Here is a 56,325-nt window from a genome sequence, read left to right as displayed (position 1 = left end):
TGGCGGTGGCGGCGGGATTTGAACCCGCGGAGGAGTTACCCCCTCACACGCTTTCGAGGCGTGCTCCTTAGGCCACTCGGACACGCCACCGCCCGCGAGCCTACACGAAGCTTCAACAGACCCCGAAGCCACTATCGAAGAGGCGTTCCAGGTAGTCGACGTACCCGGCTATCGCTTTGCGCACCGACTTCCCGTCGTGGAGGAAGAGGTAGCCGTAATCGCCCTGGCGTACGAGAAGTCCATCGAACCGGTGACTTTCGGCCGGTGCCGAGAGTGCGATCGCCTGCGGGTAGGCCGCCGACAGCTCGGCAAGCGGGTCGCCGGTGTTGATCCCGTCCGGGGTATGCAGCGGGGCGTCGAACCAGAACAGCACCAGCCGCTCGTCCTGGTCGAAAACGAGGCTGCCCTCCGGGCGTCCGGCGAGCTGGGAGTGGCAACCTTGAAGATCTTGGTTGATGAGAGGCGCCAGCTCTGCCCGGCTGTCGCCGAATTTGAAGCCGTCGTGGCCGGTGACGTTCACCACATCATCCCTGCTGGGAGCGCTTGTGGTGGGGCTTGGCGACATCTGTGCGCATGCGCTGAGCGCAAGCACCCCGGTCAAAGCGATGGCTCGCAGCATCGCGGCACCCCCGGCGTTGGAGAACACAAAAACCCCACCCTTGGGGGATGGGGTCGTAAGCGCCCCCGTGCACCCGGTAGAGCCCGCTTATCCTTGCTGCCTTCCGGCCCTGGGGAGGTTCACAGGGTGCCGCCGCACGGGGGCAGTCGCTACTGTACCTGGTTTCGTGAACCAACCTGCGAGCCGCTATCCTTCTCGACGGAGGATTCGCCTAGAGGCCTAGGGCGCACGCTTGGAAAGCGTGTTGGGATAAAACCCTCACGAGTTCGAATCTCGTATCCTCCGCCACATTCATCAGCCCCGGCCTTTCAGCCGGGGCTGATCATCTTTGGGCCTCGCCGATAGCCTGACGGCCTACAAACGTGGGGCGAAGGGGGAGCCGTCGTGGACCGGCGTGCCGAAGTGCTGGCTGAACTCGCTCGCCATGTCGTGGCCGTAAGCAGGCCGCATCCGGTGCGAGTGGCAGTCGACGGGAACTCGGCGGCGGGCAAGTCCACGTTGACTGACGAGCTCGCCGAGGCGGTCCGGGCCTTCACCGACCGGCCGGTGATCCGGGTCGGCATCGATTACTTCAAGCGCCGGGCCGATCTGCGAACGGCATACCCGCCGGGCTCGCCGGAGAGTTACTACCTCGACTCGTGGGACAACGAGGCAATCCGCGATCAGCTCCTGATGCCGCTCGGCCCGGGTGGTAGCCGGCGCTATCGCGAAGCGGTTATGAACCTTCCCGCAACCGAAGCCATCGATGGGCCCGTTCACTTCGCATCCGACGACGCAATCCTGTTGGCCGACGGGGTCTTTCTGCAGCGGCCAGAGCTGGACTCGTACTGGGATCTGCGGATCTATCTAGCGATCGGCTTCGACGTGGTGCTAAGCCGAGGCATCGCCCGCGACCAGGAATGGATGGGCGACGTGGCCGCCGCCGAGTATCGCTACCGCACCAAGTACATCCCTGGCGAGCAGCGTTACGTCGCCGAAGTCCGTCCAGACGAGCGAGCTGACCTCGTCGTCGACAACACCGACTTCACCGCCCCCGTCCTGCGAGCGGGCGCGAATTCCTAATTCAGCCAGCATCGAAGCGGTACTCGAGGATGTATGCCGAAGAATCCAGGAGCATCGAGTTGACTTCAAGGCAACGGCCGGTGGCTGAGAAAGCGTGCCTGACGATGGAGACCACTGGGGTGCCGGCGGGTAGGTCGAGTTCGGCGATCTCGCCCGGTGTGGGCATCCGGCAGATGACTTGTTCTGAGAAACGAACTGGGCCTACGCCAGCCTCGGCCATCCGAGCGTAGATGCCGCCCGGGCCGGGGCCGGTATAGGCGATGGCCGGAACTGCGGCAACGAGATCGAGTGGGAGATGAGAGGTTGCGGTCTGCACTACCCGGTCATCCACGGCGAACTTGCGGGCGCGGGAGAGAACGGCAGCACCCGCTGGCACTTTGAGCGCATCGGCGACGAAGTCAGAGGCCGGCACCTCTGTCACCTCGACATGGACTACTCGAAGACGGGCGCCGGTGTCGTGATCCTGAATCGCGTGGCCGGTGCCCCATTGCTGTCGTGACAAGCGGTTCGGCGAGGTACGCGTGATCCGGCTGAAAGCCCTGACATAAAGCCCACGGCCGTGGCGGCTGACGACGATGCCTTCGGCGCGCAGAAGGTCGAGGGCGCGCGACACGGTGCCAACTGGAGCCCCGAAGCGGGCCGCGAGCTCGCGGACAGTGGGCAGACGGTCGCCCTCGACAAGGTGAGCGCTCTCAATGTCTTGGCGGATCGCGTCGGCGATGTCGCGATAGGCGGGCTGAGACATGTGTTCAGGATATCGGTGTCCGTCGCGAACACATCTGTTGTGTTCAGAACAAACATTGTCTACTTGGTGCGAGCAGATGAGGGAGGCAACAAAGTGGACTGGAAGTGGCTCGCGATAGGTGCCGGACCCTGGTGGGGATTCTCGTTGCGCCGCTTGTTATCCGGGGCCTAAGACGACCTGCGATTGACAGGTCGGAGCCACCGCCGTTCGTCCAGTGTCCACACTGCGGGCACATCGTCTCCTCCTTCTGCAAGGAACATCGGGATCAGAAGAGAGGTGTGACTACTTAGGACTCTGGCCATGGCTCGCACCGATGGTGGGGTTCGGCAACCCGGGCGACGAGAAGCGCCCGGGTTGCTCAATTCGATTGACGGGTTGATCGGGCGGGTTCTACGGTCTCGCGATGCGCCCTGGAGAGATCATCGTCGCTGTGGAGCAGGTACGGGCACTGATCGACGAGCAGTTCCCCGAGTGGTCGGACTTGCCGATCGTTGCGCAGCCGTTGAACGGCACCGACAACGCGCTGTTCCGGTTGGGTGATTCGCTGACGGCACGGCTGCCGCGGGCGGAGTGGGCGGTGGACCAGGTGGCGACCGACGCGACCTGGTTGCCGCGGCTGGCGCCGCATCTTCCGGTGCCCGTGCCGGTGCCGATCGCCGTCGGGCAGCCAAGTGGGGATTATCCGTGGCCGTGGACGGTTGTGCCGTGGCTGGATGGGCGCAATCCGGAAGCCGGGCAGGACCTGGTCGACCTCGCCGTCGACCTCGCCGGCTTTGTGCGCGCGATGATCGCGATCGAGCCGATGGACGGGCCGGTCAAGGAAGGGATTCAGCGTGGCGTGCCGCTGGTGCAGCGGGATGAATTGACCCGCCGGTCTATCGCGGAGCTTGGCGACCGGATCGATGGGCGAGCCGTGACTGCGGCATGGGACGAGGCGATGGCGGCGGATGAGTGGCCCGGACCGCCAGTATGGCTGCACGGTGATCTCCTGGAAGGCAACCTGCTGGTCGACGGAGGCAGGCTTACCGGGGTGATTGACTTCGGCGGTCTCGGGCGTGGCGATCCGGCGGTGGAGGTGCGGCCGGGTTGGAGCCTTTTCGACGCCCGCGCGCGGGCCGCCTACCGGGAGGCGCTCGGGTTCGACGAGGCGACCTGGGTACGCGGGTGGGCCTGGCCGCTGTCGGGCACGCTCTACTGGCTGGCGGATCTGTGGGACTCGATCAGCGAGCCGGACCGAGAGGACGCCTTCCGCTACATCGACTACATCGTGCGACACCGCCACGGCTGAACAATCAGCGGGTTCGGCGCCGCCGCCAGGCCTGTGTCCCGAGCAGGCTGAGGCCGAAGGCGAGAGCCGCGCTCAGGAGAACCACTCCGACGATGTACCACCATCGCACTTTGGGTTGACCTATGTCGCGATTGGACAGATCGGCCCTAAAGGCCGGTGAGTGAGAGGGTGCCGGCGGGGCGGTGGAGACCGTGGCGGAAACGGTGGACGGCTCGGGGAAGCCGGTCGGCGAAGGGGTGGCCTCGGCGTTGGGGTGTCCAGCTGCCGGTGGTTGCGCCTTGGGCGCGGGCGGCGGTGGGGCCTGCTGCGCGGAGTGGACTACGACTTCGTACCAGTCGGAGTCTTGAACTATTTCTAGGCCCATCTCTTCCGGCGTATAGGTCGTCGAAACGTACTCCCAGCGGTAGGTGCGAATTTGGGAGTGCAAGCGCCATCGGCCAGGCGTGGTCGCGGCGGTGGCGGTTATCTGGATCGGGCGTGCGAGATTACCGGTCTCCCAGGTCGGCGGCAGCTTCCCGAATTGATAGAACGGGACGGGTCGCCATGCGCTGCCGTCTTGATATGTCACTTGGAGTTCGGTGGAGGGGTTGCCGTTCGGATCCCGTATCTCGATTTCCACACCTTGCAGACCGACTTGCGCAGTGGTTCCGATTCCTTCGTGGAAGGCTTGATAGCGCAGCTGTGCGTCGACCGTGTATTTGCCGGCCCACACCTCGGACGCACCGGTGAACCAGCCGTGCACCCGAGCGGCAACCGCGGCGTGGGCGGGGGAGACCACCATCACCGGGATCGCGGCGGCAGCGGCCAAGACGATGGCGAGCCGGCGGATCAGCATGTCAGGAGACCGTTTCCTCAACCGGTGTGGACAAGGGTCTGCGTCGGATAAGGACGACGACCGCAGCCGCGGCCGCGCCGAGCACGATCCCGGCACCGGCTGACCACCCGAGAATCCTGGCGGTCGGGTCTGTCGTGGATGGTGCGGCAGCCGGGGCCGCCTGCGAAGGGGAAGGTGATGGAGATGGGGACGTCTCGTCGGACGGTGTCGGTGTTGGTGAAGCGGAAGGGGTCGCGCTGACGAGCGGCGCGGCGGGGGGTGCGGCTGGGGCGGGTTTTCGTGCGCCCGGCGGTTGGGTGGTGGTGCCGCCACATGGTTTCCACGCGTAGGTGGCGAGCGGGCGCGGCTCTGTGCCGTCCTCGTTGGCCATTGTCACCTTGATCGAGCTTGCCGCATCGGCGGGTACCTCCCACGACTGGGATTGACCCGAGTGCAAATACGCCGAGGACGTCGTCCAGCCGTAGGCACCCTCCAAAGTGATCTTTGGACGCGGCGGAGCGTCATTTGGGTTCGTTACCTGCACGTTGACCCTGCCATTGCAAAGCGAGGTGAACTTGGCGACCGGTCGCAAAACGCATTCGGGGAGCTGAACCGTCTTGAAGTAGTTGAACTCCTTCGGCCCGTCAGGCAAATCCCACACCACCTTGAAGCGCAGCGACGCGCTGGTTGGACCCGCCGGAATCACCAGCTGCGCCCGCACATCCCAGGTGAGTTTTATCGGTTCCCCGGCCACGCTTGTCGCACTCGTGGCTGCGCTGGCGGGGGTGACTTCGATGCTCTCGAGCCGGCCCTCGGCGTCGACCTCGGATATGAAGGACCATTGGACCCAGCGTGGGGAGCCAACCGATGGACAATAGACGAGCCCGTCGCTGGTGGTCCGGAACTCTCCGGAAGCCGCGTGGGCAGGAGTAACCAACAAACACCACAGGCCTGCCATACCAAGTATTTGAAGGCAACGAAGCAGGCGCACTTTGGTCCTCTCACAGCCGGGACCGACACGCTAGCATCGGTCGCGGGCGTGTGAGATCAGCAGGCTGGGTCGACTTCTTGGCGCTGACCGCCGTGTACCAGAAAAGTAATGTTGTGCCGGGTAAGGGCCACGAATCGCTCCCATTCGCCGTCGCCCCAGTCGCCCAGCTCGGCGGGGGAGATCTCGTCATAGCTTGGCTGGACCGTTTGCTGGACTATATGGACGATGTTGTCGCGAACCTCGATCCGCCACCGGTCCTCCGGCTCCTCGCCTTCCGCTTCGATGACACCGTTGACGACGTGGTCGAAGGTGAACTGGGCGAAGTCGGCCGGATAGATCCATTCCGCTACCGGGTCGGCGAGCTGCCGCGCGACCGTCGCGCCGGGCTTGAGGAAGGTGTCGATCAGGTAGGCCATCCACATGTCGGCCTCGTAGAACTTCTCTTCTTCGTTCCACTGGATTGCCGACCCGTCCTCGGTCGGAGCCCATTTGCACCAGTAGCCGGGCAGCCCGGGGTGTGGCGTCACCCGGCCGCCGGTGACGACGAGGTCGGGCGGGGTGTCCTCGCCGACGAGGTAGGGGCCTTTCACCCGATGGTCGTGGCGGGTCGACGAAAACTGCTCCAAATAACGGGTCTCATGTGGATTGAGCGGCGGCGCAACAGTTACTCGACCGGAAAACGTTGTCGTGTAACCCATGCTGGGAGACGATACCCCAGTGAGTTTCAAGCTTGAAGGACCAATTCTTGAGGGTACGCTGGTGCGCCTCGAGCCGATGGGTCATCGTCACGCGGCGGACCTGGCCGTGGCCGCCGAGGAAAACCGTGGCTCGTATGCGTTTACGTGGGTGCCCACGGCGGCCGAAGTGGGCCAATACCTCGAGGAGCAACTGGAGCGGGTGGCGACAGGAAAGCTTGCGCTGTATGCCCAAGTGGCGAAGTCTTCGGGAAAGGCGGTCGGGGCCACCGCCTATTGGGATCCCCGCTTCTGGCCCGGGACAGAAAACCTGTGCGCCGTGGAAGTCGGCTTCACCTGGCTCGCCGCGTCGATGCAAGGTACCGGGATGAATCTCGAATCAAAGCTGCTCCTTTTCCGCAACGCGTTTGAAAATTGGGGTGTCGCCAGGCTCGACCTGAAGACGGACGCTCGCAACAGCAGGTCTCGCGCAGCCATCGAAAGCGTTGGCGCGAAGTTTGAAGGTGTGCTGAGGAACTGGTCGCAGTCGTGGGCACCGGGAGAAGAAGGCAGGCTTCGTGACTCTGCCGTGTATTCCATCATCGCCGAGGAGTGGCCAGACTGCCGCACGCAACTGGAGGAGCGGCTCGCCCGGAAACTAAAACGGTGAGCGGCTGCGGGGCACGCGACCCAATTTCTGGTAAAGCAAATTGCGGACCTCGGGGGTTTCCCCGGGCCGAATCAAGACGACGGGCAGATCTGGGATCTTGCGGCCGAGGTAGGCAGCGAGCCGGGTGGTGGGCGTGGCGTCGGGTGGCGCAGGTTGCTCCGGATCGAAGTTGTGAGCCGGGCGGCCATAGGTGTCGAAGAAGGCCTGCCAGCTCAGCTGGCAACGCTCAGGAAGCCAATCGGGAAAGAAGTTGCGCCGATTCATCATGGTAGCCAGATCCCAGCAGTGGACCGTGAGCTCGTTGACCACGTGCTGGACAACCACGGAACCGGGCTGAATGCCGATCGGCGTGGGGGCGCGCTCGGCGACATAGCCCCGGCGGCGGAAGGCGGTGCGGGCGCGGTTGGCGGCGGTCGCCATGGCCAGGCCCCACTCGACGTGGATGGGCGGCGAATACTCGACGCCCTCGGCCACGGCCGCATATTCGTGGAGCAGCTCGGTGACATGCCGCTGCAGGTCCTGGAAGCGCCAGCCCGCCAACGAAAAAGCCGTCAGATCGGGGTAGCTTGCGGCGAGCACCGCCAGCGCGCCCAGCTCGAAATAGGTCTGCTCGAAAGCGGCCAGCGGATCGGCGACGGTGACGAATCGATCGGCGAAGTCCATGCCGGGAATTATCGAACGCCAGTGCGACACTTTAAAGCTTGCGGCGGCCTTCAAACGCGCGCCCGAGCGTGATCTCGTCGGCGTATTCGAGGTCGCCGCCGACCGGGAGGCCACTGGCGAGGCGGGTGACGGTGATGCCCATCGGCTTGACCATCAAGGCCAGATAGGTCGCCGTGGCCTCGCCTTCGGTATTGGGGTCGGTGGCGAGGATGAGCTCGCTGGTCTCGCCCGAGCTCAGACGCGACATCAGCTCGCGGATGCGCAGCTGGTCGGGGCCGACGCCTTCGAGCGGGTTGATGGCGCCGCCGAGGACGTGGTAGCGGCCGCGGAACTCACCCGTGCGTTCGATGGCGACGACGTCCTTGGGCTCCTCCACCACGCATAGCGCATCGTCGCGCCGGCGAGGGTCACGGCAGATGCGGCATTTCTCTTCCTCGGCGACGTTGAAGCAGAGCACACAGAACCGCACCTCCTCCTTGACCCGGGTGAGCGCGGCGGAGAGCCGTTTGATGTCGGTCGTGTCGGCTGCCAAGACGTGAAAGGCCAGCCGCTGCGCGCTTTTGGGGCCGATGCCGGGAAGCCGGCTCAGCTCGTCAATCAGATCCTGGATCGCGCCCTCGTACACGGCGGCCTCTAGAAGGGCAGGCCCATGCCGCCGCCGAGACCGGCGGACAGCGGACCCATCTTCTGCTCGGTGAGCTTGCGAACTCCTTCGCTCGCATTGGTGATCGCGGCGAGCACGAGATCTTCCAGGGTCTCGATGTCGTCGGGGTCGACCGCCTTGGGATCGATCGTGACCTTGCGGAACTCGCCCGAACCGGAGACGGTCACGGTCACCAGGCCGCCGCCGGAGGTGCCGGTCAGCTCGGCCTCGGCGAGGGCGGCCTGTGCCGCGGCCAGCTTCTGTTGCATCTGCTGAGCCTGCAGCATCAACTTCTGCATATTGGGCTGTCCACCCTGGCGCATGGCGGTGCTCCCTTGCTAGCGACCTTGTTCGGCGATCTTTTCGATATTGAAGTTCTTGCGCAGCGACTCGAGCGCTTGTTCCTCGCTCGTCTGTAGCACTGCCAGTGAATCAGTGTCACGATCGGGCTCGTCACCGGGGTCGAAGCCCTGCAGCGCGGGTGGTGGCGGCCCATCGAACTCGGGGTCATAAGGGACTTCGTCGTCCTGTGGCCCCGGCTCGGCCTGCACTGGTGCTTGGCGGCCTGGCGTTGCCGGGCGGCTGGGCGCTGCGGGGGTTGTGCGCGCTGTGGCTGGCCAATCCTCGGTGGCGGGAGTGGGTTTCGGCCTGGCAGCGGGAGCGGCCGGCGCGGCCGAGGCTGCGGGCTTGCGGGTGTCGCCGCCGACTTCGCAGCGCACGCTCCACACGCCACCCAGCGTCTGGTGCACCGCTTCGAGCAGCGGGCCGGGATCGTTGTTGACGCCGTCGGCGTGGATCTTGTGTTTGAAGACGAGGATCAGGGTTTGGCCCTCGAGCTCGCGGACCACCGCCTCACGTGCGAAGGCCGCGGCCTTCTTGCTGTTTTGGCCCACCATGCGCACGATCTCGTCCCACGCCCGGCGCACGCCCTGCGCGTCGATCCCCGAGTAGGCGCCGCCCGAGGAGGCGCTGGCCGAGGAGGTGCCGCCCAACGATGCGCCGCCCAACGATGCGCCGCCCAACGATGCGCCGCCCAACGATGCGCCGCCCAACGATGCGCCGCCCGAGGAGGCGCCGCCCGAGGAGGCGCTGGCCGAGGAGGTGCCGCCCGAGGAGGCGCTGGCCGAGGAGGTGCCGCGCGAGGAAGCACGGGCCGAGGAAGCGCCGGCGGGTGCGGAGACGGGGGCCGCGGCGGGCTGGGGGCGGCCGGTGCCGGTGGTGGCCGTGGTGGGCCAGTCGTCCTCCTCCGCGGCGGCGGCTCGCGGGGCCGGGGCAGCGGGCGAAGGACGTTCCTGGGCCTGGACCGCAGCACCGTCCGGGGTGGACGGAGCGGCTGCGGCACGCGATGCAGTCTGGGCGGCGGCACTGTCATGAGTGGACGGAGCGGCCGGGCCGGCTGGGGCGCGCCGTGCAGTTTGGGCTGCGGCACTATCTGGGGCGGACTGGGCCGCTGGGCCGCGCCGCGCCGCCTGGGCCGCGGCCTGACGGGCGGCGCTCTGGCCTGACCCGCTAGCGGCTGGGTGGGACGGCGAGCCGAAATCATCGCCAGCGCCAGGTGCGGTGCCAGCCGAGCCAGCGCCAGAAGACGAGCCGGAAGCGGTGGCTGCGGAACGAGAGGACGTCGATGGGCGCGCCGCTTCGGATGGCGCGGTGGCCCTGGCGATGGGGGCGCCCTGCTCCAGCCGCTCCAGGCGCTGGAGCAGCGCGGACACTGAGTCGTCGACGGCGGGCAGCAGCATGCGGGCGGTGATGAGCTCGAGCAGGAGCCGGGGCGAAGCTGCGCCGCGCATCTCGACCAGTCCATTGTGGACGATGTCGGCGAAGCGGGACAGGGTGGCCTCGCCGATCTGACCGGCCTGGGCGTGCATCCGGGTGAGCTCGTCGGCGGGCGCGTCGAGGAGGCCCTTTTCCACCGCGTCGGGGAGCTGGCGCAGGACGATCAGATCGCGGAGGCGCTGGAGCAGGTCGCTGGCGTAGCGGCGCGAGTCATGGCCGGCCTCGGCGACGCGGTCGATGGTGGCGAAGGCGGCGGCGCCGTCGGACGCGGCCAGGGCATCGATCATCTCGTCGATCAGGGCCACATCGGTGACACCCAGCAGGGCGACGGCCCGCGCGTAGGTGACGCCCTCGTCACCCGAACCGGCGATGAGCTGGTCGAAAACGGAGAGGGCATCGCGCGCGGAGCCGCCTCCCGCCCTTACCACCAAAGGAAAGACCTGGGGTTCGACAGCCACCCCTTCGAGCACTGCCAGCTGCTCCAGGTAGGGACGCAGCACCCCGGGCGGCATGAGCCGGAACGGGTAATGGTGGGTGCGCGACTTGATCGTGCCGAGGACCTTCTCCGGCTCGGTGGTGGCGAAGACGAACTTCACGTAGTCGGGGGGCTCTTCGACGAGCTTGAGCAGGGCATTGAACCCGGCCGACGAGACCATGTGGGCCTCATCGATGATGTAGATCTTGAATCGGCTCGACGCGGGGGCGAAGAAGGCCCGCTCTCGCAGCTCACGGGCATCGTCGACGCCGCCGTGGCTGGCCGCGTCGATCTCGATGACGTCGATCGAGCCCGGGCCGTCGGGGGCCAGGGCGCGGCACGAGTCGCACTCGCCGCACGGCTCGGGGGTCGGCCCCTTGTCACAGTTGAGCGAGCGGGCGAGGATGCGCGCGCTGGAGGTCTTGCCGCACCCGCGAGGGCCGGAGAACAGATAGGCATGGTTCAGCCGGCCGCTTCGCAGAGCCTGCATCAAGGGCTCGGTCACATGATCTTGCCCGATGACCTCTGCGAATGAGCGAGGGCGGTATTTGCGGTAGAGCGCCAGTCCCACGTTGGCAACGGTACAGCTACCCACCGACGGTAAGCGCTCGACGTGCCCAAGGGAGTCATGTTGGTCGATGTGATGGGGTGGAAGAAACGCCGAAACTTTTCGACCGGTGTTTCCGCAGGTGGCGGCCCATATTGCGGAATCGGGCCGCTGGTCAGAGACGTCATCTCTGGCCATTGGCAACGGTTCGGTATCAACTAGTGATCGACTCTGACTCGACTTGCTTAACAGCCGCTAGGGTTCGCCAAAACGGTGACCACCGTCACCGGCCGTTCGGCGTGGACGGCAATGGACCAAGACAGAGGTGAACCCCCATGCGTGCACCACGGCTGAGGACCGCGCTAGCGGTATCCGCGGTCGCCGCACTCGCCTTGACAGCCGCTGGCTGTGCGGCGAGTAAGCGCGATCCGGAAGCCCCCAAGAAGGACACGCTTGTCTTCGGTGTGGCAGGCGACGCGAAGGTGCTTGACCCGTCATTCGCCAGCGACGGTGAGTCGCTTCGGGTGGCGCGGCAAATCTTCGAGACGCTGGTCCAGCCCGAGGAGGGTGGCGCGAAGATCGTGCCGTCCCTCGCGACGAGCTACACCCCCGACTCCACGGGCCTGGTCTGGACGTTCAAGCTCAAGTCCGGCGTGAAGTTCCACGACGGCACTGACTTCAACGCCGACGCGGTCTGCTTCAACTTCAACCGCTGGTTCAACTACTCCGGCCTGCTGCAGAGCCCGGACGTCTCCTCCTACTGGCAGGACGTCTTCGGCGGCTTCGCCAAGAGCGAGTCGCCCGATCTGCCGCCGAGCCTCTTCAAGTCGTGCGCGGCCAAGGGCGCGGACACCGCGGAAATCACGATCACTTCGGTGACCAGCAAGTTCCCGGCTGCCCTCGCGCTGCCGTCGTTCTCGATGTCCAGCCCGAAGGCCCTCAAGGACTTTGAGGCTGACAAGGTCGGTGGCACGGCCGAGAACATCACCTACCCGAAGTACGCGACCAGCAACCCGGTGGGAACCGGTCCGTACAAGTTCGAGTCGTGGGACACCACGAACAAGGTCGTCAAGCTGACCCGCAACGACGCCTACCACGGCAACAAGGCGAAGATCAAGAACCTGCACTTCAAGACCATCTCTGATCTGGCCGCCCGTAAGCAGGCGCTCGAGGCCGGCGACATCCAGGGTTACGACCTCGTCGCCCCGGCTGACGTCAAGCCGCTGCAGGACAAGGGCTTCAACGTGCTGGTCCGCCCGGCGTTCAACATCCTCTACCTCGCGATCAACCAGTCCGGTAACCCGGCGCTGGCCAAGCCCGAGGTGCGCCAGGCTATCGCGCACGCCATCAACAAGAAGAACATCGTCGACTCGAAGTACCCCCCGGGATCCACGGTCGCGATCGAGTTCCACCCGTCGTCGCTGCCCGGTTACAACGAGTCGGTCACCAAGTACGACTACGACGTTGCCAAGGCGAAGTCGCTGCTGGCGGCCGCTGGCTACGCGAACGGGCTGACCCTGAAGTTCCACTACCCGACCGAGGTCACCCGGCCCTACATGCCGGCGCCGAAGGACATCTTCGAGCTGATCTCGGCCGACCTCAAGGCTGCCGGCATCACGGTTGAGCCGATCGCTCTCAAGTGGAGCCCGGACTACCTCAACGCCGTCACCTCGGGCAAGAACCACGACCTGCACCTGCTGGGCTGGACCGGTGACTACGCCGACGCGTTCAACTTCATCGGCACCTTCTTCAGCCGCGCCAAGGACGAGTGGGGCTTCAACAACCCGGCCCTGTTCGACCAGTTCAAGAAGGCCGACCAGGAGCCCGACGTGAACAAGCGTGCGGAGCTCTACAAGGCCCTCAACGCCGAGCTGCTCAAGTTCCTGCCCGGTGTGCCGATCGCGCACGGCCCGCCGTCGCTGGTGCTGGCCAAGGACGTGACGGGTGTCAAGGCGAGCCCGCTCACCGACGAGCGTTACGCCACCGCTGAATTCAAGTAAGTAACTCACCGCGGCCCCTGTGGACTACCTTCTAAGGAAGTCCACAGGGGCCGTATATCCCTCGCCCGAAATGAGACGAGACCGCGATGATGCGCTTCATCGTCCGACGCCTGCTCCAGCTGATCCCCACGCTGCTTGGGCTGTCGATCCTTCTTTTCCTATGGCTGCACCGGCTGCCAGGCGGCCCGGAGACGGCCATTCTCGGCGAGAGGGCCACGCCCGCGTCCCGGGCGGCGATCCGAAAGTCGATGGGGCTGGACGATCCGCTCATCGTCCAATATGGCCGCTTCCTTAAGCAGCTGCTCCGCGGCGATCTCGGGAACTCGCTCAATGAGAAGCGGCCGGTCCTTGACCTGTTCCTGGAGCGTTTTCCGGGAACGATCGAGCTCACCGTCACCGCGATGATCATCGCGATCGGTCTTGGCATTCCGCTCGGCTACCTGGCCGCGAAGCGGCGTGCGACCTGGCTGGATCACCTGTCCGTGGGCGCGTCATTGGCCGCAGTGTGCACACCGATCTTTTTTCTTGGGTACCTCATAAAAGCGCTCTTCGCAGTGAACCTGGGCTGGTTCCCGACCTTCGGCCGGCAGGACACCACGATCGACGCCACCCGGGTCACGGGCTTTTACGTGCTCGACGGCATCATGACCCAGGAGTGGGACGCGGCCCTCGACGCGATGCACCATCTCGTGCTGCCCGGCCTGACCCTGGCCAGCGTTCCACTCGCGATCATCGTGCGGATGACCCGGGCCAGCGTGCTGGAAGTGCTCGGCGAGGACTACGTGCGAACAGCGGAGGCGAAGGGGCTCACCGAGCGCCGCATCCGCGGCCGGCACGTGTTGCGCAACGCGATGCTCCCGGTGGTGACCGTGATCGGCCTACTCACCGGCGGTCTGCTTTCCGGCGCGGTGCTGACCGAGACTGTGTTCGCCTTTACCGGCATCGGCCAGTTCGCCGCCCAAGCGATCGATAACCGCGACTATCCGGTGATGATGGGCTTTATTTTGATCATCGCGGTGGTCTACGTCCTGGTGAACCTCATCGTGGACATCTCCTACAGCCTTATCGACCCCCGGGTGCGTGTGCGATGACCCAGCTGGCACGCAAAAAGATCGCCAAGCTCGAGCGGCTGGCGGAGCTGGCCGCGGTGCACGCCAACGAGGGCGGCGAAAGCCTTTGGCGCGAGGCGTTTCGGCGGTTGCGCCACAACCCGGCGGCCATCGTTGGCGCGGTCATTCTCGGCATTTTCGTCCTCGTGGGCTTCGTCGGGCCGTTCCTGGTCCCGTTCAGCCCCACCCAGACCGGCCTCGGATTCGTGTCGGAGGCGCAGAACATCATCCCCGGCCCCAGCGCTCAGCACTGGTTCGGCCTCGATCACCAGGCGCGTGATGAGTTCAGCCGGATGGTGGTCGGAGCACGCCAGACACTGTTGGTCGGCGTGGTGGCGACCGCTTTCGGCCTCTTCTTCGGCTGCCTCATCGGCGGTCTGGCCGGCGCGGCCTACGGCCTGGGCGGCAAGCGCGGCCGGAGCCTGGACAACGTGCTCATGCGCTTCATCGACATGCTGCTCGCGATGCCGGGTCTGCTGCTCGCGGTGAGCATCGTGGCCCTGCTCGGGCCCAGCCTGACCACGGTGATGATCGCGGTCGGCTTCGTGTCGATTCCGACCTTCGCGCGGTTGCTGCGCGGTTCGATGATCGCGCAGGCCAACGCGGAGTACGTGGTCGCGGCGACCTCGCTCGGCGTGGGCCGGCGGAAGATCGCGCTTTCGCACATCCTGCCCAACTCCGTGGCACCTGTACTCGTCCAGGCGACACTGACCCTGGCCACCGCGATCATCGAGGCGGCCGGGCTGTCCTTCCTGGGCCTGGGCAACCCCGACCCGGCCACGGCCGAGTGGGGCGCCATGCTCACCGATGCCTTGGCGCGCTTCGAGTTCGCGCCGCGGCTGGCCTTCTACCCGGCGGTGGGGATCATCATCACCGCGCTCGGCTTCACCCTGCTGGGCGAGGCGATGCGAGAGGCCCTCGACCCGAAGCTTCGGAAGTGAGCTGACATGGCGTTGCTGAATGTGGAAGACCTGACCGTGGTCTTCGGCGGCAAGGACCGGGCCGATGTCCGGGCTGTCGACGGTGTCTCGTTCGAGGTGCGGGCCGGCGAGGTGATCGGTCTGGTGGGAGAGTCCGGTTGCGGCAAGTCGGTGACCTCGCTGGCGTTGATGGGCCTGCTCCCGCCCAAGGGCAACAAGGTCACCGGCAAGGCGATCTTCGATGACGGGGTGAACCTGCTCAGCACCGATCAGCGGACCCTGCGGGACATGCGCGGCCGGGAGATCGCGATGATCTTCCAGGACCCGCTGAGCTCGCTGAACCCGGTGGTCCCGATCGGTGTTCAGGTCACCGAGGTGCTGGCCCGGCATCGGGGCATGACCGGCGAGCGGGCTCGCAAGGAGGCGGAGGCTCTGCTCGATCGCGTCGGCATTCCCGACCCGCGGCGCAGGCTCAAGGAATACCCGCATCAGCTCTCCGGCGGGATGCGGCAACGCGCTCTGATCGCGATGGCGGTGGCGTGCCGGCCCCGGCTGCTCATCGCCGACGAGCCGACCACCGCCCTCGACGTGACCATTCAGGCGCAGATCCTCGAGTTGCTCAAAGAGCTGGTGCATCAGGACGGCACCGCCATGATCATGATCACTCACGATCTCGGGGTGGTCGCCGGGCTCTGCGACTGGATCAACGTGCTCTACGCGGGCAGGGTCGTCGAGACCGCCTCCCGCCACAGCCTTTTCGCCCAGCCAACCCACCCCTACACGCACGGGCTGCTCGCCTCGATCCCGCGGCTCGACTCGGTGCGCGGGGACAGGCTCAACCCGATCCCCGGCTCTGTACGCGATCTGCTGCCATGGGTTGAGGGCTGCGCCTTCGCGCCGCGCTGCGAACGCGTGCTCGAGTCCTGTGTGGAGGGTCCGCCCGCGCTCGTGGGCGGCGCCCACGCCTACCGCTGCGTCAACCCGTTCGGAGCCGACTCATGACCGAAAAGCTTGTGGAGATTGAGGATCTGAAGGTCTATTTCCCGATCACCAAGGGAATCCTCTTCGACCGGGTGATCGGGCACGTCATGGCGGTCGACGGGGTGTCGCTCTCCATCGGCCAGGGGGAAACCTACGGCCTGGTGGGCGAGTCCGGGTGTGGCAAGTCGACGCTGGGAAGGGCGCTGCTCCAGCTGAACCCGCCCACCGCGGGGAAGGTGAGGCTCGGCGGCATCGAGCTGACGACACTCCCGCGGGAGCAGCTGCGCGCGCAGCGCAAGCGGATGCAGATGATTTTCCAGGACCCGATGTCGAGCCTGGACCCGCGCCAGAACATCGAGTCGATCCTCTCCGAGGGGCTGGTGGCCCACGGGATAGGCGCCAACCGCGAGGAGCGGCGCGCTTTGATCTCACGGACGCTTGATGCGGTCGGCCTTCCTCGGTGGGCTCTTTCCCGGTACCCACATGAGTTCTCAGGCGGGCAACGGCAGCGCATCGGGATAGCGCGAGCGCTCGTGCTCAGCCCGGAGCTGATTGTGGCCGACGAGCCGGTTTCGGCGCTCGACGTGTCGATTCAGGCGCAGGTCATCAACCTTCTCGACGAGCTGCAGACCTCGCTCGGCCTGACCTATCTGGTCATCGCCCACGACCTGGCCGTGGTCCGGCACATCTCCGACACCGTCGGCGTGATGTATCTGGGCGCCCTGGTCGAGGAGGCCTCCAGCAACGACCTGTACCGCAGACCCCTGCACCCCTATACCAAGGCGCTCATGTCTGCGGTTCCGGTGCCGGATCCCCTCATCGAGGAGCGCCGCGAGCGCATCCTGCTCAAGGGCGACCTGCCGTCGCCGGCCAACCCGCCCTCGGGGTGCCGGTTCCGCACGCGCTGCCCGTGGGCTCGCGAAAGATGTGCGGCCGAACGCCCCGAGTTGCGGTTGATCGAGGGTCACAAGGTCGCCTGCCATTTCGCCGAGGAGCTGGCCGGCATCGCTGTCCCCGAGGGTGAGCTGGTCAGCCGAAGCGATTGAGCAGCTCCTGCTGGGCCTGCTCCACCGCGTTGGCGTCTTGGCGATCCACTTTGAGCTGCGCGTCGGTGACCGTGTACCACTCGTCCGCGCCCTTGTACTGCACGCGCAGGCAAACGGTGCCATCGTCGCCGACGACTGGTTCCAGGGTCAGGTCACCGGTGACATTGCCGACCTCATCGGTCATTACGCCGCCAGGCGGTGCCACTATGTCTTTCGTCATTACACGCATGTACCCAACATGTCAGTCAGCGCACCCTTTTCATCCTTGGTGATGGTCAGCTGCCAGTGTGTCTTCACGGCGATCCAGGATTGCGCGTACTTGCAGTAGTACTGGAAGTTGGGTGGCTTCCACTGCGACGGGTCCTGGTCGCCCTTCGACCGGTTGCTTCCCCGGCTGACGGCGAGCAGCTGTGGCCTTTCGAGGTCGTTGGCGAAATCTGAGCGCTTCTGATCGGTCCACAGGTCGGCCCCGGAACGCCAGGCGTTGGCCAGCGGCACCATGTGGTCGATGTCGACCTCGAGTGGGTCCTTCACGGTCAGCCCGTCGTAGACGCTGTACCACTCGCCGTCGGTAATGTTGCAACCGTTCTTCTTGAGGTTCTTGCCGTCCCGCTCGAGCACGACATCGCGAACGTCGCAGTTTTCTCCGGCTTTGCGCCAATGCGAAAAATGGTCGCGCGAATAGCCGGTCATCGGGTGCCAAGCGGCCACCTTCAGATTGTTGAGAGCGATCTGAACGTCGTGCGCGTTCACCGGGGCGTCGGATGACTTGGCGCTGCCGGGGAGGTCGTCGCAGCCGCTGACCAGAGCCAGCGCGAGAACGAGGAGGACACTGAGGATGCGAGGGGTTGGGGGCACGGTGGATTCTAAACTCAGACTGGGGGCCGCAGCCGGGCGCGGCACGCTGGCGGCGGCGGTTCTGGCTTCGGGCATGGCTTTCCTCGATTCCACTGTGGTCAACGTCGCTCTGCCCAAATTGGGTGCCGACCTAAACGCGAATCTCGCTGAGCTGCAATGGGTACTGAACGGCTATACCTTGACTTTGGCGGCGTTTGTCCTGCTTGGCGGCGCGTTGGGCGATCGCTTCGGCCGCCGGAAAATCTTTCTGATTGGGGTGCTGTGGTTCACCGCGGCTTCGTTCGCTTGTGGACTGGCGCAGAGCCCCACGATGCTTGTCGGGGCGCGGATTCTCCAGGGCGTCGGTGCTGCCTTGTTGGTACCCGGCTCACTTTCCCTCATTCAAGCGTCGTTTCACCACGAAGACCGGGGAAAGGCGATCGGCGCCTGGTCGGGCCTGGCCGGAGTCACCACGGCACTCGGCCCTTTCATAGGCGGGTTTCTCATCGATCAGGTGTCGTGGCGCTGGATATTCTTCATGAATGTCCCGCTGGCCGTTGCGGTATATGTCCTTTCGCTGAGGTTCGTTCCGGAGAGCAGTGACCCCGAGAACGCGGGTGACCGGTTCGACATCGGCGGTGCCATCCTGGGCGCTGTCGCGCTCGCGGGCCTCACCTACGGGCTCATCTCGCCAGGAGTCCTCGGCTGGATAGCCATCGCGGTTGCCGCACTTGCCGCTGTCGCTTTCGTTGCACTCGAGCGCTCGCGCGGCGACCACGCGATGATGCCGCTACACCTGTTCTCCCATCGCGTTTTCTCAGTCCTCAACATCTATACCGTCATTGTCTACGGCGCTTTCGGCGGCTTGTTCTTCCTTCTCGCTATCTTTCTCCAAAACGTCTTAGGCTATTCGGCTCTCCAGGCCGGCATGGCCACGTTGCCACTGACCCTTCTGCTGCTTGTGTTCTCGGCACGCTCCGGTGCCCTCGCCACCCGCATCGGCCCGCGCCCGCAACTCGTCATCGGCCCTATCCTTTGCGCCACAGGCGCTTTCCTGCTCCGCTTCGCCGGTGACAATTACTGGACGACCATTCTGCCGGGCGTGCTCATTTTCAGCGTCGGCCTCACCGCCCTCGTCGCACCGCTCACCACCACCGTCTTGGCCGCCGTTGGAGACCGTTTCGCCGGTGTCGCCAGCGGCACCAACAACGCCGCCGCCCGCGCCGGATCACTGCTCGCCGTCGCCGCTTTGCCGCTCCTGGTTGGGCTTTCCGGCGCAGAATACGCCCAAGCCGCCCCGATGACCGCCTCCTACCGCGCCGCAACCCTTTGGTGCGCAGCATTCCTAGCCGCCGGCGGCCTCATCGCCCTCACCCTGCCCCGCGCTACGTCCGCCAAATCCCCAACCCCATAACACCTTTTGCGTAAAAAGAATGGGGAAGCCGCCAGTGGGTGCGGCTTCCCCATGTCAAAGGGGGGGTTAGAAACGGCAGGCGCTGGCGACTGCCTTGAGCGAAGCGGTGACGATATTGGCGTCGATGCCTACGCCCCAACGGGTTTCGCCGTCGACCTCACACTCGACGTAGGCGGCTGCCTGGGCGTCGCCACCCGAGGTGAGGGCGTGTTCGGCGTAGTCGAGGACTCGGACGTTGACGCCGCGGCTGGCCAGGGCGTGGGTGTAGGCGTCGATCGGGCCGTTGCCGATGCCGGTGAGGCCGTCGACAGTGATCTCGACCTTGCCCTCAGAAGTGGAGATCTCGTAGCGGCCGAGGTTGGAGCTGAGGTATTCCGACGAGAAGATTTCCCACATCTGGGCCGGGCTGACCTCGCCACCCTCGACGTCGACGTGACGCTGGATGACGCCGGAGAACTCGATCTGGAAGCGGCGCGGCAGGTCGAGGTGATGCTCGGTCTTCATGATGTAGGCGACGCCGCCCTTGCCCGACTGCGAGTTGACGCGGATGACCGCCTCGTAGGAGCGGCCCAGATCCTTCGGGTCGATGGGCAGGTAGGGGACCGCCCAGAACGGGCCGCCGCGCTTTTCCAGCGCCTCGAAGCCCTTCTTGATCGCGTCCTGGTGCGAGCCGGAGAACGAGGTGTAGACCAGGTCGCCGGCGTAGGCGTGCCGCTCGTGGACGGGCAGCTGGTTGCAGTACTCGACGGTGCGTTTGATCTCGTCGATGTTCGTGAAGTCGATCTGGGGGTCGATGCCCTGGCTGAACAGGTTCAGGCCGAGCGTGACGATGTCGACGTTGCCCGTGCGCTCACCGTTGCCGAACAGGCAGCCCTCGACCCGGTCGGCACCCGCGAGCAGGCCCAGCTCGGCGGCGGCGACGCCTGTCCCGCGGTCGTTGTGCGGGTGCAGGGAAAGCACGACGGAGTCGCGGCGGGGCAGGTGGCGATGCATCCACTCGATCGAGTCGGCGTAGATGTTGGGGGTGGCCATCTCCACGGTCGCGGGCAGGTTGATGATCAGCGGCCAGTCGGGGGTGGGGTCGATGACCTCGATGACGGCCGAACAGATTTCCAGCGCGTAGTCCAGCTCTGTTCCGGTGTAGGACTCGGGGGAGTACTCGTAGCGGATCTTCGTGTTGGGGGTGTGGATGGAGGCGTACTTCTGGCACAGCCGGGCGCCGTCGGTGGCGATCGCGGTGATGCCCGCCTTGTCCAGCCCGAAGACGACGTCGCGCTGCAACACGGAGGTCGAGTTGTAGAAGTGGACGATGGCCTGCTTGGCGCCGCGCAGGCTCTCGAAAGTGCGGTCGATCAGGTGCTCACGGCACTGGACCAGCACCTGGATCGTCACGTCATCGGGGATCAGGTTCTCCTCGATGAGCTGGCGGACAAAGGTGAAATCGGTCTCTGACGCGGCGGGGAAACCCACCTCGATCTCCTTGTACCCCATCCTTACCAGCAGCTCGAACATGCGGCGCTTGCGGTCGGGGGACATCGGGTCGATCAGGGCCTGGTTTCCGTCGCGCAGGTCGACCGCGCACCATTGCGGGGCCTTCTCGACGCGCTTGGATGGCCAGCTCCGATCGGGCAGCTCTACCGAGAACGGATAGCGCTCATATCGATGGAACGGCATGTTGCTTGGTCGCTGGGCAGCAGCTGACATGGGTTAATGCTCCTCTGTGGCGATAGCTAGACGGTCGGAAAGTGACCAGCACCACACCCGCGACGAGAGGCTGGTCCTGACTGTCAGGCCTCGTCGCGGCGGATAAGGAGGAGCACCACACGCCACATAACGCGATCTACCCTACGGCTACCCCCTCCGTGGCGAGTGGATTTGACCGCAATGTGGGAACGCGAGTTCGGCTCGCCCAATCCACCGCCGGTCCAGCCGACAGCCCGGCGACTCCGAAGAGCCCGGCGATCACGAACCAGCCCCAGCCGCCGGTGGTGACCGCCAGGGCGATCAGCGCCGCCGGTGCGAGCATGTTCTCCACCGAGCTCAGCATGCGCGCCGCGCCTTGGTACTCGCCCTTTCGATCGGCCGGGGCCAGCTCCGCGGTGAGGGTCCACATCGCCGCCGACTGCCACAGCTCGGACATGGTCACCAGGATCGTGGCCAGCACCAGCAGCGCCACGGTGGCCCAGGCCGAGGTGAGCCCGCTGAGGTAGAAGACCGGGCAGCAGGCCGCGCCCAGCCAGCCTGCCCAGCGGGTGACTCGGCGGCCGCCCGCGATGGTGTGCGAGCCGCGGGTCATCGCCACCTGAAGCGTCGTGGCCATCACCGTGTTCACCCCGGTGAGCAGCGCGAGAGTCCACTTTGGAGCATCGGTGTGGGTGATCAGCCACAGCGGGGCCACTTCGAGCGAGACCGTGCCGTGCATCGTCAGCAGGGCAAGGACCGCGGCCACCGCGAGGAAAGGCCTGTCCCGGAATACCTCCCGCTTGCGCCGGCCCTCCGTCGCGGGTGCCGGCTGGTGCGGCGCGTCGGGCAGGCGCCGGATCAGCACGGCGTTGAGCAGCATCACCGCGACATTGATGAAGACCATCATGTGGTACCCGATGGGCCGGTCGAAGGCGAGGGCGGCCCCCGCGACCGCCGCGCCCAGACCCCAGCCCACGTTGAGCCACGACCGGCCGAAGGCCTGCGTGATCACGCGTGTCTTGGGATCGAGAGCCTCAATGAGGTAGACGATGCGGCCCGCGTTGCCCAGCATCCCGACCAGCTCGATCGTGACCATCAACAGCGCGAAGGCCCAGAACCCTTTGATGACGGGGAAGAGCGCGAAGAGCAGGGCTTGTGCGGCAACCGAGAACAGCCAGCTCGGCTTCGACCCGTACCGGTCCGACAGCGCGCTCACCGGCACGGCCGTGGCAGCTGCGGCCGCCGCGGCGAGGGTGATCCCGACCCCGATCTGCCAGGCCTCCAACTGCACCATTCGGGTGAAGTAGACGGCGCTGCCGGTGAGGAACGCGCCCCGGCCAATGCCGAAGAGCAGGTTGAGAAACGCGATTCTGGTGGGAAGGCCAGGTGGGGGGATGAGGTTTTCCTTAAGCCTGCGCATCAGGCTGATTTTGGTCGCCGCGACCGGATCTCGCCGACCCATTTCGAGTGAGCCCGGTCATGGCCGCGGAGGTCAGCCCTTAGGGCTGGCGGTTGCGGTGGGGGAGGGCGGGGCAGCGAGCGTCAGGAGCGCGCCGGTCACCACCGGGCCGGGCAGGGCCAGGGCGGGCGGGGCCGCGCCCGGCTTGCCGGCCAGAAGAATGGTGCCGAAGCTCATCTTCGCCGCGGTGAGCGTGCCATCGCGTTCGTAGCAATAGATTCCGACGTCGACCGGAAGCTTGAGCGAGACGGCGGATGACTCGATCGCGTAGCACTCACCCGCCGCGCCCTGCAGCGGATGCGCGACGCTGACCGCCAGCGCCTGCTGCCGATCGGTGAAGATGTCGAGCCAGTCCGTGATCAGATGCTGGATCTTGGGATCGGAGTCGGCGGGCAGCTTGCCCTGCACGCGAACGCAGCCGCCGGCCGGCAAGACGCACTGGTGCAGCGCGTTACCGGTGAAGACCAGGGCGATGTCGACCGCGCCGCCGTGAGCGCCGCCCGGTATGTCCACCCGCCACGAGCCATCGGCCGCCCGGATGATCGACACCGTTCGGTCGGCGTGGCCCTGCGATTTGAGTACGTAGAAGGCGGTCAGGCGTTGGTCCTTGGCGGCCGCGGCCCAGGCGGCTAGGCGTGTCCTGGGCTGGCTCGGATCATTGGGGTGCGCGGACGCGGACGCGCTGGAAGTATCGGTCACCGGCGTGGCCGAGTCTTTAGCGTCTTCGCCGCATCCGGCGAGGGTCGACAGGATCAGCGCGCCGACGAGGGGGACGATCACAGACAGCCGCACGCGCTCATTTTCGCCCCCGATGGGGCCTTGCCCTTGAAGGTGGCGCGTGTCACAGCACTAATTCTTACGGTGGCCCAGCGTTGGCGAGCGCAGAGTCGGCTGCGGCCGGTACCCAAAAAATGAGGATCTTCTTCATGCGACCGAAAGGTGAGATTGGCGCGAGGGACCCGCTATTAAGCGCCGTTAAGCTGTCCGCGTGGCTTTGGTGGTGCAGAAGTATGGCGGCTCCTCGGTGGCTGACGCGGAGCGGATCAAGCGGGTTGCCGAGCGGATCGTTCTGACGCGAAAGGCAGGCAACGACGTCTGCGTAGTCGTCTCAGCGATGGGTGACACGACGGATGAGCTGATCGACCTCGCTCACCAGGTGAGCCCGCTGCCGCCCGGCCGTGAGTTCGACATGTTGCTCACCGCGGGTGAACGCATCTCGATGGCGTTGCTGGCCATGGCGATTCACAACCTTGGCTATGAAGCGCGGTCCTACACCGGATCCCAGGCGGGCGTCATCACCACCTCCTCGCACGGCCGTGCCCGCATCATCGATGTGACGCCGGGCCGGCTGCGCGGCGCGCTCGACGAGGGTGCGATCACGATCGTGGCCGGGTTCCAGGGCGTCGCCCAGGACACCAAGGACATCACGACGCTGGGCCGCGGCGGCTCGGACACGACCGCGGTGGCGCTGGCGGCCGCGCTCAAGGCCGACGTCTGCGAGATCTACACCGACGTCGACGGCGTTTACAGCGCCGACCCGCGCATCGTGCCGCAGGCCAAGCGCATCGAGCAGATCACGTACGAGGAGATGCTGGAACTGGCCGCCTGCGGCGCGAAGATCTTGCATTTGCGCAGCGTGGAGTATGCGCGGCGGTTCAATGTTCCGATTCACGTCCGCTCGTCCTACTCAACCAACCCCGGCACCATCGTGACCGGATCGATGGAGGATCTTCCCGTGGAGCAGGCACTTATCACCGGCGTGGCACACGAACGCAGCGAGGCGAAGATCACTATCGTCTCGGTCCCCGACGAGCCGGGCGAGGCCGCTTCGATCTTCCGCGCCGTCGCCGACGCCGAGATCAACATCGACATGATCGTCCAGAACGTCTCCACGGAAGCCAGCGGCCGCACGGACATCTCGTTCACGTTGCCCAAGGCCGACGGCGCATCGGCGATGGCAGCGCTGCAAAAGATCCAGGAGCGAGTGGGCTTCAAGGGCCTGCTCTACGACGATCACATCGGTAAGGTTTCCCTTGTCGGCGCAGGCATGCGTTCACACCCCGGGGTGACCGCGACATTCTGTGAGGCGCTGGCCCGGGCCGGAGTCAACATCGAGATCATTTCGACCTCGGAAATCCGGATTTCGGTGGTTTGCCGGGACATAGAGCTGGATAACGCGGTGCGCGCGGTGCACGATGCTTTTGAGCTGGGCAGCGGCGAAGAGGCCGTCGTCTACGCGGGAACCGGGAGATGAAGATGACAGGTCCTACCTTGGCGGTCGTGGGTGCCACCGGCGCCGTCGGCACCGTGATGCTTGAAATCCTGTCCAACCGCGCCAACGTCTGGGGAGAAATCCGGCTCATCGCATCGCCGCGCTCGGCCGGGCGCAAACTCGTCGTCCGCGGCCAAGAGGTCGAGGTCATCGCGCTGTGCGACGAGGCCTTCGACGGCGTCGACGTGGCGATGATGGACGTCCCCGACGAGGTTTCCGCCGAATGGGCCCCGCGTGCCGCGGCTCGCGGCGCGGTCGTCATCGACAAGTCCGGCACCTTCCGCATGGACCCCGATGTGCCGCTGGTCGTGCCCGAGATCAACCCGCAGGCGCTGCGCAACCGGCCCAAGGGCATCATCGCCAACGCCAACTGCACCACCCTCGCGATGATCGTCGCCGTAGCGCCCCTGCACCGCGAGTACGGGCTCAAGGAGCTGGTTCTCGCGTCGTATCAGGCGGTGTCCGGGGCCGGCGTGGCCGGTCCGGAGACGCTCTACGACCAGATCGCCAAGGTCGCCGGTGACCGCCAGCTCGGCTCCCGCACAGGCAACGTGCGGCACGCGGTCGGCGAAGACTTGGGCCCGTTCCCGGCGCCGCTGGTCTTCAACGTCGTGCCGTGGGCCGGATCGCTGAAGAACGATGGCTGGTCCAGCGAAGAGCTGAAGATGCGCAACGAGTCCCGCAAGATCCTGGGTCTTCCCGACCTCAAGGTGAGCGCGACCTGTGTCCGCGTTCCGGTCGTCACCGGCCACTCGATTGCGGTACACGCGGTCTTCGGTTCAGAGGTCGACGCCAACGAGGCCCGCAAGCTCCTCCAGGACGCGCCAGGCGTGATCGTGGTCGACGACCCGGCCGCGGGCGAGTTCCCGATGCCGATCGACGCCGTGGGCACCGACCCGTCCTGGGTCGGCCGGATCCGCCGCTCGATCGACGACCCGCGCGCGCTCGACTTCTTCGTCACCGGCGACAACCTGCGAAAAGGCGCGGCCCTCAACGCCGCCCAAATCGCCGAACTCCTCGCCACCGAATTCACTTCGCGCTAGCTGCTTCCAGCCGGCCCGCGCGTCTTGGCGGGCCGGCTTTTCATGCCTTTCCTACGCCGCACCGACGTGGTCCCTCGCCGTAACCTCCCGGGCGGCAACGAAGGTCCGTGCCTGGTCACCCGGCGGCGGCTGCGCCGCCGACCCGCAGGGGGCACCTCTCTCGCCAGCACCCTCACCTCACCTGGCCGCTCTCCGCTTGTGCCTCATGATCACGAGGGAAGACATCGGCGTTGAGGCGGTGCTGCCGCGCGTTGCTTCGCACGCGCCAGCATTGCAGCGGCGCTGCCGCGCGCGCCATTTATCTGTGGGAGATGCGGACGGCGTCGCGGCCGGAGGCTTTGGCTGCGTAGAGGGCTCGATCGGCCCGGTGCAGGGCCTGTTCCGGCGATTCGTCGTGGTGTTGCTGGGCGACGCCAACGCTGATGGTGCGGCCGGTGGACCGGGCAGCTTCGATGAGGCGTTCGGCCACGCCGGCGGCCACGGCTACGGTCGGGACGTCCACCACGGCCACGAACTCGTCTCCGCCGATGCGGAACAGCTCGTCGCCCTGGCGCAGCGCCTTCTGCAGCGCGTTGGCGACCTCGATGAGCACCTGGTCGCCCACGGCGTGGCCGAGCGTGTCGTTGATGGACTTGAACTCATCGATGTCGATGGCGAGCAGCGCGGTGCGGCCCGGAGTGGCTCGCCGCAGCCGGTGGCCGAACGGCCCGCTGTGCCGCAGACCGGTCAGCGGGTCTGAGGTGGCCTGCCGGTGCAGGTTTCGCAGGTGCGCCAGCTTCTCCAGGCAGGTGGAGGCCTGGGTAGCCAGCAGCTCCAACAGGTTGACCGTCTCCGGGTTGGGGACATTGGCCGACTCGTCGAGCGCGAGCAGCACCCCGTCCGCGAGCGGGATGGCGATCATCGTTTTGACGCCCGCTTCGGTGAGGGCCTCGAAGCCGTGGGCGTTGAGCAGGGCCGGGTCCCCGATCGAATAGGAAGCGCCGTGCTGGCCCGCTCTTTCGACAAGACTGTTGAGCCGGTGGGGTTCCGCGTCGGCGAGCCGGCCGATCAGCGGCCTGTCCCGGCTTTCCGGAAAGCTGGCGGCCATGCCCACCCCGCCGAGTGGGGGCAGCGGGCGCATCAGCACGGCCGCGGCGAGGCCGGTCACCTCACGCGCTGCCCGGCACACCCGGAACAGGACTTCGGCGTCGGTTTCCGCGTCGGTGAGCGCCATCGAATGCCGCAGCAGCTGCTCTCCGCGGGTCTCCGCCGGGGGGCCGCCGAGCTCGTCAAGCCGCTCGCCCAGCCTGCGCCCGACATCGGCGAGGAGGTCTTGCCAGCCTTCGAGGCCGTCGGTGCTGGTCCATTCGGCGTTGATCACGCCGATCGGCTGGCCTGTGCGATCGAGGATCGGAACGCAGATCTCGGCGATGACGTCCGGGCCGATCCGGATGTAATCGGGGTCGGCGTCGACATCGGTGATCGTCTGCGGCTGGCCGCCGGCGTAGACGCGGCCGACCACGCCATCGCTAAGCGGTACCCAGGAATAGACCTGCCAAGAACCGCTGGCGGCGACGCACCGTAGGTGCTCCTGCACATGCAGCAGAACAGCGATCATTCCTCGGGCGCCGACCTTGCTCATGGTGATCGCCCTGACCGTCGCATGGCAGGCCTCAACCGCGCTGCGGCTCCTGCTCAACGCCGCAGTCACATCGTCAATGATGTTCGTGAGGGGCACTGGGGTAGTCCGGGGTGAGGGGGAATTAGCCGGTCAGCGGCAAGCTTACCCAGCGTGACCGTGATCCCGCCGGAAATCCCGTCTACCTCGGTGAATTGTGACCTGTCAGTCGGTCGGATTGGCGACTTAAGGCTTCACCGTCCTCTCCGGACGGTCCCGCTTGTGGAGTGGCTCCGCGTTCTGGCAGCATCGCCGCATGACCGCCCAAGATCCGATCACCGTCACCACCGATGAGCGCGCGATGCTCGAGTACTTCGTCGATATGCAGCGCCGTGAACTCAAGGAGACCCTGGAAGGGATATCCGAGGCCGATGCGCGGCGCAACCTGGTGCCGTCGCTGACCACCCTCATCGGGCTCGTCAAGCACAACACGATCGTGGAAAGAAACTGGTTCCAGCACAGGCTTTTGCAGATTCCGCGCGAAGAGCTTCCGCTGCCGTCGAGCGCCGACGAACACAGCTGGGTGGTGCGCGACGACGAGACCGTGGCTGACGTGCTGGCCGAGTACGACGCGGCTTGCGAGGAGTCGCGCACCAACGCCGCCAAATTTCCCCTCGACCATGTGGTGCCGCACCAGCATTGGGGCCAGGTCTCGCTGCGCTGGATCTATCTGCACATGATCGAGGAGGTGGCGCGCCACGCGGGTCACGCCGATATCCTGCGTGAGCAGATCGAAGCTACTCCATCTCCCAGCTAGACCATCGACATGGTGGGGCGGCAGTGAGTGCGAAGCTCCGGTTTACTTCGTAGCGGCCTTGCGGGCGCGGTATGCGGCGACCGAGGCCCGGTTGCCGCAGCCGTCGTCGCAGAAGCGCCGCGACCGGTTCTTGGAAAGGTCGACCACGACGTTCCCACACGTCGGATAGTCACAGCTGCGCAGGCGGCTCAACTCCTTGGCGCGCACCATGTCCACCATCGCCATCGCCGCCTCCACCGCCATCCGCGCGGCAAGCGGGGCATTGGAGGGGGTGGCGTGGAGGTGATAGTCCCATAAGTCGTGTTTGACGAGCTGTGGCAAGGCGTTCGACTCCCGCAACAGCTCGTTGACGATGTCGACCACCCGCTCCTCGTCGGAGTGCCAAATCTCACGTAGCCGCGGGCGAAGCGCCCGGACGGCTTTCAGCTCAGCCTGATTGCGGGCACGCTCTCCGGTCCAGCCCCACGTCTTCACGAAGTCATCAAGCGCGGCCACGTCGGGCAGCTTCTCCCCGTCCGGGTCGTCGGTGTTCACCAGGGCTGCGGCCGCGGCGAGCGCCACCTCGGTGTCACGAGTAAAAAGCACCTTGACTCCTGTCATCCCCGGTGGATAGTGTCACAAGCATAAGGGTCTTTTGCTAATTACACCTCGGTCAGCTCTGGAGGAGCAATGCTTCGGGAACGCACGATTGGAGCCGGTCTGGGCTTGGCGCTGATCTCCGCGGCCTTCTTCGGCACCTCCGGCATATTCGCCCGCTCGCTGACCGATGCGGGCTGGTCCGTCTCCGCCGCGGTGACCATCCGGATCGGGGTGGCCGCGCTTCTGCTCGTCATCCCGACCATTGTCACCATGCGCGGGCGCTGGCACGCCCTGCGCCGCAACCTGGGCATGGTTACCGTCTACGGGCTCGTGGCGGTCGCCGGATGCCAGGTGTTCTTCTTCAACGCCGTGCAGACCCTCTCCGTCGGAGTGGCGCTGCTTCTCGAATACCTCGGCCTCATCCTGGTGGTGGCCTGGGTCTGGCTGCGACACGGCAATCGGCCACGCCGGCTGACCATCGTCGGCTCCGTGGTGGCCCTGCTCGGCCTGTTCCTCATCCTCAACCTGCTCGGTGGCACCAGGCTCGACCCGGTGGGAGTGCTGTGGGGGCTCGGGGCGGCCTTCGGCCTGGCCACGTATTTCATCCTTTCCTCCAAAGTGGACAGTGAGCTGCCCCCGCTCGCGGTGGCCAGCGCCGGAATGGGCATCGGCACCCTCGCCCTGGTTGTGCTCGGGTTCCTGGGCGCGCTGCCGATGCACGCCACCTTCGGATCGGTGTCCTTCACCGGTCGTTCCATGCCTTGGTGGGTACCGGTAATCGGCCTCTCCCTGATCGCGGCCGCCATTTCCTACGTGGTCGGCATCGCCGCCGCGAGAATGCTCGGCCCCCGCCTCGCCTCGTTCGCCGGGCTCACCGAAGTGGCGTTCGCGGTCCTGTTCGCCTGGCTCCTGCTCGGCGAGCTGCCCACCGCGATCCAGCTCCTCGGCGGAGTCTTCATCGTCGGCGGCGTCATCCTCGTCCGCCTCGACGAATCCCGTTCCGCTCCACCCACCCCGCCGTCATCCGCTCCTGCGCCCGCCTCGGCAACGCCCGCGTCCCCCGCGCCCGCCCTGCGCGCTGGGTGACGCCACGATTTCCGTGAAAGTGTGACGATCACTGGTGCGGTAATCTCATTGGTGTGAATCTCCCGGCCGGGCCCGGCGTGGTCTTCACCCGCCGCTGGGTCGTCGACTTCGTGCTCGATCTCGCCGGATACACCCCCGATCGGGACCTGGGCGCGATGGTCGCGGTCGAGCCCGCTTGTGGCGGCGGCGCTTTCCTGGAACAGATGGTCTCCCGGCTCAGCGCCTCCTGCCGAGCGCACGGGCGCAATCTGGGCGACGCGATCCGTGCCTTCGATCTGCTGCCGCACAATGTCGAAGCGAGCCAGCGCGTCATCGAGAAGGTGCTGAGCGAGGGGGGCTGGAAGTCCGCTGCGAAATATGCGACAGCCTGGGTCGAGCAGGACGATTACCTTCTGCGGCAACGGGAGGAGCAAAGCGCTGACTTCGTTTTGGGTAACCCGCCCTACATCCGGCTGGAGGACATTCCGCAGGACCGTCTGGCGGCCTACCGCGACGCCTGTTCCACGATGGCTGGGCGATCGGATGTCTACATCGGCTTCTATGAGGTGGCGTTGCGGTCACTCAAACCCGAAGGCGTAGTCGGTTTCATCTGCGCCGACCGCTGGATGCGCAACCGCTACGGCGCACGCCTGCGCCGCCTGATCGCGGCTCACTACAGCGTCGACTTCGCCATGGCCCTGCACGACGTCGACGTCTTCGATCGGCGTGTCGCCGCCTACCCCGCCATCTCCATCATTCGCAAGGCCCCCCAAGGCCCGGCCGTGGTCGCCGACACCCGGCGAGCCTTTCTCGCCGACGATGCCATGACCGTCGTCGCGTGGAAGCGCAATCCTGCATCACCTCCAATTGCCAACGGCCGCTTCGAGATCGGGCGTCTTCCGCATTGGTTCAGCGGTGGTGACTCGTGGCCCTCCGGATCGCCCGCGCGGCTGGCGCTCATCGAAGACTTGAATGACCGCTTTCCGCTGCTCGAGGACAGGGCAACCGCAACGCGAGTGGGGATCGGAGTGGCTACCGGCGCCGACTCGGTATTCGTCACGTCTGGTTCCGCTTGCGCCGACGTTGAACCGGATCGGTTGCTTCCGTTGTCGATGGTGCGGGACACCAAGTCCGGTGGGCTCGCATGGTCGGGCCACCATCTGGTCAACCCCTGGGACGCCAACGGTGAACTCGTCGATCTCGCGGCCTATCCGCGCTTGCAGGCCCACTTCGAGCGGCACTCTTCGGCGTTGCGGCAACGCTATGTGGCGCGGTTGGGGCCTGAACAGTGGTACCGGACCATCGACAAGATTGACCATTGCCTCACCGCTCGGCCCAAACTCCTCTTCCCCGACCTGAAGAACTGCCTCCATCCCGTGCTGGACGAGGGCGGCCTCTACCCGCATCACAATCTTTACTACGTCGTCTCGGACGCATGGGATCTGCGCGTGTTGGGAGGCCTGCTCCTATCCGGCGTCGCGCAAGCCTTCGTGGAGGCCTACGCGGTCAAGATGCGCGGTGGCACCATGCGCTTCCAAGCCCAGTACCTCCGCCGAATCCGCGTCCCGCACCCGGAGTCGCTGAGCGCCAGTGACCGGGCCGCGCTCGCCCGCGCCTTCGCCGACCGCGACATCGATGCCGCCAGCGAGGTGGCCACCCGGGTTTACGGGGTGTGCATCGCGGCTATTCCTAAATGAACTCGGCAAAGACGATATCGGCCTCGACCACATCGACGACGACCATGTGTGTGTCGCCAACATCCAGCGTGATATTCCGATGACCTGGTCCATAGGCGCCGTCTGTTCGCGGTGCCGTGTAGAAACTGCGGCAGCTGTCGGAGTCGCATTCACACCGGCCGTGATAGCGCAGCTGACTGACCTGATCCGCCAGCTCGCCCTCGCCCGCCGCGCGTAGCCCTTTGATCAGAAGGCCAGCAAGCTCCGGCTCGACCTCACTGACGAGTCGGTAGTCCGTCAAATGTTCCACCATCCTCGATGGATTGTGATCCATCACCTGGTCGGGTTAGCCGGATTTGAACCGGCGGGTGGATGAGTATATCGAGAAGTCGATCCGGGCGGCCGACGGTGAGGAGGAAGCGTTCGCGCGAGAATGGGCGAGGGTTCCATCTTTCCGTACCGCAGACCGGACGGGAACGAGGGATCGCAAGTAAGCCAATGGCAAGGACCGGGGGGCCGTGCATGCCAAGTGGGTCAAGCTTTATACCCAAGACGTTCAAGGAGCGATGGCGAAGACGGTACCGAAGGTTGATGCGGTTCCTGACCGGTGGCTGGCGGAAATTGTGAGTATGCGTGGCCCACGATACCCAAGCAGTGGCCCGCGTTTACGGCATACCGGAAAGCCGGCTCTCCCAGGCCGAAAACTGATTACTTGGGAGCAGGTGTGTCTGATAGCTGTGCGGAATATGAGGGGTCCCAACCTCTGTGTGCCCCCGCCGATCCGAGCGTGAATATCCCGTTCATAGGTCACCAGCCGAGATCGTCGAAGTCCTCCGCCAATGGTCGTCGGGCCGGGTCCCCACCGGCAATTGAAAGACGGAAAAGGCCCAGACTCAGATCGCTCTGAGCTGGGCCTTTACTCTGTCGGGGTAGCCGGATTTGAACCGACGGCCTCTTCGTCCCGAACGAAGCGCGCTACCAAGCTGCGCCATACCCCGAGGTGTCGCGCCGGAGAAAGATTACCCTACCGGCGAGCAAGGGCCAAAACGGGTATCGGCGGTCAGCGGGGAATCAAGGTCAGCAGGCTGGCCTCGGGACGGCAGGCGAAGCGGATCGGGGCGGTGGGATGGGTCCCGATTCCGGCTGAGACGTGCAGCCAGCTGTCTCCGGACCAGCGGTGCAGGCCGCGTGCCATCGAGCGGTGCAGGCCGCAGTTGGTGACCAGGGCACCGACGCCGGGGACGCGGACCTGGCCGCCGTGGGTGTGCCCGGCGAGCATTAGCTCGTACCCGTCAGAAGCAAACTCGTCAAGAACGCGCGGCTCGGGAGCGTGAGCCAGGGCTATGCGCGCATCAGCGCGGGGGTCTGCGGGCCCGGCGGGGTAGGCGTCGAGGCCGATGTGGGGGTCGTCCACGCCGACGAGGTCGATGACCCGGCCCCCGGCCTTGAGCTGGGTGCGCGCGTTGTTGAGGTCGGCCCAGCCGGCGTTGGTGAACGCCGTGCGCAGCTCTTCGAAGGGCAGGTCAACCCCGTGTTTGTAGTCACGCTTGTCGTGGTGGGTGAAGTAGGTGAACGGATTCTTCAAGACCGGGCCGGTGTAGTCGTTGGAACCGAACACGAACGCGCCGGGCACGTCGAAGAGCGGCTGGTAGGCGGCGAGCACGTGGGCCACCGAGTCGGGGTGGGCCATGTTGTCCCCGGTGACGATGACCAGATCTGGGTCGAGCCCGGCGAGGTGGCTCACCCACCGTTGTTTGCGCTGCTGGCCGGGGGTCAGATGGAGGTCTGACAGGTGCAGCACGCGAAGCGGTTCGGCCTCCGGCGCGAGCACGGGCACATCGAATCGGCGCAGGGTGAACAGGTTGCGTTCGACGAGCGAGGCGTAGGCGAGCGTGCCAGCGCCGGCGATGGCGACACCGGCGGCGATTTTTCCGAGCGGACCCATGCCCCCAAGGGTAGTTTGCTGGGTCATGAGCTCACTAAAGGAGCGGCTATCCGCCGACATGATCGCCGCGTTGAAGGCCCGGGACGAAATCACCACCTCCACGCTGCGCATGGCGCTGGCCGCGGTGGGAGTGGCCGAGGTGGCCGGCAAGCAGAAGCGTGAGCTGAGCGACGACGAGGTGCTGGCGGTCCTGAAGAAGGAGGCCAAGAAGCGCACGGAGGCGGCGACGGCCTTCGCCGACGCGGGCCGCGCCGAGCAGGCAGCCAAGGAGCGGGCCGAGGAGGAGGTGCTCGCCAAGTATCTGCCGGTTCAGCTGTCCGATGCGGAGATCGCCGCCATCGTCGGCCAGGCGCTGGCCGACGGCGGTTTCGAAGGGCCGGGCGCGATGGGTCAGGCGATGAAGGCGGCGCAGGCCGCGATCGCGGGGCGGGCCGACGGCGGCAAGGTCGCTGCGGAGGTCCGCAAACAGCTCGCTGGATAGCGATGAGGGCCGCCTGGAAAGGCGGCCCTCATCGGGGTTATTCGTCGTCAGGTGCGTTGGGTAAGCAGAACGGTGGACAGGTTGTCCCCGGTGGTTTGGTGGGTCTGGTCGGTTTGCCGGGACCGCCGCCACCACCTCCGCCGCCTCCACCAGGCCCGGGACCACCCCCGCCGCCGCTGACCTGGATGACGACAACGCCACCCTTGATCGTCTTGCCGGCTGGGCTGGTGCCCGCGGCGGTGCCGGCGGGACACGCGGAAGGCTGGGGCGCGCGGTTGTCGACCTCGACCTTGAAGCCGGCGCCCTTGAGCACCGCGGTGGCTTCGGGAATGCCCATACAGGTGACCGCGGGAATGGCGATCTGGTTACCGAATGCCATCTTGTCTGTCGGCTTGGTGAACTGTATGGCCGGTTTGTCTTTCATTGCTTCGGCCATGGTGTATTGCACGGCCGGGTTCACCCCGCCCTTGCCTCTTTCGGGGTTGTGTGGCATTTCCTCGGTGGTATCAGGCCAGTCCGGGTCGGTGAGGAAGCCGGAAACCGCGAGCTGTTTGGTGGTGATGGTCAGCGTCGAGGACTGCTTCTTGTCACTGGTGCCGGTCTTGCCGGCGATCGGCTTGCCGATGATGGTCGCCGAGGCGCGAGCGGTGGCACCGGTGCACTTGCCGAAGAACGACTTGTCGCCGACCGGGCAGCGGGCCGCGTCGATGGCTGCGCGGGCCACCTCGGGGTCGAAGTTCTGCTTGCATCGCGGGTCTGCGACGGAAAGCTTCTCGCCCTTGTGGTTGGCGATGGACTCGACCGGGATCGGCTCGCAGTAAAGGCCGTCGGCGGCCAAGGTGGCGAACGTGTTGGCGATCTGCACCGGCGGATGGGTCGAGATGCCGAGGGTGAAAGGCGACCAGACGTTGGCGATCGAGCCGGTCGAGTTGGCGTAGTCGTCATCCTTGGTGCGTTCGCCCGGCCGGTCCTTCGGGTCGTCGGGGATGTCGTAGAAGGTCAGGCCCATCCGGTGTGCCACGTCCATGACCTGCTTGCCGCCCACCGTGTCGAACAGCGGAACGAAGTAGGTGTTGACCGAGTAGCCGAATGCGGTCCACATGCTGTGCGGGCCGATCGGAGTGCCGGCGCTGTTGGGCGGGCACCACCAGCCGTTGCAGTTGGGCTCAAACCTGTGCCGGTACTTGGAAACAGCCCGCGCTTGGGTGTTGATGGTGTAGTCGAGCGGGAGACCCTTTTCCAGCGCCGCGACCAACGTATAGATCTTCATCACCGAGCCGGGTCGATAGCCCTGGAACTCTGGATCGGTGCTGAGCAACGGGTTGGTGGTGTTCGGGTAGGAACCGCGGATGCCATCTTTGCGGGCGATCGGGTTGGTGTGCGGGCCGTTCTGCGGGTTCTTCGGGTCATCGAGCTTGAAGTTGCGGTTGACCGCCATCGCCCTCACCTTGCCCGTACCGGGCTCGACACCGGCCAGCATGAGCGCTTCGGGGGTCTGGGCGTTGATCGGGTACTGCTTGATGACGTTGCGGTGCATCGCGTCCTGGGTGTTGATGTCCAGCGACGAGACGATGCGGTAGCCGCCCGCGCGCAGCTGCCTTTCCCGGTCGTACTTGGTCGCGCCGAACACCTCCTGCTGATGCCACCAGCGTTCGAAGAAGTCACAGAAGAAGCCCCAGTGCGCGACGGTGGTCTGCACACACCCATTGGGGGTCTCGTTGCGGACAACTTCCAGCTTCTCGGCTTTGGCTGCGGTGGCTTCCTCGGGCGTGATGTTTCCGAGCTCTTGCATTTCGGTGAGGATGTAATCACGGCGGACCGTGGCGCGCTCCTGGCCGCCGGCCTGGTCCAGGTCGCCGGGGAACTTCACCAGGCCGACCAGGAAGGCGGTCTGGCTGAGGCTCAGCGCCTTGGGCTCCTTGTTGAAGTAGACCTGGCTCGCCGCGTAGATGCCGTATGAGCGCAGGCCGAAGTAGGCGGTGTTCAGGTAGTTCTCGAGGATCTGGTCTTTGGTCATCCGCTGTTCGAGCGCGATCGCATAGCGGATCTCGCGAAGCTTGCGGGTATTGGTGTCCTCGGTGGCGGTGATGACGTCGTTGGGACTCGAAGTGAAGGTCAGCGACATACGCACCAATTGCATGGTGATTGTCGAGGCACCCTGCTCGACTTCGCCGGAGGTCTTGTTGGCGATGAAGGCGCGGGCAAAGCCCTTCAGGTCAACACCATTGTGCTGATAGAACTTCTGGTCCTCAGCGGCAAGCATCGCCCTTTGTACGACCAGCGGGATCTCGGCCAGCGACAGGTCGCGCCGATTCTCGTCGTACATCGTGGCGAGGAGTGTCTTGTCGTCTGACGCGTAGACATAACTGATCTGGGGGGTGCGCTTCACCGTCAGCTCATCGGGGAGCTGCCCGAAGGCCTCACCACTGGCTTTGGCTGCCAGCCCGGAGAGTGCGACGAGGGGAAACGCCGCCGCGGCTACGACCACGCCTGCCAACACGCCACAGATGAGCAAAGAGGCTGTGTTGGCGAAGAGGCCGTTATCGCTCTTGCGCATGAGGGTCACCGCCACAGGTTACGTGAGTCTGATTCGGTGGCGCATTACCCGCAACCCTATGGAATCCATCGTCGTTGAGCCAGATGCACGACCCCAGACTAGGTTGCCTAAGGATCCCCTGATCCCGGGCGTATAAACGCAGATAGTCCGGCTGCCTGGCCCCCGCCCGGCGGCCACTTCCAATGGATCTCCCGGCGTCATTCGCGACACGCCGACCGGGGGTGCGTATAACGGTGCCGGAGAACGGCGCGAAAAATCCATTTCAGGCATTTCGCCCAATAACATTGCGTAACCGTCCAACTACGGAGCATGATGGTCCGGCGAGCAACGCACCGTTCGCAAGGTTCGGGGGAGCCTTGTGAGCGTTTCGGGGGAAACGTCTGGGGGGACGTAGCAACATGGGCATTGGCATGATCACTGATTGGCCCAGTCTCGCCGCATGCCGGAATGGGGACCCGGATGCGCTATTTGTTCAGGGCGCTGAGCAGAACGTAGCGAAGCGCATCTGCAGGGGCTGTCCCGTCCGTTATGAGTGTCTAGCCGATGCGCTGGACAACCGGATTGAGTTCGGGGTGTGGGGCGGCATGACGGAACGCGAGCGCCGCGCACTGCTGCGCAGGCACCCGTCGGTGTCGAGCTGGAAGCGCACCTTCGAAGCCGCGATGGAAAACCAGCCTCGCAAAGAGCTCGTCGAAGCGTAACCAACGCTATTCGGACGAGAGTGCCGAACCTATGGTTCTCAGCCCAGCCAGATCGTGAACATCGGTCGGCTGGGCTGGCACTCGAGCCACCGGGACACCGGGGAATTGGTCGGTGAACAGGGCCGCCACCTCGGTCTCCCGCGCCACCTGGCGCATGAGCACCTCATGCAGGGCAAGCACCTGTGACGTGATCGGGTGGGCGTCCGCCACCGCCACTGCGGCGGCGGCGCTCATCTCCTCGGTCAGCTCCGGTATCGCCGAGAGGTGCACCCGGTTGAGGACCAGCCCGGCCAACGGCATGCGCTCGGCGCCGAGCCGCTCAGCGAAATAGGCGGCCTCCCGGATGGCATCGTGCTCGGGGGCGGCTACGAGCACAAACGCCGTCTGCGGGTCCTGCAGGATGCGGTAGGTCGACTCGGCGCGCTCACGGAAGCCGCCGAACATCGAGTCAAGGGCGGAGACGAAACCGCTCAGGTCGGTGAGCAGCTGAGCGCCGAGAATCTTCTGCACCACTTTGGAGAACGCGCCGAATGAGGCCGCCACCAAGTTGAACACGCTTCGGCCACCGGCCCGCGCGGTGCCGAGCAGCAGCTTGAGCATCCGTCCGTCGAGGAACCGGCCCAGCCGGGCCGGGGCGTCGAGGAAGTCCAAAGCCGAACGCGACGGAGGCGTGTCGACCACGATGAGGTCCCACTCGTCGTCGGAGCGCAGCTGACCGAGCTTCTCCATCGCCATGTACTCCTGCGTGCCGGAGAAGGTCGTGCTCATGGCCTGGTAGAAGGGGTTGGCGAAGATCTCCTTGGCCCGCTCGGGTGCGGTATGGGTCAGCACCACCTCGTCGAAGGTGCGCTTCATGTCCAGCATCATCGCGTGCAATTGGGTGTCTTTGACCTGCCGCGGGGTGTTGTCCAATTCGGTCAGGCCGAGCGCCTGCGCCAGCCGGCGGGCCGGATCGATGGTCAGCACCACCGTCCTGCGGCCGTGCACCTCGGCCGCGCGAAGCGCCAGCGAAGCGGCGGTCGTGGTCTTGCCCACGCCACCCGACCCGCAGCACACGACGATCCTGATCGTGGGATCGCCCAGCACCGCGTCAACGTCAAACACAAACCCGAGCCTAACCGGCCAGTACGGTCGCGAGCCGGTGCAAGCCCGGAAGGTCGACTCCGTCACTGAGCAGGGGGAGCTCGACCACGGGACGGCGCAGGGTGGCGAGCTCGCCGCGCAGCTGCTCCTCCAGGCCGAGCCGGGCCAGGTGGGCGTTCGCCTCGATGTGCAGGGCGCCCGCCAGATGTGCGGACAGGCCCGCGTCGGTCAGCCCTTTCTTCAGCGAGCTTTGGGTAACACGGGAGATGCCCGCCAGCAGCGGAGGCCGGGCGCAGTTGACGATGATCTTTCCGGCCGGGATGCCGAGACCGGAGAGTTCTTTAAGCGCGTCAGCTGTTTCTTGTACCGGCATCTCCTCAAGCAAGGTCACGACGTGAACCGAGGTCATGGGTGAGCGCAGGAGGGCGGCCACCCCCTCGCTCTGGGTTTTGATGGGCCCGAGCTTGGCCAGCCGCGCCGCCTCCGCGGTGACGTTGAGGAAGCGCCCGATCCGGCCGGTCGGCGGCGCGTCGAGCACGACCGCGCCATACATCCGCCTTCCGGCGTCGTCGGTGCGCGTAGTGGCCTCTTTCACCTTCCCGGTGAGCAGGATGTCGCGCAGACCCGGGGCGACCGTGGTGGCGAAATCGACCGCGCCCAGCTTGCGCAGCGCGCGGCCGGCGCGGCCCATCTTGTAGAACAGCTCCAGGTACTCCAGCAGGGCTTCCTCGGCGTCGACCGCCAGCAGGCGCAGATCGACGTCGACCCCGCCCAGCCTGCGCTCCGCGTAGGGCAGCGGCTCAAGCTCGAAGACCTGCGCCAGGCCTTGACGTCCTTCGACCTCGATGAGCAGGACCCGCTGGCCCGTTCTGGCGAGGGCCAGCGCTAGGGAGGCAGCGACGGTGGTTTTCCCGACGCCGCCCTTTCCGGTTACCACATGCAGTCGCGCAGGCCAGCTCACACGGCGATGCTACTTGCGCTGCTCCTTGACATCGCAGACAAACCAGCCATCGCGCTTGACGAGCACAAGTTTGAGGGTCTGCTCCGAGACCTTCTCATCGGTGGTGGAGAGCCGGACCACGACCGTGGTGTCGGCCTGGGTCGCGGTCTCGTTGGCGATCTTGATGGACTCCCAGCTGTAGCTCGGGCCCTTCAGTTTCGCGCTCTGATCCTTGATCTCCTTCACCTTGTTGCCGATCTCCTTGGCGTCGCGCGCCTCCTTGCAGACCAGCTTCTCAGCGGCCTTGGCGTCGCCGTCCTTGTAGATCGCGGTGAGGAACTCCTGCGCCGCCTCCTTGGCCGTGGTCTCCCCGGTGCCCTCGCTGTTGTTGAGCAGGAAGAACGCCCCAGTGGCGCCGAGCAGGCACAGCACCAGCAGGACCCCCAGCACCACGGCCGTGATGATCAAGCCTTTGTGCTTCTTCTTCGGCGGTGCCACCGGCGCGCCGGGATAGCCCGGATATCCGCCGTAGGGATAAGGCGCGGCCGAGGTTGGCGGCGCGGGCGGAGCCGGGACGGGCGCTTGGCCGGTCGGGTAATAGGTGGGCGCGGTGTAGGGCGAGCCCGAGTCGGGTCCGGGCAGCTGCGCCGAGGCCGGGGTGTTGGTGGTGGTGTGGAAAGGATCCACCGGCGGCTGATAGATCGGCTGCTGCCCAGCCGGGGGCTGCCCGGGTGCCGCAGGCGCGGGACCGGCCGGAGTCGAGGCCGCCGGAGTGGGCCACGCGGGCGTGGGGTCGGCCGGCGTTGAGGCGGCCGGGGTTGGCCACGCGGGCGTGGGGTCGGCCGGGGTGGGCCAAGCCGGGGCGGGATCGGCAGGCGCGGGGTCGGCCGGTGTCGCGGCGGCCGGAGTGGGCCACGCGGGCACTGGGTCAGCCGGGCTAGGGCTGGACCAGGCGGGCGTGGGGTCAACCGGGCTGGTCCAGGCGGGCGTGGCGTCAGCAGGGCTGGACCAAGCGGGCGTGGGGTCAACCGGACTTGTCCAGGCGGGCTCGGAATCGGCGGGGCTGGACCAGGCCGGCGTGGGGTCGACTGGAGACGTCGCCTCAGGCTCGTCAGGCGAGGCAGGGGCGGGTGTAGGCCAGGCGGGCGGCGAAGACTGCTGTTCGGGCTCGTTTTCGTTGCGCGGCTGAGTCATGAAGGTCCCCCTGGTCGTCGGCCGCTCAGCTTAGCCCTCACCGCCAACCCAGGCAAAGGCCCGGTCGGCCACGCTCCGTGAGCGCCTGCGGTGCCTCGGCGGCCACGCTGACCTTCGGTCAGCTAAGCCGGTTCGTTAGGTTATCTCTATGACGAAGTGGGAGTACGCCACTGTTCCGCTATTGATCCACGCCACCAAGCAGATCTTGGACAATTGGGGTGCCGATGGCTGGGAATTGGTGCAGGTAGTTCCTGGCCCGAACCCGGAGCAGCTGGTGGCCTATATGAAGCGACAGAAGGAGGCATGAGATGACTGACCCTTATGCCAAGCTTGCGGAACTCGGCCTCGAGCTGCCGAAGGTGAGCCCGCCGCTGGCGGCTTACGTGCCTGCGGTTCGCTCGGGTAACCATGTTTACGTGTCCGGTCAGCTGCCGATGGTGGACGGAAAGCTGCTGGCTACCGGCAAGGTTGGTGCCGAGATCTCGCCCGAACAGGCAAAAGAACTCGCGGCCAGGTGTGCTCTCAACGGTCTCGCCGCGCTTGAGTCGCTGGTCGGGCTCGGCAAGGTGGCCAGGATAGTAAAGGTCGTCGGGTTTGTGGCTTCGGCACCGGGTTTCACCGGTCAGCCGGCCGTCATCAACGGGGCTTCCGAGCTGTTTGGCGAGGTGCTGGGGGAGAAGGGGCGGCACGCGCGCAGCGCGGTTGGGGTCGGCGAGCTTCCGCTGGGCGCCCCGGTTGAGGTTGAGCTGATCGCAGAGGTCGTCGCTGACTGACCCGGTCAGTAGCATTCGTCGCATGAGTTTGGTGCCTGAGGGCGTGTTGTTGATCCGGGCCGACAATCCCGGCTACATGACGCTTGAAGGCACCAACACGTGGGTACTTTCGGACGGCACGGTGATTGATCCCGGCCCCGACGACCCGATTCACCTGGAGGCTATCGCCCGGGCCGGACAGATTAAAAGAATCTTGGTGACACACGGGCATCCCGACCACGTCGAAGGCGTTGACCGTCTCGTGAAGATGACCGGCGCGGTGGTTGGCGAGGTGCCGTCCTACCTTCGGGAGGTGAAGACCCCGGGGCATACGGCCGACTCGGTTTGCTTTGTCAGCGACAGCGCCGTCTTCACCGGCGACACCATCTTGGGCCGGGGCAGCAGCGTGGTCGCCTGGCCCGACGGCAATGTGGGCGACTACCTGAAAAGCCTGGAAACCCTTATGACCTTTCAGGGTGTACCGGCATTGCCCGGCCATGGCCCGGCGCTGCCGGACTGCGCGCAGGCCGCGCGCTGGTTGCATGGTCATCGGCTGGAACGCTTGGAGCAGGTCAAAGCCGCGCTCGCCCAGGGCGCGAAGACGCCGCAGGAGGTGGTCGACATGGTCTATGCCGACGTCGACCCGGCCCTCAAGTGGGCGGCGGAGTGGAGCGTGCGCGCTCAGTTGGACTATCTAACATGACGCCGCCGACCTGTGGCGCGCCGGCGGATGTCTGCGCGGTGACCCCATGACATGTCCTGTTTGTGGCACGGTGCCAGTTCCGGCCGCGCGGTTCTGTCACCACTGCGGGGCCGCGCTTCCGGCTGCGGCGACCCTGCCCGCCAGCGAGCGCAGGGTGGTCACTGTCCTGTTTGGAGACCTTTCCGATTTCACGTCCTGGTCGGAGGAGCTGGATCCGGAGCGGGTCGGCGCGGTCACCGATCGCGTGATGTCCGCGCTCGCCGGTGCGGTGAAGACCTTCGGCGGGCACGTCGACAAGCTCACCGGCGACGGGATCATGGCTGTCTTCGGGGCGCCGGTGGCCCATGAGGACGACGCGGAGCGAGCGGTCCGCGCGGCGCTGTCGATGCAGCGGGCTGTGCGCCGGGTGCTTGACGATGAGCGGGGCGGTGGTGCGCCGCTCGGGTTGAGGGTGGGGCTGAATTCGGGGCCGGTGCTCGCGGGAGTGCAGGCGGGCCTGGAGTACACGGTCATCGGAGACACCGTCAACACCGCCGCGCGGCTGGCCGACGCGGCCGCGGTCGGGGCGATCTACGCGGGCAACCGCACGGTCACGGCGACCGGGTCGGTGGCGAGCTGGCGCACGCTGCGCCCGTTGCGGCTCAAGGGAAAACGGGAGCCGGTCGAGACTTTCGAGCTCCTGGGGCTGCATGACGCGCGCGGCACCCGGGCTGGGCTTGGCGAGGAAGGCCCATTTGTGGGCCGGGAAGCCGAGCTGGGCCGGGTGGCGGGCCGCCTGGCCGAGGTGGTCGACCGGGACGCGCCAAGGGTTCTGGTGTTCACGGCCGAGGCCGGCATTGGCAAGTCAAGGTTCGCCTCCGAGGTGGCGCGGTTCGCCAACGGCTATGAGGTCAGCGCGGGCCGGTTCGCGGCGCGCACAGGCGCCCGGGTCCTCTCGGTACGCTGCGCCGCCTTCGGGGAACGCCGGCGGCTCGCCCCGCTGGCCGATCTGGTGCGGCTGGCGATCGGTCTGTCGGTCGACTCGGCCACCGCCGCGACCCGCAGCGCGGTGGAGGAACGCTTGCGCCGCTTGGCCGAGCGGCTGGCGCAGCGAAGCGAGCCGGGCAAGCCGATCAAGGTCGATGTGGAGGCCCTCCTCGCCCTGCTCGGCTACGGCGCTCAGCACGAGCTGGTGCAGTGGCAGGGCGTGCCCGGCAGCGACTCCGACGGCCACGGCCGGGACAGCCGCAAGCTGGCGATCGCGCTCGCCGGTCTGCTCAACGGGCTGTCGACCGAGTCCCCGCTGGTGGTGATCGTCGACGACCTGCACGACGCGACGGCGGAAACCGTTGACGCGCTTGGCAACGCGCTGGAGGAGCTGACCGGCCCGGTGCTGGTGCTGCTGCTGGGAAGGCCCGAGCTGGTACGCAAGGCGGGTCAGCTGACCCGGGTCGCCGACGCTGAGGCGCTTACGCTGTCGCCGCTTCGCGGCGCCGACGCCGCCCGGCTGCTGACCGCCTACCTCAAGAGCGGCCGCCTTCCCCAACCCGACGAAGACCGTCTGCTCACGACCGCGCAAGGCAATCCCTTCTATCTGGCCGAGCTGGTCACCTTGCTCATTGAGCGCGGTGCGCTTACCAAGACCGGGCCGCAGTGGCGTCTGGTACCCGGATCAATGAGCGCAACCCTGTTGACCAGAGACCTGGCGGCGGTCCTCGCGGCCCGCATTGACGCTCTTCCGGCCGAAGCGCGGGCGGTGTTGCGCGACGCGGCGGTCGTCGGCGACACCGTGCCCACGGGTGCGCTGGAAGCGTTGCGGGAGAGGCGGGCCGGCCGCGAGGTCAGGCCGGCCGCCGTGGTCGCCGTCGAGCTCGAGCGGGCCATTGACGAGCTGTTGCAGCGACGCATGTTGCGCCGCATCCGTGGCGGGTTCGATTTCGCGACCCCGTTGCTGCGCGAAGCCGCGTACGCGGGGATAGGCAAGACCGATCTCGCTGAGCGCCATGCGTTTCTGGTGCGGTGGGCCTCCGAGCGGGAGCGGCCGGCCACCACCGCGACCGATCACGACGATTGGGATCTGTTCATAGCCGAGCACGCCGAGCGGGCCGCCAAGCTCGCCGACGCGGTGCGGTTGCGTCCGGAAGTGCCTGCACGCCAAGTCATTCCGCTCGGCATCGAGGCACTCGGCCGGGCCGCGCGCCGGGCCGCCGCCGCGGGCGAGCCCGCCGAGGCGGTCTCCTACGGTGAGCGGGCGCATCGCCTCGCGCCGGGCGGCCTTCCGCTGCGGGACAGGCTTGTCTATTCCCGAGCGCTGCTGCAGATCGGCCGGGTCACCGAGGCGCAACACGACGCGGAGAAGCTGGTGATCGACGCCGCCGAGGACGCCCGCACCCGGGCGGGCGCCCTGCTGGTGGCCGGGCGTGCGCAGCTGGCTGCGGGCGATGGCGAGGCCGCATATCGGCTGTGGGCCGAGGCGCTGGCCGTGGCGACCGAGGACAAACTTCCGGGCGAGCGCGCGGAAGCGTTGCGGCGCTTGGGAATGGCCGACTTCGTCAAGGGCCGGCTGGCCGATGCGTCGAGCCGTTTCGCCGGGGCGTACCAGATCGCGGTGGCGGCGGGTGATCGCCGGTCGCAGGCCTGGTCGCTGCAGGATCTCGCCTGGGTCACCACCACCCGCGGCGACTTCGCGGGCGCCGATGCCGCGCTCGGGCATGCGGCGCGCCTGTTCGCCCAGACGCGCGATCCGATCGGTCGCGCCTGGCTGCGCGGAACGACCGCCTACGCCCGCCTGCTAGCCGGCCGCCTGGTCGAGGCCCAGCGCCTGGCGCGGGTCTTCCTCCCCTTCGGTGAGCGGGTGGGCGAGGCCTGGGCCGTGGGGACGCTGCGCGCCGTGGCCGCCTTCGCCGCCGCCGAGCTTGGCGAGCTGGCCGAGGCAGACCGGGAGGCCCGCCGCGCCTACCGTGATTTCGACGCGGCCAAGGACGTGTGGGGGCGCGGTTTCGCGCTCGTGGCCCGGGGCGCGGTCGCGCGCGGGCTCGCCGAGTACGGCCACGCGGAGGATCTGCTCACCGAGGCGCTGACCGAAGGCGAGAAGGTGGCCCACCCGCTGCTGGTCGGGATGGCCGGAACGGTACGCGGGTTCGTGGCGCTCGACCGCGGCGACTTTGAGGCCGCCGAGCTGGATGCCCGATCGGTGCTGACCATGGTCTCTCCCTACGGGGTCCTCGATCCGGCCCGCATCGGCCCTAGAGCGCTATTGGGCGCGGCGCGGCTGGCAGCGGGCGATCCGTCGATGGCGGTGCGGATGCTTGCCCCGGTCGCCGCCGATCCCTATGCGCCATCGATGCTCTATTCGCGACGGCAGGCGGTGGCGGTCTACTCCCAGGCGTTGCTGGCGCTGGGCCGGCACGAGGAGGCACTGGCTGCGGCTGAGCTGGCGCAGACCATCCCGGCTGTGGACATCCGAAGCCGGGTGCGCTCGGCGCTGGCTCTCGCCAAGGCGCTGGCCGCAGTTGATCGAGTCGAGGAAGCCGATGAGGCGAGGGCGCTCGCATCGACCTTGGCTCACTCGACTCAGCAAGTCAGCGAGAGGCAAGCGCTGCTACCGTCTAGCGCGTGAGTCCAACCCGCTCCAACCGTCCCTCACCGGTGCCCGAAATTCCTGGGTTGACCGATCTTTCGATGCTGGCTGTCGGCGGCTACGCGACCATTTTCCGGGCGCGACAGGAGTCGGTGGGCCGTGAGGTCGCGGTCAAGGTGGAGAATTTCACCCTGGAAAGTGAGCGGGACAAGGCCCGATTCGTGCGCGAGGCGCGGGCCACGGGCCGGATGTCCTCGCACCCCCATGTGGTCGATCTCTTTGACGCGGGGGTGACCGCGGACAATCACCCCTATCTGATCATGGAGCTGTGTGCGGGGTCCTATCAGGACCTCATGCCGCTGCGGCCGCCGGTGGTGAGGGATATCGGCATGAAGATCGCCGATGCCCTCGCCGACGCGCATGAGCGCGGCATCGTGCACCGCGACGTCAAACCGGCCAACATCCTGGTCAGCCTTTTCGGCGAGCCCGCCCTGGCCGACTTCGGGCTGGCCATCCTGGCCGAGCAGCGTGACCCGCACATCACCCTCGAGGTGATGACCCCGGCCTACGCGCCGCCCGAGGCGTTCCGGCGCGCTGAGCCCGCGCCGCCCGGCGACGTCTACGCCCTTTGCGCCACGCTGTATGCGCTGCTGTCGGGCTCCCCGCCGCGCTGGCAACAGCACCAGCCGCCGGGGATCCTGGCGCTCATCGAGCTGTTCGCCGAGCCGATTCCGGCCATCAGCGGGTGCCCAGAAGCGCTCGTGGCCGTGTTGCGCCTGGGCATGGCCAACGATCCCGGCAAGCGGCCGACCGCTCGCGCGCTCGAAGAACTTCTCGCCACCTGCGACCTTGATTCGGCACGCCCACTTATGCGGCCCCGGTCACCGGATCATGAGATGGTTCGTCCTCAGGTGCTCAACGAAGCACGTCCCGGCGGCAGGCCCCAGCGCAGGCCGACCCATCCGCATCACCTGCCGTCCTCCGCTTTGGACGGTCCACAGACCGTTCCGACACGCCCGCCGTCGCGACTCGCCCGGTTATTCATGCGGTTCAGGTCTTGGTGGGGAGCGAGCCGCCACCCCTAGTCCTTGATCAACGTGCCCGTTGGGGTGTGGCGCGTGTCGCGTTTCGTGAACCACTCGTTGGTCTGGTGTCAACGGGCTGGGGGCGTAAAGATCATGACCATTCTCGACACTGCGCTTGACCCCCGTGCGGCGTCCTTTTTGGACAACCGCAGCACGGCGCTGGCGGCGCTCGCGATGCTGGAGGCTGCGCACGCTCAGGCGCGCGAAGGCGGCGGGGAACGCGAGGTCACCCGGCATCACGCCCGGGGCAAGCTGCTGCCGCGCGAGCGCATCGAACTGCTGGTCGATCGGGACACCGCCCTGCTTGAGCTGGCCGCCACCGCGGGCGTCCCGCACGGCGCGGGCCTGGTCACCGCGATCGGTGTGATCGAACAAAACGAATGCATGATCGTCGGCAACGATCCGACTGTGCGCGAGGTCGGCCTGACCGACGCGGGCCGGTTCAAGGCCGAGCGTGCCGTTGAGCTCGCTCGGCAGTACAGGCTCCCGATCGTGCTGCTGTGGGAGTCGGTGGCCGAGGCCAACGAGATCGTCGCCCACGGCTGCTCGCCGATCATCAGCGCCATCTTCGGTACCGCCGACGCGCCCCAGCACCTCGCCGACCACTCGGTGATCATCCGGGGCCACGGCCTGCCCAGCCACGCCGACTCGGTCGCCGAGGACGAGCGCAATGCCGTCCGCCTGGTGCGCCAGGCGGTCCGCCGGCTGTGCCAATCCCGGATTCCGCACCCGGCCGGAGAGGTCGCCGGACACGCGCGCGGCCTGCCGCGGGGTGGCCAGCCACCCGGTGGCTACGCGTCAGCCGGGTTGACCTCGGGCGGATTGATGCCCGGCGGATCTGTGTCAGGCGGCGTGGGGCGAGGTGGCCGCGGCCGCGACGGGCTCGCGCCGGGAGGTTTCGCGCTGGGCGGCTTTGTGCTGGGCGGGCAGGGCCCCGGCGCGTTGGGGGAGCGTGGCGTTCAGCTGGGCTTGCCGCCGCGGCACGAGGCGGACGATCTGCTCGCGGTGCATCGGGCCGACCTGACCGAAGTGCTCGCCCGGGTGCTTGACGGAAGTGAGTTCGAGGAGCTCAGGCCGCATCGGGGCGGCGCGATCATCGCGGGATTCGGAGCCGTTCACGGGCACCGGGTGGCGGTGCTGGGCAACTCTGCGCCCGATGTGGACCCCGAGTCGCTGCACAAGGGCATCGAGCTGACCAGGCTGGCCGAGATGGCCGGTCTGCCGGTGGTGGTGCTCGCCTCCTCGGGCGACGGGGATGAGCCATTGCTTTCCCGGGTGCTTTCTTCCCGGTACCAGATAAGCATTCTGTTAGACGAGAAGCCGCCGGCCTGGGCACTTGCCAGCAAAGGCCTGCGCTTCACCTGGCCAATCCCTCATGGGCAGGTCCATGACGGGATGATCGATCCGAGGGATACCAGGACCGTGCTCGGGATTTGCCTGTCCGCCATGGGAGAGCGCTCATGATCCGTCGGCTGCTGGTGGCGAGCCGGGGCGAGATCGCCCGCCGTATCTTTTCCACCTGCCGTTTGGTCGGCATCGAAACCGTGGCGGTGCATTCGACGGCCGACACCGACGCACCGTTTGTCGCCGAGGCGGACTATGCGGTGCAGCTGCCCGGCTACGCGCCCAGTGCCACCTATCTGCGCGGCGATCTGATCATCGCCGCGGCGAGGCGGACCGGTGCGGACGCGATCCATCCCGGCTATGGATTTCTGGCCGAGAACGCCGACTTCGCGGCGGCCGTCGCCGACGCCGGGCTGACCTGGATCGGGCCGTCGCCGAAGGTGATCGCGGTGATGGCCTCGAAGATCGATGCGAAGGCTCTGCTCGCCGAGGCCGATGTGCCGGTGCTGCGGGCCTGGACCGATCCGTCCGAAGTGGACGAATTCCCGGTGCTTGTGAAAGCGGCCGTGGGCGGCGGCGGCCGGGGCATGCGGGTGGTACGCGACGCCGAATCGCTGGCCGAGGCGGTCTCCTCGGCGCGCCGGGAAGCCTTCGCCGCCTTCGGCGACAACACGGTCTTCTGTGAGCGCTATGTCGAGCAGGCCCGGCACATCGAGGTGCAGATCGTGGCCGACCAGCACGGCAACATCGTCACCTTCGGCGAGCGAGAATGCTCGATCCAGCGGCGGCACCAGAAGATCCTGGAGGAGACGCCTTCGCCGGCGGTCTCCCCGGAACTACGCGAGAACCTTTGCTCCGCGGCCGTCGCCGTGGCCGAGGCGGTCGGCTACGCCGGCATCGGCACGGTCGAGTTCCTGCTCAGCCCGGAAGGCGAGTTCTTCTTTCTGGAAATGAACACCCGCCTGCAGGTCGAGCATGCGGTGACCGAGTGCGTGACCGGCTTCGACCTGGTGCGGATGCAGCTTTTCCTCGCCGAGGGCGGGCGTCTTCCGCTGCCGTCCGCGCCGCCGATGCGTGGCCACGCCATCGAAGTGCGGCTCTGCGCGGAGGATCCGACCAGCAACTGGCTGCCCGCCACCGGACAGCTGCACCGCTTCGACGTCCCCGAGGTGACCGGGCGGTTCCGGCCCCTGATGCAGCCCGGCATCCGGCTGGATTCCGGGGTGGAAACCGGTTCGGTGGTCGGAGTGCACTACGACTCGATGCTGGCGAAGGTGGTGGCCTGGGCGCCCACCCGATATGAGGCGGCCCGCATGCTCGCCAGCGCGCTCGCGCGCACGAAGGTGCACGGGCTGATCACCAACCGCGATCTTCTGGTACGCGTGCTGCGCCATCCCGCTTTCCTCAGTGGTCAGATCGACGCGGGCTTGCTCGACCGGCAGCCGGAGGTCTTCGCGCCGCTGCTCTCGTCGGTGGAAGCGATGCGCCTGAGCTGCCTGGCCGCGGCCCTGGCCGCAGCGGCCGGGCGCTGGTCGGGTGCCCGAGTCCAGCCCGGAATCCCTTGCGGTTGGCGCAACCTGCCTTCGATGCCGCAGACCATCGTTTACGACGGGCCGGCCGGGCCGGTCGAAGTCGGGTACAGGTTGCATGATTCGGGTGCGCTCGCCCAGTGGTGGGTGCGCTCGGTCGACCCGGAAGAGCTCGATCTGGCCGGGCTCGGGCACGTCGGCGTGGTCGACGACCACCCGCCCGTGGCCGTGGTTTCGGCGACTCCGAGCGAGGTGGTCCTCGACGTGGCCGGAGTCCGTCTCACGGTCGAGGTGCACCGAGTGGGAAATGTGTCCTATCTGGACAGTGTGGAGGGCTCGGTGACCCTTCGTGAGCTTCCGCGCTTCCCTTCCCCGGAAGCCGAGCTGGAAGAGGGATCGCTGACCGCGCCCCTTCCCGGCGCGGTCGGCCGGGTCCTGGTCGCGCCGGGGCAACGGGTCGGCGCGGGCGAGCTGCTGCTCACGCTGGAGGCGATGAAGCTCGAACACCCCGTGCACGCCCCGGCCGACGGGGTCGTCTCGGAGGTCAAGGTGCGCCCAGGCGCGCTGGTCGACACCGGAGCTCTGCTGGCAATCCTCGCCCCCGCTTAAATATTGGGTGCAGAAGAGCCCCGCCTCGACCGAGGCGGGGCTCTTCTAACCTTGCAGCTGTTAACCGATTGCCGAGGAACCGCCGAGGCTCCATGCGCTCGCCTGGCCCAGGATGCCCACGGCCAGGCCGCTGACGTCGATCGGAATCTGAATCGGCGCGTAGATCTGAGTGCCGTTCCCGATGCCGACGTTGCCCGCGCTGACCATCTTCACGTCCTCGCCGTGCTTGCCGGGCTTGCCGTGCTTGGGCTTGTGGCCGTGCTCGGGCGGGCACTTGTCTTCGTCCACCGGTGGTGCGGGCGGAGCCGGTGGCGCCGGTGGAACGGCCGGCGGGCACGTCGTGCCGCAGCCCGGCGTCCCACCACCGTGGCCACCCGTGCTGGGCCCGCCTTCGCTCTCGAGGCGCGGCATGGTGCCGACCGAGTCGAGATCGTTGATGTTGACGGTATTCGCCGAGCCGCCGCCGACTCCACCCAGAATTCCGCTGAGCAGCGGGCCAACCAGCGGCAAGCCGCCACCGAGGCCACCGACGTTGCCGAGGCCACCCTTGGTCAGGCCGCCCACCAGGGGGAGGCTGTCGACCAGCGGCAGGTTCTGGGTCAGCCCGCCCACCACGGGCAGACCGCCAAGAATGTCGGCCTTGCCGGACTCGGTGTAGTGGTGCCCGTCCTTGCAGCCGTTCTTACAGTTCTTGCCCTTCTGGTGGTGCGCGCTGCCCAGCGTGGCCGAGCTGCCGCCCTGACATCCGGCGTCGGCCGAGCCGAGCACGGAGGCGGCCACACCGCACAGGTTGATGGGTGCCTGGATCGGCGCGAAAACCTGGGTGCCGTTGAGGATCCCGGTGTTCCCAGCGCTGATCATTTTGATGTCGTACAGGCCTTGGAGGTCGGCCGCGCTGCCGCCTTCGCAGCGGGCCGACGCGGTTCCCAGGACGGCCGCGGACACGCCGCACAGGTTGATCGGTGCTTGGATCGGCGCGAAAACCTGGGTGCCGTTGAGGATCCCGGTGTTGTCAGCGCTGATCAAGGTGGTGTCGGCGTACGCGGCTGTGCCGGTAGCCATGACTGCGCCCGCGGTCAGCGCGCCGGCTTTGAGTGAGCGTCGAACCCACGTGTTCATAGCGGAAGGGACCTCTTTCGATCGTCGGACTTGTTCCGACCGACCGATCGCACCTGGTGCGGGTGAGGGGCCGCGACCGGTCACTGTGGACACGTACAAATCGTCCAACGATGTCCGGCAAAGCGCTGACATGCGCAAGTCAGCTAGGCGACAGTGATCCGGGTGATATGCCCGATTTATACCCTTGCGCGGCGAGCAAGTCTTTCGGGATCGAGGATAATGACGCTCTTCCCGTCAAGGCGCAGCCAGCCGCGCGAGGCGAAGTCGGCCAGAGCCTTGTTCACCGTCTCCCGGGAGGCGCCCACCAGCTGAGCCAGCTCCTCTTGGGTCAGATCGTGTGTTACTCGAAGCACGCCACCGTCCCGCGTCCCGAAACGGCCCGCCATCTGCAGCAGATTCTTCGCGACCCGGCCGGGGACGTCGGTGAAGATCAGGTCCGCGAGGGCGTCGTTGGTGCGGCGCAGGCGACGGGCGAGCACCCGCAGCAGCTGCTCGGCGATCTCGGGCCGGTTGTTCAGCCAGGGGCGCAGGGCCTGCTTGCGCAGCCGGGCCAGGCGCACATCGGTGACCGCGGTCGCGGTCGCTGTGCGCGGGCCAGGATCGAAAAGCGAAAGCTCGCCGAGCATGTCGGAGGGACCCATCACCGAGACGAGGTTCTGCCGGCCGTCAGCGGCGCGCCTGCCGAGCTTGATCTTTCCGGACAATACGATGTAGAGGCTGTCGCCGGGCTCGCCCTCGTTGAAGACGACCTCGCCCTTGCGGATCTCGATCGTTTCCATCTCACGGGCAAGCGCCTCGGAGGCATCTGGGTCGACGCCCTGGAAGATTCCGCTGCGCGCAAGCACCTCGTCCATCGCTACTACCTCCACTAGTGCAGGCGCTTGGTGTATATACATAAGCCCCGCGAGGTCAGTCTAGGCACAGCTGGGCGGCAACCGGACGCCAACCCCCAGAATCGCGATCAGCCCGGTAGTCTCGCCGCCTAATGAGTATTTGGCCTCCCCCGCTAACCCGGAAAGTCCTTGCTATCTATACGGCGGCAGCACTTTCCGTGTACATGATCAGCATATTCGCTCTGGGGACCCTGGCGGAATCCGGGCGGCAGGGCCACCTGTCGGCGCAGCGAAAGCCAGCCACGCCACCACCCGCGCCCGTGCCAGTCCCGCCGCCTCCTGTGAAGACGATCACGCTGTCCGCGGTCGGCGACATCATCATGGGCGTCGCGGGCCGCGCCATGCCCGCCAACGACGGGCGCGATTTCTTTGCCAAGGTGAAGCACCTCTTTCTGGCCGATCTGGTGATGGGCAACATGGAGGAGCCGCTCACCGACGACACCGGCTATGTGAAATGCCGACCCGAACAAACCACGTGCAACCAGTTCCGGGTGCCGCCTTCCTACGCCAAGCACCTCAAGGACGCCGGTTTTCACCTTCTCAACCAGGCCAACAATCACGGGTACGACTTCGGGCCGAAGGGCTACACGAACACTCAAAAAGCTCTGGAATCCCAGGGCCTCAAGCACACGGGTGCGCGTGGACAGATCACGCTGGTCGACGTCTCCGGGGTCCGCGTGGCCGTGCTCGGGTTCTCCTCGTATCCCCGTGACAACAGCCTGACCGACCTCAACGCCGCTAAAGCCGTGGTGGAGAAGGCGGCCGGGCTGGCCGACGTGGTCGTGATCCAGGTCCATTGGGGAACCGAGGGCGCCGACAAGACCCATGTGAAGCCGGGCACCGAGTACTTCCTCGGGGAGAACCGAGGCGATCCGATCAGGTTCTCGCACACGGTCATCGATGCCGGAGCCGACCTCATCATCGGGCACGGCCCGCACACGCTGCGGGCGATGGAGGTATACAAGGGCCGGCTGATCGCCTACAGCCTCGGCAATTTCGCGGGCGGCCGTGGCCTGAAGGGTGAGGGCAACCTGGGCTGGGGTGGCGTGCTCAAAGCCACCCTCGACGCGCAGGGTGCCTTGGTCAGCGGACACTTCGCGTCGACCTACTTCACCAGCAGCCCCGGCGTGCCCCAGCCCGACCCGCAGAACCGCGGCCTCGACCTGGTCCGCAAGCTCTCACAACAGGACTTTCCCTCGAGCGGCGCTCGTTTCGATGTGTCAGGGGCGATAAGTACGCTGTAGAGCGTGCCCGAAACTGATCTCGCGCTGAAGCGACGCGTCCGGAAGATGGCCAGGGAGCTGGCCGTCATCCATCCCGACGCGCACTGCGAGCTGAACCATGAGACGCCGCTGCAGCTGGCCGTGGCGACCATCCTGTCCGCCCAGTGCACAGACGCGAAGGTCAACGAGGTCACGCCCAAGCTTTTCGCTCGGTACCCGAGCGCCGCCGACTATGCCGCGGCCGACCGCGCCGAGATGGAAGAGATGATCAAGCCCACGGGCTTCTTCCGCAACAAGACCGAGTCGCTGATCAGCCTCGGCGCTGCGCTGGTGGAGCGCGGCGGTGACGTGCCCCGCACCCTCGACGAGCTGGTCACCCTGCCCGGCATCGGCCGCAAGACGGCCAACGTCATCCTGGGCAACGCGTTCGGCGTGCCCGGCATCACCGTCGACACCCACTTCAGCCGGCTGGTGCAGCGCTGGGAGTGGACAGATCAGACCGATCCGGTCAAGATCGAGCATGCGATCGGCGCGCTGGTCCCCAAGGCCGACTGGACCATGCTCTCGCACCGGGTGATCTTCCACGGCCGCCGTGTCTGCCACGCCAAGAAGGCCGCTTGCGGCGCCTGCCCACTGGCTCGGCAATGCCCCTCCTACGGCATCGGCCCGACTGACCGTGCCGCCGCGATCAAGTTGCTCAAGGGCCCGCGGGTCGCCGAGATCGCCGAGATGACCGAGTGAGGCGGGCTGTCCTCGCCCTGGTCCTGCTGGTGGCCGGGTGCACCTCCACGGCACCGCCTACGCCCATGCCCACCCCACCCCCGTTCCGCGACTGCGCTTCGATATTCGAGGGCAAGGCCGAGCTGCCCGAGCTGGCTCTGCCCTGCTTCACCGGTGGTCAGAATGTCCAGGTTGGAAGGTTGTCCGGGCCAGCTGTGATCAATTTCTGGGCGCCCTGGTGCCTCGAGTGCGGCGAGGAGCTTCCCGCGTTCCAGCGGCTGGCTGATCGCGGTCAGGTGAAGGTGATCGGCGTAGCCACCGACACCAACCGCAGCGCCGCCATCTCGCTGGCGACCGATCTGGGCGTGACCATGCCGACGCTGCTTGACGTCTACGGTGAGTTCCGGCGTCAGCTGGGCACGATAAATCTTCCATTGACCGTCTTCGTCGATAGCAACGGAAAGGTCACCACCTACGTGGGGTCTGCGCTGAAAGACGAAACGCTCAACAAGCTGGTTCGGGAAAGGCTGGGCGTCGGATGACGACACCCGCCTGGCTGGAACCGCTGCTCAACAACACGCGGGTCAACGACCGTGCCGCCTTCACCGGGCTGGAGACCCCACAAGAGGGGCGCCCGGCCGGGGTTCTGGTCCTCTTCGGCGAAGACCCCAAGACCGGCCCGGACATGTTGGTGCTGCAGCGTTCCGCGACCATGCGCACCCACGCCGGGCAGGTGGCCTTTCCCGGTGGCGCAGCCGAACCCGACGATGCCGACATCTCGGCCACCGCCCTGCGGGAGGCACAGGAGGAGGTCGGCCTCGATCCGCAGAGCGTGACCGTGCTCGCTTCGCTGCCGCAGCTGTGGATCCCGGTCAGCGACTTTCTCGTAACCCCGGTGCTGGCGTGGTGGCACTCGCCACATCCGGTAGTCGCCACCGCGCCGGCGGAAGTGGCTCATGTGGCCCGGCTGCCGATCCAGGATCTGGCCGACCCCGACAACAGGCTGCGCGTCAGGCATCCCAGCGGGTTCACCGGGCCGGCCTTTCAGGTACACGGAATGCTGGTCTGGGGATTTACCGCCGGAGTGATATCCGCCCTGCTCGAGCTGGGTGGCTGGGCCAAGCCCTGGGATACCAGCCGGGTGGAGATGTTGCCGAGTTCCCAGTTTCAGACTCCTTCCGTAGGCTGAGCCGATGTCGGTGGTCGACGTTGTTCTCGTGCTGCTCTTGATCCTCTTTGCTGTCAGTGGGTACCGGCAGGGGTTCGTGGTCGGCGTGCTTTCCTTTGCCGGCTTCTTCGGCGGCGCCCTGATCGGCCTGCAGCTCGGTCCGCTGCTGGCCACCCTCGTCGACAGCGATGGGCTCAAGCTGATCGTGTCGTTGATCACCGTCTTCGGTCTGGCCGTGATGGGCCAGGCGCTGGCGGGCTGGCTCGGCAGCAAGGTGCGCCGGGGGATCACCGGTCGCAACGGCCAGGTCCTCGACGACATCGGCGGGGCAATCGTCTCGATCATCGCGGTCGCGACGGTGGCGTGGCTGGTGGCGGTGCCGCTAGGAAAGGCGTCCGAGCCCTGGCTGTCCAGCGGCATCCGGAACAGCGTCGTGATCAAAGCCATCGACGATGTCATGCCCGACCAGGCCGACCGCCTGACCGAGGCGCTGCGCGACACGGTGGACACCAACGGCTTCCCCGAGGTGTTCGGCGACCTGGTGCCGACCCAGGTGCGCGACGTCCCCGAGCCCGACAGTGCGCTGGCCAAACTTCCGGTCGTGGTGAAGTCCGAGGCATCGGTGGTGAAAGTGCTGGGCACGGCCCCGAGCTGCAGCCGCCGGATAGAAGGCTCCGGATTCGTCTACGCGGCGGAGCACGTGATGACCAATGCTCACGTCGTCGCGGGCACCAAGACCGTTCAGGTGGTGGTCAAGAACCAGCGCCTCAGCGCGAAGGTGGTCGCCTACGACCCAGATCTCGACCTCGCCGTGCTGCACGTGCCCGGCCTCAACGCGCCAGTCATGCCGTTCGCCGCCACCGAGGCATCCACCGGAGCCGACGCCGTTGTGCTGGGCTTCCCGCTCGACGGCCCCTACAACGCCCAGCAGGCGCGGGTCGCGGACGTAGGAAACATCACCGGCCCCGACATCTACGAGAGCGGAACGGTCACCCGCGAGGTGTACACCATCAAAGGGCTGGTCCGAAGTGGAAACTCGGGCGGGCCGCTGATCTCCCCAGACGGCACGGTGCTCGGCGTGATCTTCGCAGCGGCCGCCGACAACCCGAACGTGGGATACGCAGTAACCGCCGACCAGGCCTCCGGCATCGCCACCGCCGGAAAATCCGCCACCGAAGCCCGCACCACAGGATCATGCGCTTGAGCTGTAATTCTGGCGCGCGCTAAAGCAACGCGCGGCGCTGCGATATTGGCG

General features: G+C 66.7%; 52 protein-coding genes, 3 tRNA genes and 1 other RNA gene. 29 read left to right on the top strand and 27 right to left on the bottom strand.

Annotation, left to right across the window (positions count from 1 at the left end; genetic code table 11):
* The 3 genes from Rhe02_RS35135 to ffs all read right to left on the bottom strand — a co-directional run bounded on the left by Rhe02_RS35135 (position 1) and on the right by ffs (position 768).
* Positions 1–90 (bottom strand) — tRNA-Ser (locus tag Rhe02_RS35135).
* A 22-nt stretch (positions 91–112) separates the two neighbouring features.
* The gene (locus tag Rhe02_RS35130) at positions 113–646 is read right to left on the bottom strand and encodes a hypothetical protein (protein ID WP_203912764.1); all 534 of its coding nucleotides are present in this window, start codon (positions 644–646) and stop codon (positions 113–115) included.
* Positions 647–672: 26 nt separating this feature from the next.
* Positions 673–768: signal recognition particle sRNA small type (gene ffs, locus Rhe02_RS35125), an RNA gene on the bottom strand.
* Positions 769–819: 51 nt separating this feature from the next.
* Here ffs and Rhe02_RS35120 point away from each other — a divergent pair.
* Positions 820–907 (top strand) — tRNA-Ser (locus Rhe02_RS35120).
* 96 nt (positions 908–1,003) lie between these two features.
* On the top strand, positions 1,004–1,681 hold the full coding sequence (locus Rhe02_RS35115; RefSeq protein WP_203912763.1) for a nucleoside/nucleotide kinase family protein: 678 nt from the start codon (positions 1,004–1,006) through the stop codon (positions 1,679–1,681).
* Position 1,682: 1 nt separating this feature from the next.
* Here Rhe02_RS35115 and Rhe02_RS35110 read toward each other — a convergent pair whose 3' ends face one another.
* Positions 1,683–2,426, bottom strand: a complete 744-nt coding sequence (locus tag Rhe02_RS35110) for a GntR family transcriptional regulator (RefSeq protein ID WP_203912762.1) — start codon at positions 2,424–2,426, stop codon at positions 1,683–1,685.
* Between the two features lie 403 nt (positions 2,427–2,829).
* Here Rhe02_RS35110 and Rhe02_RS35105 point away from each other — a divergent pair, with 403 nt between their 5' ends.
* Complete coding sequence (locus tag Rhe02_RS35105) at positions 2,830–3,714, top strand: aminoglycoside phosphotransferase family protein (RefSeq protein ID WP_203912761.1); 885 nt, start codon at positions 2,830–2,832, stop codon at positions 3,712–3,714.
* A gap of 4 nt (positions 3,715–3,718) precedes the next feature.
* Here Rhe02_RS35105 and Rhe02_RS35100 read toward each other — a convergent pair whose 3' ends face one another.
* The 3 genes from Rhe02_RS35100 to Rhe02_RS35090 all read right to left on the bottom strand — a co-directional run bounded on the left by Rhe02_RS35100 (position 3,719) and on the right by Rhe02_RS35090 (position 6,217).
* Positions 3,719–4,549 carry a hypothetical protein gene (locus Rhe02_RS35100; RefSeq protein WP_203912760.1) on the bottom strand — a complete coding sequence of 277 codons (831 nt, stop codon included), beginning with the start codon at positions 4,547–4,549 and terminating at the stop codon, positions 3,719–3,721.
* Position 4,550: 1 nt separating this feature from the next.
* On the bottom strand, positions 4,551–5,465 hold the full coding sequence (locus Rhe02_RS35095) for a hypothetical protein (protein WP_203912759.1): 915 nt from the start codon (positions 5,463–5,465) through the stop codon (positions 4,551–4,553).
* 110 nt (positions 5,466–5,575) lie between these two features.
* Entirely contained in the window at positions 5,576–6,217 is a 642-nt protein-coding gene (locus Rhe02_RS35090; protein WP_203912758.1) for a hypothetical protein, read from the bottom strand.
* Positions 6,218–6,236: 19 nt separating this feature from the next.
* Here Rhe02_RS35090 and Rhe02_RS35085 point away from each other — a divergent pair, with 19 nt between their 5' ends.
* Positions 6,237–6,863, top strand: coding sequence for a GNAT family N-acetyltransferase (locus Rhe02_RS35085; RefSeq protein WP_203912757.1), 627 nt, complete (start codon positions 6,237–6,239; stop codon positions 6,861–6,863).
* On the opposite strand, the gene Rhe02_RS35080 is transcribed toward Rhe02_RS35085, so the two are convergent.
* The 4 genes from Rhe02_RS35080 to Rhe02_RS35065 are packed head-to-tail and all read right to left on the bottom strand — an operon-like array spanning position 6,852 to position 10,991.
* A complete protein-coding gene (locus Rhe02_RS35080) occupies positions 6,852–7,526 on the bottom strand; it encodes a DinB family protein (protein WP_203912756.1) in 675 nt (224 codons plus the stop codon). The genes Rhe02_RS35085 and Rhe02_RS35080 overlap by 12 nt on opposite strands.
* A gap of 31 nt (positions 7,527–7,557) precedes the next feature.
* Positions 7,558–8,151 (bottom strand): recombination mediator RecR, encoded by a 594-nt coding sequence (gene recR / locus Rhe02_RS35075; RefSeq protein WP_203912755.1) that lies wholly within the window; start codon positions 8,149–8,151, stop codon positions 7,558–7,560.
* An 8-nt stretch (positions 8,152–8,159) separates the two neighbouring features.
* The gene (locus Rhe02_RS35070; RefSeq protein WP_203912754.1) at positions 8,160–8,492 is read right to left on the bottom strand and encodes a YbaB/EbfC family nucleoid-associated protein; all 333 of its coding nucleotides are present in this window, start codon (positions 8,490–8,492) and stop codon (positions 8,160–8,162) included.
* A gap of 15 nt (positions 8,493–8,507) precedes the next feature.
* Entirely contained in the window at positions 8,508–10,991 is a 2,484-nt protein-coding gene (locus Rhe02_RS35065) for a DNA polymerase III subunit gamma and tau (RefSeq protein WP_203912753.1), read from the bottom strand.
* A 311-nt stretch (positions 10,992–11,302) separates the two neighbouring features.
* On the opposite strand from Rhe02_RS35065, the gene Rhe02_RS35060 reads away from it, so the two are divergent.
* The 5 genes from Rhe02_RS35060 to Rhe02_RS35040 all read left to right on the top strand — a co-directional run bounded on the left by Rhe02_RS35060 (position 11,303) and on the right by Rhe02_RS35040 (position 17,023).
* On the top strand, positions 11,303–12,967 hold the full coding sequence (locus Rhe02_RS35060) for an ABC transporter substrate-binding protein (RefSeq protein ID WP_203912752.1): 1,665 nt from the start codon (positions 11,303–11,305) through the stop codon (positions 12,965–12,967).
* An 86-nt stretch (positions 12,968–13,053) separates the two neighbouring features.
* On the top strand, positions 13,054–14,058 hold the full coding sequence (locus tag Rhe02_RS35055) for an ABC transporter permease (protein ID WP_203912751.1): 1,005 nt from the start codon (positions 13,054–13,056) through the stop codon (positions 14,056–14,058).
* Complete coding sequence (locus Rhe02_RS35050; RefSeq protein ID WP_203912750.1) at positions 14,055–15,017, top strand: ABC transporter permease; 963 nt, start codon at positions 14,055–14,057, stop codon at positions 15,015–15,017. The genes Rhe02_RS35055 and Rhe02_RS35050 overlap by 4 nt, the downstream gene beginning before the upstream one ends.
* A gap of 6 nt (positions 15,018–15,023) precedes the next feature.
* Complete coding sequence (locus Rhe02_RS35045) at positions 15,024–15,998, top strand: ABC transporter ATP-binding protein (RefSeq protein ID WP_203912749.1); 975 nt, start codon at positions 15,024–15,026, stop codon at positions 15,996–15,998.
* Complete coding sequence (locus tag Rhe02_RS35040) at positions 15,995–17,023, top strand: ABC transporter ATP-binding protein (RefSeq protein WP_203912748.1); 1,029 nt, start codon at positions 15,995–15,997, stop codon at positions 17,021–17,023. Before Rhe02_RS35045 ends, Rhe02_RS35040 begins: the two co-directional genes overlap by 4 nt.
* Here Rhe02_RS35040 and Rhe02_RS35035 read toward each other — a convergent pair.
* Together Rhe02_RS35035 and Rhe02_RS35030 are read right to left on the bottom strand one after the other, a co-directional pair.
* Positions 17,007–17,243 carry a hypothetical protein gene (locus Rhe02_RS35035; RefSeq protein ID WP_239124252.1) on the bottom strand — a complete coding sequence of 79 codons (237 nt, stop codon included), beginning with the start codon at positions 17,241–17,243 and terminating at the stop codon, positions 17,007–17,009. The two genes, Rhe02_RS35040 and Rhe02_RS35035, sit on opposite strands and share 17 nt — an antisense overlap.
* The gene (locus Rhe02_RS35030) at positions 17,243–17,881 is read right to left on the bottom strand and encodes an HNH endonuclease family protein (protein ID WP_239124251.1); all 639 of its coding nucleotides are present in this window, start codon (positions 17,879–17,881) and stop codon (positions 17,243–17,245) included. The genes Rhe02_RS35035 and Rhe02_RS35030 overlap by 1 nt, the downstream gene beginning before the upstream one ends.
* On the opposite strand from Rhe02_RS35030, the gene Rhe02_RS35025 reads away from it, so the two are divergent.
* Entirely contained in the window at positions 17,862–19,274 is a 1,413-nt protein-coding gene (locus Rhe02_RS35025; RefSeq protein WP_203912745.1) for an MFS transporter, read from the top strand. The two genes, Rhe02_RS35030 and Rhe02_RS35025, sit on opposite strands and share 20 nt — an antisense overlap.
* A gap of 66 nt (positions 19,275–19,340) precedes the next feature.
* On the opposite strand, the gene leuA is transcribed toward Rhe02_RS35025, so the two are convergent.
* The 3 genes from leuA to Rhe02_RS35010 all read right to left on the bottom strand — a co-directional run bounded on the left by leuA (position 19,341) and on the right by Rhe02_RS35010 (position 23,208).
* Positions 19,341–20,978 (bottom strand): 2-isopropylmalate synthase, encoded by a 1,638-nt coding sequence (gene leuA / locus Rhe02_RS35020; protein WP_203912744.1) that lies wholly within the window; start codon positions 20,976–20,978, stop codon positions 19,341–19,343.
* Between the two features lie 136 nt (positions 20,979–21,114).
* Positions 21,115–22,377, bottom strand: a complete 1,263-nt coding sequence (locus tag Rhe02_RS35015; RefSeq protein WP_203912743.1) for an MFS transporter — start codon at positions 22,375–22,377, stop codon at positions 21,115–21,117.
* 72 nt (positions 22,378–22,449) lie between these two features.
* Positions 22,450–23,208 (bottom strand): hypothetical protein, encoded by a 759-nt coding sequence (locus tag Rhe02_RS35010; protein ID WP_203912742.1) that lies wholly within the window; start codon positions 23,206–23,208, stop codon positions 22,450–22,452.
* A 196-nt stretch (positions 23,209–23,404) separates the two neighbouring features.
* Between Rhe02_RS35010 and Rhe02_RS35005 the strand changes: the two genes are divergently transcribed.
* Positions 23,405–24,670, top strand: coding sequence for an aspartate kinase (locus Rhe02_RS35005; RefSeq protein WP_203912741.1), 1,266 nt, complete (start codon positions 23,405–23,407; stop codon positions 24,668–24,670).
* A gap of 2 nt (positions 24,671–24,672) precedes the next feature.
* The gene (locus tag Rhe02_RS35000) at positions 24,673–25,731 is read left to right on the top strand and encodes an aspartate-semialdehyde dehydrogenase (RefSeq protein ID WP_203912740.1); all 1,059 of its coding nucleotides are present in this window, start codon (positions 24,673–24,675) and stop codon (positions 25,729–25,731) included.
* Positions 25,732–26,029: 298 nt separating this feature from the next.
* On the opposite strand, the gene Rhe02_RS34995 is transcribed toward Rhe02_RS35000, so the two are convergent.
* Positions 26,030–27,421: a diguanylate cyclase gene (locus tag Rhe02_RS34995; protein WP_239124250.1), complete on the bottom strand. Its 1,392-nt coding sequence runs from the start codon at positions 27,419–27,421 to the stop codon at positions 26,030–26,032.
* Between the two features lie 223 nt (positions 27,422–27,644).
* Here Rhe02_RS34995 and Rhe02_RS34990 point away from each other — a divergent pair, with 223 nt between their 5' ends.
* Positions 27,645–28,145 (top strand): DinB family protein, encoded by a 501-nt coding sequence (locus Rhe02_RS34990; RefSeq protein WP_239124249.1) that lies wholly within the window; start codon positions 27,645–27,647, stop codon positions 28,143–28,145.
* Positions 28,146–28,187: 42 nt separating this feature from the next.
* Here the strand turns inward: Rhe02_RS34990 and Rhe02_RS34985 are convergent, their stop codons facing one another.
* Positions 28,188–28,730, bottom strand: coding sequence for a CGNR zinc finger domain-containing protein (locus Rhe02_RS34985; protein ID WP_203912739.1), 543 nt, complete (start codon positions 28,728–28,730; stop codon positions 28,188–28,190).
* Between the two features lie 84 nt (positions 28,731–28,814).
* On the opposite strand from Rhe02_RS34985, the gene Rhe02_RS34980 reads away from it, so the two are divergent.
* Both Rhe02_RS34980 and Rhe02_RS34975 read left to right on the top strand, forming a co-directional pair.
* Complete coding sequence (locus Rhe02_RS34980; RefSeq protein ID WP_203912738.1) at positions 28,815–29,810, top strand: EamA family transporter; 996 nt, start codon at positions 28,815–28,817, stop codon at positions 29,808–29,810.
* Positions 29,811–29,863: 53 nt separating this feature from the next.
* Complete coding sequence (locus tag Rhe02_RS34975; RefSeq protein ID WP_239124248.1) at positions 29,864–31,486, top strand: Eco57I restriction-modification methylase domain-containing protein; 1,623 nt, start codon at positions 29,864–29,866, stop codon at positions 31,484–31,486.
* Here Rhe02_RS34975 and Rhe02_RS34970 read toward each other — a convergent pair.
* From Rhe02_RS34970 to Rhe02_RS34960, 3 genes are all read right to left on the bottom strand, one after another.
* A complete protein-coding gene (locus Rhe02_RS34970; protein ID WP_203912737.1) occupies positions 31,479–31,802 on the bottom strand; it encodes a hypothetical protein in 324 nt (107 codons plus the stop codon). The genes Rhe02_RS34975 and Rhe02_RS34970 overlap by 8 nt on opposite strands.
* Before the next feature lie 587 nt (positions 31,803–32,389).
* Positions 32,390–32,463 (bottom strand) — tRNA-Pro (locus tag Rhe02_RS34965).
* 62 nt (positions 32,464–32,525) lie between these two features.
* Positions 32,526–33,410, bottom strand: a complete 885-nt coding sequence (locus Rhe02_RS34960) for a metallophosphoesterase (RefSeq protein ID WP_203912736.1) — start codon at positions 33,408–33,410, stop codon at positions 32,526–32,528.
* Between the two features lie 25 nt (positions 33,411–33,435).
* On the opposite strand from Rhe02_RS34960, the gene Rhe02_RS34955 reads away from it, so the two are divergent.
* Positions 33,436–33,891, top strand: coding sequence for a GatB/YqeY domain-containing protein (locus tag Rhe02_RS34955; protein ID WP_203912735.1), 456 nt, complete (start codon positions 33,436–33,438; stop codon positions 33,889–33,891).
* Between the two features lie 37 nt (positions 33,892–33,928).
* Here the strand turns inward: Rhe02_RS34955 and Rhe02_RS34950 are convergent, their stop codons facing one another.
* Complete coding sequence (locus Rhe02_RS34950; protein ID WP_203912734.1) at positions 33,929–36,448, bottom strand: transglycosylase domain-containing protein; 2,520 nt, start codon at positions 36,446–36,448, stop codon at positions 33,929–33,931.
* 404 nt (positions 36,449–36,852) lie between these two features.
* Here Rhe02_RS34950 and Rhe02_RS34945 point away from each other — a divergent pair, with 404 nt between their 5' ends.
* Positions 36,853–37,149, top strand: a complete 297-nt coding sequence (locus tag Rhe02_RS34945; protein ID WP_203912765.1) for a WhiB family transcriptional regulator — start codon at positions 36,853–36,855, stop codon at positions 37,147–37,149.
* 6 nt (positions 37,150–37,155) lie between these two features.
* On the opposite strand, the gene bagB is transcribed toward Rhe02_RS34945, so the two are convergent.
* From bagB to Rhe02_RS34930, 3 genes are read right to left on the bottom strand one after another with little or no spacing between them, the layout of a single operon-like run.
* Complete coding sequence (bagB, locus tag Rhe02_RS34940) at positions 37,156–38,253, bottom strand: ArsA family ATPase (RefSeq protein ID WP_203912733.1); 1,098 nt, start codon at positions 38,251–38,253, stop codon at positions 37,156–37,158.
* 10 nt (positions 38,254–38,263) lie between these two features.
* Entirely contained in the window at positions 38,264–39,193 is a 930-nt protein-coding gene (locus tag Rhe02_RS34935; protein WP_203912732.1) for an ArsA-related P-loop ATPase, read from the bottom strand.
* 9 nt (positions 39,194–39,202) lie between these two features.
* On the bottom strand, positions 39,203–40,366 hold the full coding sequence (locus Rhe02_RS34930) for an Rv0361 family membrane protein (protein ID WP_203912731.1): 1,164 nt from the start codon (positions 40,364–40,366) through the stop codon (positions 39,203–39,205).
* Positions 40,367–40,514: 148 nt separating this feature from the next.
* On the opposite strand from Rhe02_RS34930, the gene sp36 reads away from it, so the two are divergent.
* The 7 genes from sp36 to Rhe02_RS34895 all read left to right on the top strand — a co-directional run bounded on the left by sp36 (position 40,515) and on the right by Rhe02_RS34895 (position 49,947).
* Positions 40,515–40,673, top strand: a complete 159-nt coding sequence (gene sp36, locus Rhe02_RS34925; protein ID WP_203912730.1) for a Sp36 family protein — start codon at positions 40,515–40,517, stop codon at positions 40,671–40,673.
* 1 nt (position 40,674) lies between these two features.
* Positions 40,675–41,139 (top strand): RidA family protein, encoded by a 465-nt coding sequence (locus Rhe02_RS34920; protein ID WP_203912729.1) that lies wholly within the window; start codon positions 40,675–40,677, stop codon positions 41,137–41,139.
* 22 nt (positions 41,140–41,161) lie between these two features.
* Positions 41,162–41,821 (top strand): MBL fold metallo-hydrolase, encoded by a 660-nt coding sequence (locus Rhe02_RS34915; RefSeq protein WP_203912728.1) that lies wholly within the window; start codon positions 41,162–41,164, stop codon positions 41,819–41,821.
* A gap of 46 nt (positions 41,822–41,867) precedes the next feature.
* The gene (locus Rhe02_RS34910; RefSeq protein WP_203912727.1) at positions 41,868–45,419 is read left to right on the top strand and encodes an adenylate/guanylate cyclase domain-containing protein; all 3,552 of its coding nucleotides are present in this window, start codon (positions 41,868–41,870) and stop codon (positions 45,417–45,419) included.
* Complete coding sequence (locus tag Rhe02_RS34905) at positions 45,416–46,465, top strand: serine/threonine-protein kinase (protein WP_373320752.1); 1,050 nt, start codon at positions 45,416–45,418, stop codon at positions 46,463–46,465. The genes Rhe02_RS34910 and Rhe02_RS34905 overlap by 4 nt, the downstream gene beginning before the upstream one ends.
* A 93-nt stretch (positions 46,466–46,558) precedes the next feature.
* On the top strand, positions 46,559–47,929 hold the full coding sequence (locus Rhe02_RS34900) for a carboxyl transferase domain-containing protein (protein WP_203912726.1): 1,371 nt from the start codon (positions 46,559–46,561) through the stop codon (positions 47,927–47,929).
* Positions 47,926–49,947 (top strand): acetyl/propionyl/methylcrotonyl-CoA carboxylase subunit alpha, encoded by a 2,022-nt coding sequence (locus Rhe02_RS34895; RefSeq protein ID WP_203912725.1) that lies wholly within the window; start codon positions 47,926–47,928, stop codon positions 49,945–49,947. Before Rhe02_RS34900 ends, Rhe02_RS34895 begins: the two co-directional genes overlap by 4 nt.
* A 60-nt stretch (positions 49,948–50,007) precedes the next feature.
* On the opposite strand, the gene Rhe02_RS34890 is transcribed toward Rhe02_RS34895, so the two are convergent.
* Together Rhe02_RS34890 and Rhe02_RS34885 are read right to left on the bottom strand one after the other, a co-directional pair.
* On the bottom strand, positions 50,008–51,066 hold the full coding sequence (locus Rhe02_RS34890) for a chaplin family protein (RefSeq protein WP_203912724.1): 1,059 nt from the start codon (positions 51,064–51,066) through the stop codon (positions 50,008–50,010).
* 176 nt (positions 51,067–51,242) lie between these two features.
* A complete protein-coding gene (locus tag Rhe02_RS34885) occupies positions 51,243–51,920 on the bottom strand; it encodes a Crp/Fnr family transcriptional regulator (protein ID WP_203912723.1) in 678 nt (225 codons plus the stop codon).
* A 203-nt stretch (positions 51,921–52,123) separates the two neighbouring features.
* Between Rhe02_RS34885 and Rhe02_RS34880 the strand changes: the two genes are divergently transcribed.
* The 5 genes from Rhe02_RS34880 to Rhe02_RS34860 are packed head-to-tail and all read left to right on the top strand — an operon-like array spanning position 52,124 to position 56,274.
* A complete protein-coding gene (locus Rhe02_RS34880) occupies positions 52,124–53,203 on the top strand; it encodes a CapA family protein (protein WP_203912722.1) in 1,080 nt (359 codons plus the stop codon).
* Positions 53,204–53,206: 3 nt separating this feature from the next.
* Positions 53,207–53,923 (top strand): endonuclease III, encoded by a 717-nt coding sequence (nth, locus tag Rhe02_RS34875; RefSeq protein ID WP_203912721.1) that lies wholly within the window; start codon positions 53,207–53,209, stop codon positions 53,921–53,923.
* On the top strand, positions 53,920–54,444 hold the full coding sequence (locus Rhe02_RS34870) for a TlpA family protein disulfide reductase (RefSeq protein ID WP_203912720.1): 525 nt from the start codon (positions 53,920–53,922) through the stop codon (positions 54,442–54,444). Before nth ends, Rhe02_RS34870 begins: the two co-directional genes overlap by 4 nt.
* Positions 54,441–55,091, top strand: coding sequence for an NUDIX hydrolase (locus tag Rhe02_RS34865; RefSeq protein WP_203912719.1), 651 nt, complete (start codon positions 54,441–54,443; stop codon positions 55,089–55,091). The genes Rhe02_RS34870 and Rhe02_RS34865 overlap by 4 nt, the downstream gene beginning before the upstream one ends.
* Positions 55,092–55,095: 4 nt before the next feature.
* Positions 55,096–56,274, top strand: coding sequence for a MarP family serine protease (locus Rhe02_RS34860; protein WP_203912718.1), 1,179 nt, complete (start codon positions 55,096–55,098; stop codon positions 56,272–56,274).
* Positions 56,275–56,325: the final 51 nt, after the last annotated feature.

This window comes from Rhizocola hellebori (assembly GCF_016862955.1).
Classification (GTDB): domain Bacteria; phylum Actinomycetota; class Actinomycetes; order Mycobacteriales; family Micromonosporaceae; genus Rhizocola; species Rhizocola hellebori.
Note: the sequence above shows the minus strand (reverse complement) of the source record. Positions and strands in the feature narration are given on the sequence as shown.

Excerpts from the sequence above, each read along its gene's own strand:
- Rhe02_RS35105 (WP_203912761.1), top strand. The coding sequence starts at position 2,830 with ATGCGCCCTGGAGAGATCATCGTCGCTGTGGAGCAGGTACGGGCACTG.
- Rhe02_RS35050 (WP_203912750.1), top strand. The coding sequence starts at position 14,055 with ATGACCCAGCTGGCACGCAAAAAGATCGCCAAGCTCGAGCGGCTGGCG.
- Rhe02_RS34865 (WP_203912719.1), top strand. The coding sequence starts at position 54,441 with ATGACGACACCCGCCTGGCTGGAACCGCTGCTCAACAACACGCGGGTC.
- Rhe02_RS35025 (WP_203912745.1), top strand. The coding sequence starts at position 17,862 with ATGCGAGGGGTTGGGGGCACGGTGGATTCTAAACTCAGACTGGGGGCC.
- Rhe02_RS34990 (WP_239124249.1), top strand. The coding sequence starts at position 27,645 with ATGACCGCCCAAGATCCGATCACCGTCACCACCGATGAGCGCGCGATG.
- Rhe02_RS34930 (WP_203912731.1), bottom strand. The coding sequence starts at position 40,366 with ATGACTCAGCCGCGCAACGAAAACGAGCCCGAACAGCAGTCTTCGCCG.
- Rhe02_RS34880 (WP_203912722.1), top strand. The coding sequence starts at position 52,124 with ATGATCAGCATATTCGCTCTGGGGACCCTGGCGGAATCCGGGCGGCAG.
- Rhe02_RS34950 (WP_203912734.1), bottom strand. The coding sequence starts at position 36,448 with ATGCGCAAGAGCGATAACGGCCTCTTCGCCAACACAGCCTCTTTGCTC.
- Rhe02_RS34955 (WP_203912735.1), top strand. The coding sequence starts at position 33,436 with ATGAGCTCACTAAAGGAGCGGCTATCCGCCGACATGATCGCCGCGTTG.
- Rhe02_RS34980 (WP_203912738.1), top strand. The coding sequence starts at position 28,815 with ATGCTTCGGGAACGCACGATTGGAGCCGGTCTGGGCTTGGCGCTGATC.
- Rhe02_RS34890 (WP_203912724.1), bottom strand. The coding sequence starts at position 51,066 with ATGAACACGTGGGTTCGACGCTCACTCAAAGCCGGCGCGCTGACCGCG.
- Rhe02_RS35000 (WP_203912740.1), top strand. The coding sequence starts at position 24,673 with ATGACAGGTCCTACCTTGGCGGTCGTGGGTGCCACCGGCGCCGTCGGC.
- Rhe02_RS35035 (WP_239124252.1), bottom strand. The coding sequence starts at position 17,243 with ATGACGAAAGACATAGTGGCACCGCCTGGCGGCGTAATGACCGATGAG.
- Rhe02_RS34900 (WP_203912726.1), top strand. The coding sequence starts at position 46,559 with ATGACCATTCTCGACACTGCGCTTGACCCCCGTGCGGCGTCCTTTTTG.
- leuA (WP_203912744.1), bottom strand. The coding sequence starts at position 20,978 with ATGTCAGCTGCTGCCCAGCGACCAAGCAACATGCCGTTCCATCGATAT.
- sp36 (WP_203912730.1), top strand. The coding sequence starts at position 40,515 with ATGACGAAGTGGGAGTACGCCACTGTTCCGCTATTGATCCACGCCACC.
- Rhe02_RS34920 (WP_203912729.1), top strand. The coding sequence starts at position 40,675 with ATGACTGACCCTTATGCCAAGCTTGCGGAACTCGGCCTCGAGCTGCCG.
- Rhe02_RS35070 (WP_203912754.1), bottom strand. The coding sequence starts at position 8,492 with ATGCGCCAGGGTGGACAGCCCAATATGCAGAAGTTGATGCTGCAGGCT.
- Rhe02_RS35060 (WP_203912752.1), top strand. The coding sequence starts at position 11,303 with ATGCGTGCACCACGGCTGAGGACCGCGCTAGCGGTATCCGCGGTCGCC.
- Rhe02_RS34960 (WP_203912736.1), bottom strand. The coding sequence starts at position 33,410 with ATGGGTCCGCTCGGAAAAATCGCCGCCGGTGTCGCCATCGCCGGCGCT.
- Rhe02_RS35080 (WP_203912756.1), bottom strand. The coding sequence starts at position 7,526 with ATGGACTTCGCCGATCGATTCGTCACCGTCGCCGATCCGCTGGCCGCT.
- Rhe02_RS35045 (WP_203912749.1), top strand. The coding sequence starts at position 15,024 with ATGGCGTTGCTGAATGTGGAAGACCTGACCGTGGTCTTCGGCGGCAAG.
- Rhe02_RS35055 (WP_203912751.1), top strand. The coding sequence starts at position 13,054 with ATGATGCGCTTCATCGTCCGACGCCTGCTCCAGCTGATCCCCACGCTG.
- Rhe02_RS34860 (WP_203912718.1), top strand. The coding sequence starts at position 55,096 with ATGTCGGTGGTCGACGTTGTTCTCGTGCTGCTCTTGATCCTCTTTGCT.
- Rhe02_RS35110 (WP_203912762.1), bottom strand. The coding sequence starts at position 2,426 with ATGTCTCAGCCCGCCTATCGCGACATCGCCGACGCGATCCGCCAAGAC.
- Rhe02_RS35015 (WP_203912743.1), bottom strand. The coding sequence starts at position 22,377 with ATGCGCAGGCTTAAGGAAAACCTCATCCCCCCACCTGGCCTTCCCACC.
- Rhe02_RS34915 (WP_203912728.1), top strand. The coding sequence starts at position 41,162 with ATGAGTTTGGTGCCTGAGGGCGTGTTGTTGATCCGGGCCGACAATCCC.
- Rhe02_RS35100 (WP_203912760.1), bottom strand. The coding sequence starts at position 4,549 with ATGCTGATCCGCCGGCTCGCCATCGTCTTGGCCGCTGCCGCCGCGATC.
- Rhe02_RS35090 (WP_203912758.1), bottom strand. The coding sequence starts at position 6,217 with ATGGGTTACACGACAACGTTTTCCGGTCGAGTAACTGTTGCGCCGCCG.
- Rhe02_RS34895 (WP_203912725.1), top strand. The coding sequence starts at position 47,926 with ATGATCCGTCGGCTGCTGGTGGCGAGCCGGGGCGAGATCGCCCGCCGT.
- Rhe02_RS34885 (WP_203912723.1), bottom strand. The coding sequence starts at position 51,920 with ATGGACGAGGTGCTTGCGCGCAGCGGAATCTTCCAGGGCGTCGACCCA.
- Rhe02_RS34910 (WP_203912727.1), top strand. The coding sequence starts at position 41,868 with ATGACATGTCCTGTTTGTGGCACGGTGCCAGTTCCGGCCGCGCGGTTC.
- Rhe02_RS35040 (WP_203912748.1), top strand. The coding sequence starts at position 15,995 with ATGACCGAAAAGCTTGTGGAGATTGAGGATCTGAAGGTCTATTTCCCG.